Below are 57,671 nucleotides of genomic sequence, written 5' to 3' on the forward strand. Positions count from 1 at the left end.
GCACGGGCGCAACGGAGATGTAGCATGGGCGCTAGTGTTGGCGGCGGCAACAAGTTTGTTTCGGACATCAACGTCACGCCCTTTGTGGACGTCATGTTGGTGCTGCTGATCATCTTCATGGTGGCGACCCCCATGATGAGTCAGGGGCTGGACGTGGATCTGCCGCAGACCAAGCAGGTGGAAGTGCTTTCCACCGAGGCCGACCACATGGTGTTGACCGTGCGCAATGACGGCAAGATGTACCTTGACGAGTACCCCGTGGACACCATGGAAGACCTTGAGGGGTACTTGCAGCGTCTGGTCAAGGAAAAGAACAAGACGCTCTTTCTGCAGGCCGACAAGGCAGTGCCTTACGGCACCGTTGTGGAAGTCATGGGTCACATCAAGGCCGTGGGCATCGAAAAGCTCGGCGTTATCGCCGAACAGCCCGATGATGCATCGCCCAGGGGCGGCAAGCCCGCACGCGCCCGAAAATAGGATTGCTCTATGCGCCTGGCCTCATACGTTCTTTCATTCTGCCTGCACGCAGCCATATTTTTGCTGATATGGTTCTGGCCCAGCAGCCCGCCCATCAAGCTGGACACGCCTCCAGTCATGATCAGTCTGGTTGAGGGCGCCACAGGCGGCAACCGTACCCCCTCGCCCATTCTCGGGCATATGGGGCAGCCCGGCGATGGCCCCCTTGCGCCTACGCCGCCCGCCCCCAAGGCGGAAGTGGCCGCGCCCGAGCGCGTTGAAGTCAAAGAGCCCAAACCTGTTCCGCCGCAGCCCAAGCAGGATGCAGCGGCTGTGAAAAAGCCCGAGCCCAAGCCCGAGCCGAAACCGCAGCCCAAGCCGGAACCCAAGGAAGAAGCCAAACCCATCGCGCAGAAAAAAGAAGACAAGCCCAAGCCCAAGGAAGAACCGCAGAAAGAAGCTCCCAAGGATCAGAAAAAGCCGGAGCCTCCCAAGGCGGACGCCAAGAAGGACGCCAAGGAATCCAAGGACGCCAAGTCCAACGTTGATCCTGTGGCAGCAGCCTTGCAACAGGCGCGCAAAGCCAGCTCGCGGGCTGATTCCGGTGACAGGGGCAATGCCGTGGAGCAGGCTCTCGCCCAGGCCCAGCGCCGTGCAGGCGGCAACAGGGGCGGCGGTGGCGGCGAAGGTGCCGGCCCCGGCGGCGGTGGTCTTGGCGATGTGTACATGGGGCAGGTCATGCTGGCGGTACGGCCCAACTGGGGCTTTACCTCGGCCAGCCGCCTGAACCTGCGCTGCATCATCAACGTCAAGGTAGACGCGCAGGGCAAGCTGTTGCAGAATCCCGTAGTAACGCACAGTTCGGGCAATGCGCAGTTTGACGCTTCCGCAGCGAGCGCCATTGTGCGCACTGCCAACAGCGGTCAGTTTCCTCCCCCGCCTTCAGCGGACTACGGCGACCTTGACCTTGTGTTTACGCTTGACGAACTCATGGGCCGCTAAGGCGGCCACCTAAACGCGCAATTGGTAACGCGCGCATTCAGGAGGATATATGCCTTCCCAACCGCGCACGAACCTCAGCAGTCTTTGCATATGCTCAAGCCTCATCGCCGTGACGTTTTTTTACGTCACGGCGGTCGGGGCTTTTGCAGCTTCTGCCGCCAGTGCGGATCAAAGCACCTATGCCGGGAACATGCTGGACAAGATTATTGAAATATGGGCTCCGCCCCCGGCGCTTAAAAGCGACTTCAGGGTGCGCCTCAAGGTCACGGTCAACGGGCGTGGGCAGGTTGAAGACTGCAAGCCCGTCAAATCTTCGGGACTGGAAGCTTTTGACAGTTCGGTATGCGGCGCAGTGCAGCAAATTGGTTCTTTTGGAACACCGCCTTACGGCGCGCCCATGGACGTGCACCTGACATTCTGGAACGGTACCCCCAAGGGCAAGCCCAAGCCGGAAACCCTGAGTTCTGAGGAAGCGCTGCGGGCCGAGGTCAAGGCCAGAAACAAGGCCGAAGCCGCGCTTGGCGACACAAGAGCCGAAGCCGCAGAAGACCGCGCCCGTGAAAGAGCCGAAGCCATTGCCAAGGCCAGCGGCAAGAACGCGCCGGAAGTAAGGCCCGCGCCGGTGGCCCCGGCACCAGCCCCCAAGGCGAATGCTGAAAGCAAGAAAAAGGGCTCAAAAGCTCCGGCCACGGCTCAGGCCGACAGCGCACCAGCCACGCAGCTTATTGGCAGGAGCAGCCCCACCGCCGCCGAATCGGCCGCTCCTGCGGCAAAGGAAAATCCGGCCCGACAGGTGGACAATCTGCCCACATACGGCGATCCGGACGTGGAGGCCGCATCGGCTGCCGCGCCAGCACAGGCTCAGGTGCAGGCTCAGCCTAAAGCGCAGCCCCCGGCAAAAACTGATGTAGCCGCCACATCTGGTCGCGCTACGGTTGCCGCCTCCGGAACTCCAGCGTCTGGCGCGACAACGTCTGGCACGACGGCATCTGGCGCATCGGGCGTTGATCGTGTAAAATATCGGCGTGACGCGACGCGGCAGATACGCGACGCCATCCTGATCCCTGCCGAAACAGAGCCGGGAGAATACCAGACACGCCTGCGACTTACGATTTCCCCTCAAGGAGAAATCACAGATTTCAAGGTAATATCGCCCACGGGCGACAAGCTTCTTGACAAATATGTGCAGCGAGGCATACGCCGAGCAGGCAGCTTACCCCCTCCGCCCGCCGAACTTGGGGGAACGCTGGACATCACCCTTACACTGGTGCGCCGCTGAGGCGTGCTGCTTGAACAAGGAATACTGACGCCATGAAAAAACAGCTTCTTCTCCTGACCCTGGGGTTCTGGCTGGCTCTCGGAAGCGGGGCGCAGGCCGCCATGCGCGTGGACATTTACGGTCCGGGGCAAAACATTGTTAACCTTGCCCTGGCGGCCCCCATCAAGGGCCCCTCTGCTGAAGCGAACAGCATGGGCACCGACCTGCAAAAAATCGTGCAGGAAAACCTGAGCTTTTTGCCCTTTATGCGTCTTACCGATCCCAGAGCAGTGCTTGGCGGCGTTGTTCTGCCCGGGTATGAGCCGCCGTCCCTCGATTTCAAGCGTTTCCAGCTTGCCGGGTCGGACATTGTAGTAACCACCTACTGGCCCGAGGGCGACAGCGGCACCCGCCCCGTGCAGATCCGCGCGTTTGAAACCAACACTGGCGGGCGTCTTTTCGGCAAGGAGTACCCCAAGGTTACTTCCAAAGACCTGCCTGAAGTGGCCGACCGCTTCTGCGCCGACCTGCTTGAAGCCCTTACGGGCAATGGCGCCTTCTTCCGCTCCACGCTTGCCTTTGTAAAAAAGACGGGCAAGATGAGCGCCAACGTGTGGCTGGTCAAGCCCACCGGGCGCGACCTGCGGCAGATCACCAACATGCCCGGCGAATCCATGTCGCCCGCGTGGTCGCCTGACGGCCGCTTTGTGGTCTTTACCCACATTGACGAAAAATCCCATGCCCTCGGCGTGTGGGATCGCTCCAGCGGCAAAGTGCAGCGTATCCGCTTCCCTGGCAACGTGGTTATCGGCCCTGCCTTTATGCCCGACAACAAGGTTGCCGTGGCGCTTTCCAACGGCAAGTACCCTGTTATCTTCCAGCTGAACCACGTTTTCCAGAAAGAACGCGTACTTGAGCAGAACGACTCCATCAATGTTTCGCCCACATTTGACAGCACGGGCACCAAGATGGCATTTACCTCTTCACGTCTGGGCGGCCCGCAGATTTTCCTCAAGGATCTGAGCAGCGGATCGGTCACGCGCGTGAGCAAAAACGGCACGTACAACACCGAGGCCAATCTGTCGCCTGACGGAACCCTGGTGGTATACAGCCGCATGACCGACTATGGTCACCGTATTTTTGTGCAAGATATGCTTACCGGCATGGAACGTCAGGTTACTTTCGGCCCCGGCAGCGATGAACAGCCCGCTTTCTGCGCCGACAGTTACTTTATTGCGTTCTCGTCCACGCGCAGCGGTCACGGCATCTACCTGACCACCCGCCACGGCGGTGATGCGAAGCAGGTACCCACCGGCGGTGGTTCCGTGTACTTCCCGCGCTGGGGCATGCCCGGTCAGCAAAAATAGCTAGAAATTAACAGATAGGCCTCTTACCCGCATTTTTACTCGATTTTACGGCCCTCACGGGACGAGATGGGTAAAAAATATTTTACGAAAGTGCGTCGAAACCCCCTTCCACGCCTTGACAAAAATTGCGGGCCAGATACCATCTGTTATGCGAGGACGAAACGGCCTCGCGTGTGCAGAAAGGAAAGGTATCAATTTTTTTGGAGAATGAGCTGTTCAGGAGGACACACAATGAAACGCTATGCTCTTATTCTCGCTCTGGTTATGGCCCTTGCCGCCGGCTTCGGTTGCGCAAAGAAAACCACCAGCGAACCCGGCTATGACGATGGCCTGACCCCCGAAATGCGTGCGGCCATCCAGCAGATCACTGACGCCCGCGTCTACTTCGCTTTCGACAAATTCGACATCAAGCCCGAATACAAAGAAATGCTGAAGACCAAGGCCGATCTGCTGAAGAAGTACTCCTCTATCCGCGTGCGCATCGAAGGCAACTGCGACGAACGCGGCACCCAGGAATACAACCTCGCCCTCGGCGAACGCCGCGCCCGCGCTTCCTACGAATACTTGGTTACGCTTGGCGTGAATCCCAGCCAGCTGGAAATGATCAGCTACGGCAAGGAAAACCCCGCCGTGCAGGGTAACAACGAAGCTTCGTGGTCCAAGAACCGCCGCGACGACTTCCGCGTGATCGCCCACTAGTCTTTTTAAGATTAGTACTGAAAGAGCCGCCTCAGGGCGGCTCTTTTTTTTGCCCTATACACGGCTCCTAAGGTTTTTTACCCGACACAACCTTGCACGCGATCTGCACCAGCACGTGGAGGGGAATGGCCTGCGTAGCCTGCACACCCTCGTTCTGCACTACACAGAAGTATTCCGTGCAAGCAGTGCCGTTCTTTCGTGCGCGACCAGTGCAATTTACCGTCGCAACGACCTGTCAGCGCAGCAAGAAAAGCACCCAACTGTTACAGATATATGACTTTGCGCCTTGAACTTGCGGGCAGCGGCATCACAGGATACAGTGCAGGCAACAGAGGTTACCTGCATGAAAATAGCCATTCTTGACGGCGCTGTGCTCAATCCCGGCGATGTGGATTGGGCCCCGATCGCATCCCTTGGCGATGTGTCCATTTATGAAACCACTCCCACTGAAGCGGTTGCAGAGCGCACCCGAGGGGCAGACGTGGTGCTGGTCAACAAAACCCCGTTGACTGGCGCAAATCTTGAACAACTGGACAACAACGTCCGTATGGTTGGCGTTCTTGCCACCGGCTATAATATTGTAGACGTTGATGCGCTGGCCGCCCGCAATATCCCTGTATGCAACGTGGTTGCTTACGGCGTGAGCGACGTGGCCCAGCATGCAATGGCGCTCTTGCTTGAACTGTGCCGCCATACCAGCCTGCATTCCGAAAGCGTCAAAAACGGCGACTGGCTCAAATCCAAGAGCTGGTGCTACTGGAAGATCCCGCCTCTGTGCCTGGAAGGTCTGACCATGGGCCTCATTGGTTTTGGCTCCATAGGCCGCCGCATGGGTGAACTGGCCCACGCCTTTGGCATGAGCGTGCTCGCCTACTGCCGTACCCCCAAGGATCCGCCGTCCTACGGCCCCTTTGCCTTTGCCACGCTTGAGCACCTGCTTTGCGCATCGGACGTGGTTTCCCTGCACTGCCCGCTGACCAAGGAAACACGCAATATCATCAATGCCAAAACGCTTTCGTCCATGCGCAAGGGGGCTATTCTGCTGAATACCTCGCGTGGGCCGCTGGTGGATGAAGCCGCCGCGGCAGAAGCCCTGAAATCCGGGCATCTGCGGGGTCTTGGCACTGACGTGCTTGCGCAGGAACCTCCGCATGACGACAACCCCCTGTTTACAGCGCCCAATACGCTGATTACGCCGCACATTGCCTGGGCCACCACACGTGCACGGCAAAACATCATTGACCTCATGGCGGAGAACATCCGGCGCTGGCAGGCAGGCACCCCCGTCAATGTGGTGAATGGGGTAAAATAAGCGCCAATCATGTACATCGACATACACACCCACGCCTTTCATCCCAAGATAGCGCACAAGGCAGTGGATCACCTGAATGATTTTTATAGCGTCAACTGCGCGGGCGATGGCACCATCGCCCACCTGCTGGAGCGCGAACGTAAGGCCGAGATGGAAAAGTGCGTGGTTTTGTGCGCAGCCACAGCACCGGCTCAGGTTATTCCTGCAAACAACTACGCCATCACATTGCAAAAGGAGCATGCGGACAGGGTCATCGCCTTTGGTACAGTGCATCCGGGCTATGAAAACTGGGAAGCGGAGCTTAAGCGCATCAAGGCCGCCGGCATTCGCGGCATCAAGCTGCACCCGGATTTTCAGAGTTTCTGGCTGGACGACCCTCGCCTCCTGCCCATTTTTGAAGCTGCGCAAAAAGACTTTGTGTTCGAAATCCACATAGGTGACAGAACAACGCCCGCCAAAAATCCCTCCTGCCCTTACAAACTGGCGGCCATTCTGCGCCAGTTCCCCGGCATGCGGGTGATTGCGGCGCATTTTGGCGGCTACCGCATGTGGGCGCATGCGCTTGAGGCACTTGCCGGCAACAGGTTTGAAAACCTCTGGTTTGACACCTCAAGCACAACGCCCTTTGCTACGCCGCTGCTTGCCCAAAAGCTCCTTGGGGCTTTTCCGCGAGAACGTATTCTCTTTGGCACAGATTGGCCGCTGTACGACCCTGTGGAAGAACGCCTGCGCCTGCAACGCCTTGCCAGCCTCAAGGATGCGGAGATGGAAACCATCATGAGCAACGCCACGGCCCTGCTGTGCGACAGTACCGAGCAGGCTAAATGCCAGCGCAGCCATTGACAGCCGACCCTCTTTGCGGGTAAGTGTCTTGCCAAGCCGGACGGCGGCAGCACTGCCAACCCCGTCAGGTCCGAAAGGAAGCAGCGGCAACAGACGTTGCCGGGTGTCCGGCCCACAAAAAACCGCAACGGTAACCCGTTGCGGTTTTTTGCGTCCTTGCGAGCTTGCGCCAGCCATCAGCCCCGCCAAAAAAATTGCCGCCGCCCCCAGAGGACACAGCGGCAATTCCGGATATACTGATGCGGGCAGAAGCCCTGCTAATTCTGATCTTTCGACGTTTCGTCCTCATCTACCATCACATCCACCTGATAAATGCCGCGCATTTCGTCCAGGTGAGCGCGCATGGCCTTTTCCGCCAGGTCTGGATCACGCTTTTTAAGCGCTTCGTACACGCCAACGTGGGCGCGGTATGAACGCTCACTCTGCTTGCGAACCTGCAAGGAGGCATATAGAGGCGTGATCAGCCATCCGGCAAAGCCTTCGGCCAAAAGCCCGAGAAAATTGTTGCCCATGCATTCCACAAGATAGCGGTGGAAATCAATATCCGCTTCAGCAAAAGCCCGTATTTCCGATGAGTCCAGCAATCTGCGCTGATTTTGCAGCTGCTCGTCCAGGTGGGTCAGCTGCTCATCGGTTATCTCAAGGGCCATGCGACGCACCACGGCGGTTTCAAAAAAGAGCCGCAGATCGTGCAGTTGCCGCCAGCCGTCAGGCGAGCTGGAGTAAATTTCCAGTGTGGCCCTCATCTCGCGCAGCAGGGGCTTGAGCGTCAGGCGGCACACGCGGGCGCGCATGCCGGGCGAAACCTCAATAAGGCCCATACGCGCCAGGCCGGAAAGTGCCTCGCGCACCGCAGGTCGGCCCACGCCGAACTCGTCCATCAATTCGCGCTCGGAGGGCAGTTTTTGCCCAACCTGATAAACGCCGCTCTGAATATCATCCAGCAGACAGCTCAGCACTTCAGTGTGCACTCTGGGACGCTGGATACTGCGTTTTCTTCCGGCCTGTGCCTCGCCATCCATATTTTTCGAATTTTCGGTGTTCATGACGAAATTCGTTTCTCCTTGAGGTCTGCGGTACGTCGCATCTTTTTGAAAAAACAAGAAGTTGTATGCGTCAAAAAAGCAGTAAGCCCATAAACCTTATAAAATTTTCATAAGATATTTCCTTACCCCATGAATTTCTGTATACTTATACAAGAAGGCCGACACAAAATGCTGCGGCTGACCGGTTACTTCCGGCGATTGCCCGCAATGCCACATTGTTGCTGGCCCAAAAACTTTTTTGCGAGCATGTTCAACTGAGGCTGCCCAGCGCCGCCATGCGCATTTTTTACACTGTCACGGCAGACAAACAGATGAAGGAGCAAGTGATGTCACGTATCAAGAACCTGCGGGAAGAAGCCCTGGCCATGCACAAGGAATATCAGGGGAAAATTGAGGTTCGGGTCAAAGCCCCTGTGCGCGATAACGACGACCTCACCCTGGCCTACTCGCCCGGCGTTGCCGAGCCTTGCATGGAAATTCATAAAGATCCCGCAATGCTTGATGTTTATACAAACCACTCCAACTTTGTCTGCGTTGTTTCCAACGGCACTGCCGTGCTCGGCCTTGGAAGTATCGGCGCAGCCGCGGCCATGCCCGTTATGGAAGGCAAATCCCTGCTGTTCAAAACCTTTGGCGATGTGGATGCCTTCCCCATCTGCGTGGACACCAAGGACACCGGCAAGATCGTGGAGCTGGTTGAACTCATGGCCCCGACCTTTGGCGGCGTGAACCTTGAAGACATCAAGGCTCCTGAGTGCTTTGTCATTGAAGACACCCTTAAAAAGAACGGCATCTTCAAAGGCCCCATTTTCCATGACGACCAGCACGGCACCGCTGTTGTTACCCTGGCTGGCCTTATCAACGCTCTGAAAATTGTTGGCAAAAAACTTGATGAAGTGACCGTTGTCACCAGCGGCGCTGGCGCTGCGGGTATTGCCATCATCAAGCTGCTCATGGCCGTGGGCCTCAAAAACGTCATCATGTGCGATTCCAAGGGCGCTATCTGGCAGGGCCGTCCCGAAGGCATGAACCCTTACAAGGATGAAATCGCCAAGCACACCAATCCCAACAAGGTCAAGGGCGGCCTGGCCGAGGCCATCAAGGGCGCTGACGTTTTCATTGGCGTTTCCGCACCCAATTCCCTGAACGAAGACATGATCCGCAGCATGGCCAAGGATCCCATTGTTTTTGCCCAGGCAAACCCCATCCCCGAAATTTGGCCCCTGCAGCGCGCCTTTGACGGCGGCGCAAAAGTAGTGGCAACGGGCCGCTCCGACTGCCCCAACCAGATCAACAACGTGCTGGCCTTCCCCGGCATCTTCCGGGGCGCCATTGACGTACGCGCCACCGACATTAACGATGCCATGAAGATCGCTGCCGCCACGGCCCTTGCCGAACTCGTCAAACCTGAAGAGCTCAGCCCCAGCATGATCATTCCTTCGACCCTGAATCCGGACGTGGCTCCTCTGGTGGCAGCCGCCACAGCCAAGGCCGCCATGGAAAGCGGCATTGCCCGCGTCCACATGAATCCTGCCGATGTGGCGGAAAACCTCAGAAAGCGTCTCGCCAAGCGCCGGGGGTAAAACTTCTGGCCGTTGGCTGTTCACTATTCAAGGGGTCGCGCATGCAGCGCGGCCCTTTTTTTGCCAGCTGTCTACGGGGCCAAAATCCAGCGCCGCGCAAATACTGGCACGACAGAAAAAACATTCAGGAAAAACCACGCCCTGTTTGATCACTCGTTCTGTCGATAATACAGCATTTTAAGAAGTGATACCACGCAATATACCTGTGGGCAATTACCTGCTGTGAGCCTTTGTATTTCAAAATCTTTCAGTCTATTGACTGGTTGCTCAACCTATAAAAAAATATCATTTCTGTAAAGACCTCTGACGCAAATTTGCAACTGGTCTGGCCTATTCGGCCAGTTTATCCCAACATACCAGTGCGGTATTTAAATAGATTTTTACTCAGCAAGACATGAAAAAAAATAAACAGGGCACCCTCAGCCGAAGCCAGGACGCCCTGTTTTCCATATCGATGGAGGGGCTGAAACACAAACAGCATGTCTGCGAAAACTGTGTTTTGGCTGTAATTACCAAGGCAAAGCAGGCAAAAACGCTTGCTCCCTGCCCTGCCCCAAAAACTAATCAATGGCCGGTGATGCCATATTTTTTGAGCTTGTATTGCAGCAGGCTTTTTGAAATTCCAAGATATTCTGCCGCCTTGACCTGCACAAGCTCAGCCCGCACCAGGGCACGACGGATAAGTGCGGCCTCAATCTTTTCAAGCGTATCAGCCAGATCAAGCTGTACAGGCAACAAATCCACCGCGCTTTTGAACTGCGATTCTTCATCGCGAATCTCTGCGGGCAGATTATCCACGTCAATGACATTGCCCGGCACCAGCACAAGGCAGCTTTCCACCACGTTTTCAAGCTGACGGATGTTGCCCGGCCACTCGTAACCCGTGAGGTAGTTCAGCGCTTCCGTGCTGAAGGTTTTGGGCGGCATGGAATTGTCTGTGCAGACCTTTTCCACAAAGTGCGCCACAAGCAGGGGAATGTCTTCCCTGCGTTCGCGCAGGGGGGGCAGGGGAACCTGCACAACGTTAAGGCGGTAATAGAGGTCATCGCGGAATGCCCCCTTCTCCACCAGCGCGGCAAGATCCTTGTTGGTGGCAGCCACCACGCGAATATCCACCTCAATTTCCTCGCCGCCGCCCACACGTTCAAAGCGCCGTTCCTGCAAGACGCGCAGCAGTTTGACCTGAAGGTCAGGCGTGAGTTCCGCAATTTCATCCAGGAACAGCGTTCCGCTGTCAGCCTGCTCAAAACGCCCGCGCCGCATGGCGACAGCACCGGTGAACGATCCCTTTTCATGCCCGAAAAGCTCGCTTTCGAGCACGCCGGGGTTCAGGGCCATGCAGTTCACCGACACAAAGGGCTTGTCTTTGCGGGGGCTGGTATAGTGGATGGCGCGGGCCACCAACTCCTTGCCCGTGCCGGACTCACCGGTGATGAGCACAGTGGAGCGGCTGGGCGCAGCGCGCTCAACCATCAGCAAAACGTCCCGTATTGCCCTGCTGCGGCCCACAATCTTGTGGACGCCGTAGCGGTCTTCCATGACTTCCTGCAACAACCGGTACTGGCGGTGCGCCCGCGAAAGTTCCACGGCATTGTGGATGGAAAGCAGCAGTTCGTCATTGGAAAAAGGTTTGGTGATGTAGTCAAATGCGCCGTAGCGCATGACCTCAACAGCGCTTTCAATGGAGCCGAAGGCCGTCATGATAAGCACAGGAATGTACGGCCAGTTCTTTTTAACCCGCTCAAGCACTTCTCGCCCTGTGACCTTGGGCATTTTCATGTCGGTCACAATAACGTCCACTTCGCTTTCGTCCAGAAATGCCAGTGCGGTTTCGGGGTCGCTGATGGCCGTGACGGCATAGCCCTCGTCTTCAAGCAGGGTTTGCAACACCAGCAGATAGTTTTTTTCGTCGTCAATGATCAGAAGATGCGCTTTTTCGCTCATTATGTATCCTATGCGCCAGTTTGGGCTTTGGGCAGCAAAACCCTTACCAGCGCCCCGCCCTCGGGGCCGTTTTCAAGCTTGATGACACCGCCGTGGCTTGAGATGATCGACTGCACAATGGGCAAACCAAGCCCTGTGCCGCCGTCCTTGGTAGTAAAGAAGGGATCCAGCAGGTTGGGTAGCGTAGCGGGGTCAAAACCGGGGCCAGAATCAAGAAATTCAATGCAAACGTGGCCGTTGTCGTCAATACGCCCATTTATGCGCACAACGCCCGGCCCATCCATCGCCTGCTGGCCGTTCACAAGAATATTGTAAAAAGCCCGGTACAGCAAATCCTTGTCGCCGGGTGTAAAAAGTCCACTCTCGCACTGCCGTTCAAGCGCCACGCCGCAGCGCCCCATCTCGCCTTCAAGAAAGGCCAGAACCTGATCCAGCACCACATTCACGTCCACAACGTCCTGCTTGGGCTGACGGGGACGGGCGTAGTCCAGAAAGTCGTTGACTGTCTGCGAAAGGCGAACAGCCTCGTCATAAATCGCCCCAAGAATGCGGCGCGTACTGGCGTCGGCCTTGTCGGTACGGCGTTGCAGCAGCTCGGCGCTGGAACGAATGATACCCAGCGGATTGCGAATTTCGTGTGCGATACTGGCCACCACCCTGCCCATGCTCACCAGCCGTTCATTGCTGTGCAACTGGTTTTCAAGAACCCGGTTCTTGTACATGCGCGCCGCCAGCACCCGCTCCGACCTATGGATCAGCATGAGCAGCAGGCCAAACATGATCACAGAAGAAAGCAGGCACATAACAACAATGATGCCCTGAAACGTGAGCACCTGCTCATAGTCGCCCGTAATGTCCTGCGTAAGCTCCAACGCGCCCATGATGGGCGCTTCCTCCCCTGGGTGCAGGGGTTCGCCGCGCAGGGGATAGAGAATGCGCAGCACAAACGAGCCTTCCTGCAACGGCACGCGGAAGGGAGCCTGCCAGCCCGGCATGGTCGAGATGATTTCCGACCTCGGCGCGCCGCCTTCCAGGATGTCGTCCAGATATGGCGGGGATAAACCGGCGCGGCCCAGATCTTCCTTCTTGGTGGAATACGCCACCAGACGCGAAAAATCATAAATACGCAGCCGCTCGACCGGCAAACCGTGAATGACGGACTTCACCACCTGATCCAGCCTGTCATACTGCTCCGGCTGGCGCAGGGCGATACGCCCGTAGCCCAGCAAGGTGGGCAAGGCGAACCGGCGGAATATCTGGCTGTTGAGGTTTTCCACAAGCTGCTGGGCAAAGTTCTCCTGCCGTGTGAGCAGAGTCTCGCGCGCAGAGTTGGAAATAAAGAAAGAAAGCCCCAGACTGGTCAGCAAAATGACCACCAGCGAGAGCCAGGATAATGTGCGGGCGTAACTTGGCAACGCGCTATCCGTGTCTACGGCCTGGGCGCAGGCATCCTCGCACTGGCGGATGCAGGCTTCGTTACGCTGCTTTTTTCTGAACATGACAATGCCTTTGCGCGCGCGGCGGCTCCGGGCGGCGCGGCACTTCTGCCAGCACCGCCGGGGCGCAGGGAAAACGACCGCTGCGCCCCGCCGCAAAGCCGCCGCTACGCGACAGGTTATAAAAACCCCAGGCATATCGAAAGCCGCCGCCTGACGGCCACCGCCATTCCTGAAGCACATTTCGGCACACAGGCAAAGGGTTGCAACCAGCGCGGAACACCGTTTTTTTGCCCTTGGCAACCGGCCCGCACCGTTCACTTGCTTAAAACTTCTGTTCCATTCTGGGTACGGCAAGGTATTCGGCCAGATCGGCTTCTTCCTGCGCGTAACCCCCAGCCCCAAGCCGGGCGTTGGCAAGGCGTTTGCCCAGCTCCACTGCGGGTTGATCCAGCGGATTGATGCCCATGAGCCAGCCCGTAAACAGGGTGGCCGCCTCAAGCAGCAACATGAGCGAACCAGCGGCGCGGGGGCCGTTGTTGTGCATTTCCACATGCAGCAGGGGCACGCCGCTCTGGCACAGGGCCATGCGGGTTCCAAGGGCCTCGGCTTCAAGCAGGCTGCCAAAGGGCTTGGCCCGCAGCCAGGCCCACTGATCCGGCACATCCATGCCGAAATTGGGTCCCTGCGCCTGATCGCGGCTGGTCAGGAAAATGCACCCCTTGTTGCGTGGGCCGCTCAAAAACATCTGGTTGATGGAATGCTGATCCGTCACCCCCGTGGCTGGCACAGGCTGGCTGCCCTGCCCGTCCTTGCCCAGGCTTTCGGCCCAAAGCTGGGCAAACCAGTCGCCGTAGGCGGCCCATTGCGGGATGTAGCTGAAAAATATCAGCTGGCTGTAGCCCTTATCTTCCAATGCCTTGGCCCAACAAGCCAGGGCAAACGAAGGATGCTCGGCCACCTGCTCCGGATTTTGCAGCAGGGGGCGGGCAACATCGGCTGCACCGTCCAGCAGGGCCTGCCAGTCTATGCCCAGAAAGGCCGCGGGCAAAAGCCCCACAGCAGAAAGGGCCGAATAGCGGCCGCCAAGATAATCCGGCACTTCAAGGGCGGTCAGCCCATAGTGGTTGGCTTCTTCACGCAGGTAGCCCTTGCGCTCATCGGTGACAACGATCATCTGATCCTGCCAGCCCTCGCCCATGCTGGCCTTAAGCCAGTCGCGCACAAGAAAATACTGCGAGATGGTCTCAATGGTGCCGCCAGACTTGCTGATGCACACCACCACGGTTTCCGCGGGATTGAGCTTGCCGAGCAGGGCTTCAAAGCGCTCCGCACAGACATTGTCCGCAATCCATAGCCACGGGCCGCGATGAGCGGGGCCGTCCTGCCCCGGCGCAAAGGCCTGCTGCATGGCCCGAGCCCCAAGGGCAGAGCCGCCGATGCCCAGCACCAGCATATGCTTGTAGGCCTTGATGCGGGGAATCAGCGGGGCCATTTCCACTTCCAGCTTGGCGCGGAAGGGCATGGAAATAAAGGGCAGCTCGCCGGATGCCAGCTCGCGCTGAAGCCTCTGGGCTACTTCCGGCGCGCGAACCTTCAGGGCCGCAGCAGAATCAGCGTCAAGGCGATGAGCATACGCTCTCGACCATTCGAGCAAATGAGGCATGGATACCTCCTGTGGTGTTGCGCCGCGTTCCTGGCGGCGCATTACAAAAGTCGCAAGGGTTTGGGAGCAAAAAAACGCCGCCGCACGGCCTTGTATGTCTGCGGACGCACGCCAAACCGGCAGTGCCACAGGGCACAGGCATCGCGCGCCGCACAGGCGCGCACCTCTACCCTGTCGCCAGCACAGCCCATGCACTGCCTGCGAATGGCCCGCAAGGCCTGACGCGCGGCTTCTTCCGCCGGGGCGGGGCATTCCTCGCCCGCCAGTGTGGCAAGCCGCCAGGCCCAAAGGGGACACTCTTCATCCGCGCAGGCGCGAACCGCCTTGGCAGACGCACCCTGACACTCCAGACAAAACTGCCGGATGGCTGTCAGAGAACCATTCTTGCCCCTGCCGGAATTTTTTGCGCGTTCTGCGTCCGTGGTCATCAGGATTTGGAAGCCCCGCAGCATTTTTTGTATTTTTTGCCGCTGCCGCATGGGCAAGGATCATTACGCCCCACCTTGGGTTCCTGCCTGCGGTAGGCGTCAGGCCGCAGGGCCACGCCGTCCACATAATAAATCTTGTCGTCCTTGCGCTGAAAAAAGCTGCGCTCGCCCAACTGGCGGGGGATCCCTTCCAGCTCGTAATAGGCATAAAATTCAACGACATCAAAAAGTTCGCCGTGTTCTCCGGCGGGAACATCATTTTCGGTCGCGGCAATATCAAGACGCAGCCAAGTGATATCCCTGGTCTGCTCGGCCAGCTTGTCGGCGTCCACATTTTCCCGGTAGTCAGGATGCGTGGTTTCCACAAGCCACTGATGGCGGCCAAGCACATAGGCCGAATACCGCGAACGCATGAGGCTTTCTGCGTTCTGGGGCCAGGACGCGCCTTCAATATGGGGGCCGCAGCATTGGTCCAGAGACTGGCCGCTGCCGCAGGGGCAAAGTTGAGACATGAAAATTCCGCCTTGGTTTAAGCCCTCAGGGGGCATATGCAACACAATAAGCATAGCTTATGGCAAAGCAGGCGGCAAGAGCGGCAAGGCGGGATGAATGCGGGGGACAAAAAAAAAGCGGCATGCACAGGTGACGCGCCAAGTGCATGCCGCAGGAGACCGAACGACCTTATCTGTCTGTGACCGGAGGAGAGAGCGGCCTTGGAGGCCGCAATTGGACAAGACAGCCAGGACGAACGGCGGTATTGGTCGCACCGGCTTCTGCCGCCGGGCTTGTGATTGAGTCAAAATTCAGTTCAAGCGTGCCGTTCTTTGCTTCTTCGGCGCGGGCAGTGCCAAGGGGCATGCCTTGCGCATCATAAACGGCGCAGGGCGTTCCCTTTGCTGGCGCGCGCAGACCATACAGCAGGCACCAGATGTGGCCGGATTGCGCTTGCGCGGTAGTGTCAGCATTCTGTTCCACGCGCACGATTTCTCCGCAGCCAAGGGTTGTCAGTTGGCGTATGTACTTGCTGCCAAGCCTGAACACCACAACCCCGCCCAACAGGGCCAGACCACAGCATCCCGCAGCCAGCACAAAGGGGTTATAGCCGGTAACGCGCCGCAAGTACGAAGTAGACGCCGCCCGCATGGCGGTTTCATCGGCATGCACAATAACAGTATAGTGCTGCGTGGTGCTGGCAGCCGCACCCCTGAAGGAAACCTTCAGGCCGTAACTGCCGGGTTCCGCCACGGCATCGGCGCGCACACTGCCTCGCCACATGCCGTTGCCAAACCAGTAGCCCGCAAAGAATCCTTCCAGATCATAAAAAAGGGCCGGATTTTCCGGGATAAATTGCGCCTTGAGGTCGCTGTTGACGGGATTTTTGATGGTCAGCGGCCCGGATATGGACACGCTGCCGCCGGGCAGCAATTCGATCACATCCGCGCCAGACCTTGCGAGTCCTTGCAGGCCGTCAAGCATTCCCAGCAGGGCAAAACCCAGCAACAGGGCGCACAGAGCGCCCCAGTACCGCTGCCGGGCACGGGTCTGGAGGCAGTTTTGCCAACCCTGACTCTTGATGAATTCCCCCATAGGTTCCTTCCTGCCCGCCTGTGGTATGGTCATGACACACGACATGCTGCTGCTCCCGTTTATCGGCGATCAATGACAGGGCACATGGACGCTTCGGCCACGTGCCAGCTTACGAGCCGCTGCCCGAGGCGCGGCAGTTCCACAAGGCTCTGAAACTCGGCGGGATATACCTGACGCACCTTTTTGGTGAGCCAGAAGGCCCCTGCCCACGTAGGCACCGTGATGCCAAAAAACCATGCGCAGAACACCAGTTCCGAGGCCCCAGAACTGTGGGCCGACTGATACATGCCCACAAAGATCGCGCCAACCATGACTGCGTTGGCCGCAACCCGGATTATGCTGGAATAGAGGGTCTGACGGTAACTGTTCATTGATGCTCTCCTGAGTGTGTTTGTCCACCCGAGGTGCGCCGGAGCGGGGCGAACCGCTCCGGCGCGCAGGGTGGGGGTAGGCACCCTGGGGGTTTACTTCTTGAAGATGTTGGTCTTGGACACGTTCATGATACGCATGGCCTGGGCCTTGTCGGCATTGCGGTAGGCAATGCGCATTTCGTCGCCTGCGGTCCACACATAGGCCGGGTAATCCTGGGCTTCAGCAGGAATCTTAAAGGTAATCAAAGACTTCTGACGGCCAGAGTACACGGTGACGGTCTGCTGATCCTTGTCGATAATGGGGAAGGTCTTGCCCTTGACCTTGGGATGGTCGGAGCCGACGTTCTTTTCCACATCGGTGAACTGCACGGCCAGTTCGCGCACGCTGTTGGTCTTCTGGTCATAGATAAGCACGGTGTTCTTGGCTAGGTCGATCATCAGGCGGCCGCCCACACTGGGACTCGGGCCCATGTCTTTGGATTCCACAGGCAGCTTGAAGGTATGCGTGCCGCCGCTGTAGTGCGGGTTAAACTGATCGTGCGTCACGTCCACCACGATGGTGAGGGTATTGGCTGCGGGATCAAAGGCCACACAGCGTCCCTGTTCCACGCCTCCGTCAAAGTTGCAGCCGGTGAGCAGTGCAACAGAGAAGGCCATCGCCAGCATAAGCATCAGGTTACGAATCTTCATGGCGGGTCTCCTTCTAGTTGGCCGCGGGCTGGTTCTTCTTGGCGGCAATTTCCGCCTTGGCGCCCTGTACCATCTTGACGGTTATGTAAAGGGAGATAGCCGACACGAAACCAAGTACGTCGACTGTAGCAGCCGGGCCAAGCAGCCAGCCCCATGCCGGGAATTCAGCTTCAACCAGCTTGCACACAACCGAGATGAGGCAGCCGATAACGGCCAGGCCAAACACGAAGCGGATGCCGTAGCCCTTTACATACTTGGTGGCGACAACGCCGATCTGCGCGCCGATGGCCGCACCGCACAGCATGATGAGAGCGGCAAGCAGTTCCACGCGGCCCTTGTATGCGTACGAAGCCGTGCCGTAGAGGCCGGAGATGGCGACTTCAAAGAGGTCCGTACCCACCGCCAGATGGGTGGGGCAGCCGACAAGATACACCAGGGCGGGCATGCGGATAAGACCGCCGCCGATGCCGAGGATACCAGCCAGCCAGCCGGTGAAGAAACTGACGAAGATGGGCAGCCATGCGGAGCAGGTGATGTTGGCCTGCTTGAAGTGGAACACGGGCGGAATCTTGATGGCGTGCAGGCGGGAGGCCCAGTCAACGCCGGTGGCACCGTGGTCAAGTTCCCTGTTCTGGGCCTTGGCTTCGCGTTCCTTCCTGCGGCGGGCGGCGATATCGTGAAATACAAGCCATGCCAGCAACACCAGCAGGACAACGTACAACCAGCGCACGACCTTGTCGACGGAACCCAGACGTTCCAGCCACATGACCATCTGCGCGCCAACTTCCACGCCCACGATGGTACCAACCAGCATGGTCAGGCCCAAACCGTAGTCAACGTTGCCGAACTTGCCGTGCCGCATGGTCGAGATAAGCGATTTACCCGCCATCTGCGCCACGTCGGTACCAATGGCAAAGGCCATGGGGAAACCAAGAATGTTCAGGCCGGGGGTAACCATCCAGGCGCCGCCCATGCCGAAGAAGCCGCCGATAATGCCAACGCCCAAACCAAGAATGACAAGGCCCGGCCAGAAAATGAACACGCCGGAAATGGGCATCAAAATATACAACCATTCCATAACTTGCCTCCTTCCGACTACTTTTCGGACAATTCGCGGTGCCTGAGGTCAATGCCGATGTGCGTCATGACGACATCCGCCAGCCAACCCAATATGCAACCTGTGACCGGGATGATGGCCATAGTCAGAATGGCAAAAAAGAAGTGGCTTTCATTATACATTTCAGCCCACCAGTACAGTATACCGTCAAGCTTGCGCGTATCGGCAACCACCACAACGTTGGCAACCTTGCCGCCGCCAGCAGCCAGGGCCGCGCCGGGCAATGCCGCAACCAGCAGCGCGCAACCTGTAAGCCATGTCCAGAGCCTCTGCATCCTTTTCATAACTTCCTCCACATCAAAATGTGACATCTCCACTTCAACCACATCTTACCCATTTTGCGATGACTCCCGTCGGGGCAGGCACCGCCTCGTTGCCTCGAATGTGAAAGTATTAGCAAAGGCTGTGCCATTGCATAATTATTGCCTGTAATTGCGCCTTTTTTTCTATTTTTGCGCGAAAATTCTTGTCACGAAGGGCAATGTTTTTTATACTCAGCCCCAAGATTGCGCTTTTTTGCACAAAACAGGGAATCACCATGCGCTTACACAGAACACTTCCCCAGGGCAGCTCACTGGAGTTCACGGCGTTCTTTATGAATCGCAGCCTTGCAAGCCGCATGCTGATGCTAGGCTTGCCCCTGCTGGCGCTCGTACTGCTGATTATTTTTACTGCTACAGGCAGCAGCATCGAGGCCATTCTTGATCGCGCAATTGCGCGCAATGCACAGCTTCAGTCACAGGCAATGAGCCTTGCGCTGGAACAGGCCCTTGAAGAAACGCGCAATCAGCTGCTTATTCTCGCTGCTGGCTCCATGGATCAAAAAGACATGGCCAACCGGCTCAAATTCCGCGCCAAGGCCGGCGGCTTGCGCTACAGGGAACTGGCTTTTGAGGGTTTGGCTCCTGACAACCGCTATCTGCTTGTCAACACGGGCGGAGATATCATCAATGTTCCCATGCGGCAGGCTCTTGCCAGCCCCACCGGCCCCTTCCACTCCATTGCTTCTGAACACCGCACCGGGCACGTCAGCGTTGCTCAACCCGTGGAAGTGACCTACTCCATGGTGCCGGTTAAGGGCAGCAACCAGAATATCAACCTGCACGTGCTGCGTTTTTCCACCCCGGTTCATGATGCGGAAGGCACGTTTGCCGGCTACCTGATGCTTTCGCTGGATCTGCGGGAGCTGCGGGATATCCTGTCCACATACTCCGGCCCCAATGCCCCCATTGCCGCATCAGGCGATGAGGGGCGCGTGCGTACACTTTTTTTTGATCGCGATGGCTGGATGCTCTTTCAGTCCGAGGTGCCGGATGCTGGTCTGGCCCAGCGCAGCTTGGGCACGGATGCCGTGCGCGCTGGTTTTATCGGCGATTTTGGCAGGCCGGGATTCAACACCGCATTCCGGCCCGGCCCTGAGCACCTCAATTACTGGAACATGGTATCCGATGTGCAGGAGGGCAAATCAGGCCAACTTCCCCTTTCTGAAAACAGCTCCCTGTGGAGCAGCAGCCAGATGCGGGTGGAGAGGGTAAGTTACGTGCCTGTAACCTTTAGCCCAGCTTCGCAGGCAACAATCGTACTGGGCGGTCTGGCGGTACTGGACACCAGTTTTACCACCACACGCACGGGCGTGCAGCTCATGGGCATCTATGTGGGGGCCTTTGTTGGCGGCATGCTGCTTTTGGGCCTTAGCCTTTGGTGGCTGGCACGGCAGACGGGCAGATCGCTCAATGCCGTAACTGCGGAACTTGAACGCTGCAACGCCGAAGGGGATGACAACAATATAGATATGCCCCAACTGCCGCGCGAACTGGAACGGCTCAAGTCTGGTATAAACACCCTGCTTGAACGCTTGCGCTTTGCCGCGGAGGCCCGCCGCCTGCGAGCCGCAGAGGATGATGCCCAGCAGCAGCGCGAGCCAGTGGAAGATCTACCGCATCCCGAAGACCTGCCCGTCAACAGCCTTATTGGCACATCACCCACCATGCTTGCCTTGTGCGACAATGTTCGCAAGGCATCGCAGGTGATGGCCGACGTGCTGGTTGTGGGCGAAACCGGCACAGGCAAGGAGCTGGTTTCCGAAGCCATCCACAGGCTCAGCGCGCGGGCGTCGGGGCCGTTCATTACCATCAATTGCGGCGCTCTGGATGAAAATCTGCTTATGGATACGCTTTTCGGGCATGTGAAAGGCGCATTCACCGAGGCGCGCGCGCCGCGCAAAGGGGCTTTTCTGACGGCGCAGGGCGGCACCCTCATGCTGGACGAAGTAGGCAATGCTGCCCCCAAGGTGCAGCAGGCCCTGCTGCGGGCGCTCTCCACCAGGCGAATCAGGCCGCTTGGCAGCGATGAAGACATGCCTTTTGACACGCGCATCATTGCGGCGACCAATGCTTCCCTTTTAGATGATTCACAGAAGGGTTCGTTCCGCGAAGATTTGTACTACCGGCTGGCCGTCATCACCATCAACACGCCGCCGCTGCGGGAGCGTAAGTCGGATATTCCCTCGCTGGCGGTCTTTTTTCTCTCAGAGGCTCTCAAGGCCAAGGCCAGGCTGAAAGCCGAGGGTGCGGCACAACCCGTTGGCGCTCTGACTGCCATGACCGCCGCCATGCCGCAGGTCAGCAAAGGAGCAATGGCCAAGCTGATGGACTACGACTGGCCCGGCAATGTACGCGAATTGAAAAACACCCTCACGCGGGCCCTGACATTCTGCGAAGGTGGCATTCTACTTGCAGAAGATATTCAGCTTGGCGCGGCTACCCAGGCGCAAAGCGACGCCATTCCGGCAGGTCAGAGCGAAACTGCGGCAGCTCCGGCGCAGGAATCGCGCAAACCGCAGGAGGATCCTTGCGAGCAGGGATTTTGCGCAACGCCCACTGCCGAAGATCCTGCATCGGCAGAAGGTCTGCCCGGCAAGTTGATCAACCCTGCTACCGCGGATATTCCCGTGCAGGCCCCTGTGGGCGAATCTGCCCCTCAGCCGCAAAACGAGGCCCCCGCACAACTGGATACCCTGCTGCGCGGCAAGGACTCTGCGGACAAGCTCAACCGGCGCGTCATGGAGGTCTGGCCGACCATCGCCGCTTCGGGCAGCATCAGCAGGCAGGAATATCAGGCGCTTGCCGGGAAAAACATTTCCATGCGCACGGCCCAGTACGACCTGCAACTGCTTGTGCAGTTGGGGCTTGTGCGCAAGGACGGACGCGGCCCTGCGCAGAGATATATTGTAATCGGGCAGGGACGCTAACGAGCGACATTTACGCATCAGACATTCAGCATCATCAGTTTCAGGGCATGACGAAAATCTGCGATCAAGGATATCCGTATGGCCTCTCTGCTGAAAAAACTGTTTGGCATTGCTCCCCGGGTTGGTCGCGAGGCGGCCATGGACGCCTTCAACAAGCGTTATGTTTCGTTCAAGGAACTGCTCCAGGCCAATGCAGATCTGGCCGGGGTAATGGCCGGGCTGGACGCAACCCTGCGCGGCGACAAGCACATGGAAACCAGCGAAGTGCGCAAGCAGGCCCGACGGGCCATATTTCACTGCGAGCGCATGGCCTCGACCCTCAGCGAAATGTCGGGCCAGTGCGACATATTACTGGGCAGCGCCGTACATTCCATTGCGGCGCGCATTGAGCACGAGCTGGATCAGCACACGCGCGGCGATGTGCCGCAGTTTACCCTGCCCCTCTCTGAGGTTGACGCCAGCATGGCTTACAGCGTTGGCGGCAAAAACGCCAACCTCGGCGAACTGCGCAACATGCTTGATATGCCGGTGCCGCGCGGATTTTCCATCACTATCCGGGCTTGCAGCTACTTTTTGCTGCGCACGCCGGGCCTGTTCAAAAACCTCTTCCAACTGCTGAAATCCGTTGACCCGGAAAAGCCCGCGCGGATTGCAGAAATTTCCCAGAATATTGAGCAGCTCGTGCAGGAAGCCCCCATCCCGGCAGAGGTTGAGCAAGCCCTGTTTGCAGAATGGGACACGGCTTTCGGCAAGAACGCGGATGTGGTTGTGGCCCTGCGCTCAAGCGCCATTGCCGAGGACGGGGTGCAATCCTTTGCCGGTCAGTACCGCAGTATCCTCGGCGTTACCCGCCAGGATCTGCTGTCCGCTTTCAAGAAGGTGGTTGCCAGCCTGTTCTCGCCCCGCGCCCTGACCTACCGCGCCGAACACGGCTATGATCTGGACGCCACGGGCATGGGGCTGTGTTGTGTTGAAATGGTGCGGGCCAAGGCCGCTGGCGTGGCTTTTTCGCGCCATCCGGTAGACCTGCGCTCCAATGCCACTGTCATCAACGGCCTGTGGGGTCTGGGAGAAATGGTCGTGGACGGCTCGGGAACCCCCGACCAGTGGCTGGTTTCCCGCGCCACAAAAAAGATCACAATGGCCACCATTGCCCACAAAACAGTGCGGCTGCGCCTTGTACGCACCACAACCGGCCTTGTGGAAAGCACGCTCGAATCCGTTCCCGATCCCCTGCGCGATGTTCCCTGCCTCAGTGATGATCAGGTGCGCAAACTGGCTGAAATGGTCATGGAGCTGGAGCGGCACTACCAGTATCCGCAGGATATGGAATGGGCCGTGGACGAAGACGACCAGATTATTCTGCTGCAAACCCGCCCCATGGGGCTGGACAGCGCCTCTGAGGAACATTCAGCCCCGGCCCTGCGGCATCTGCGCCCCCTGCTCTCGGGCGGCGATATCGCCGCGCGGGGCGTGGGGTGCGGCCCTGTCATTCATGTGGGCGAAGGGGAAGACATGACGCACTTTCCCGAAGGGGCCGTCATGCTGCTTGCCCATTCATCGCCCAACGCCATGGCTGCCATGCGCCGCGCCTCGGCCATCATTGCTGAAACTGGCAGTCTTACCGGTCACATGGCTTCCATTTGCCGCGAATTTGGCGTGCCGACCATCATGAACCTGCCGGGCGCCAACAGTATTCTTGCCGAGGAGCAGATCGTCACCGTTGATGCGCTCACCGGCAGAATTTTTGACGGCGAAGTGCAGGAGCTGCTGGCCCTGCGTCTGGTGAAGCCCCAGGCCCGCCCCAGCAGCCCGGCTCTGGTGCTGTTACGGCGCATTGCACCCTACATTCTGCCGCTGCATCTGGTGGATCCGCGCGCGGATACATTCACACCCCGCCACTGCACATCGTTACACGACATCATGCGCTATGTGCACGAATTGAGCTATTCCCAGATGTTCCAGATATCCGACAGGGTTACGGACCACTGCGCCGGTGTTGCCAGCAAGCTGGTCTGCACGGTACCTCTTGATCTGCACGTGATTGATCTGGGCGGCGGGCTGCGTAATCCGGAATCCCGCCAGGTGACGCCCAACGATGTGCTGAGCGTGCCTTTCAAGTGCGTGCTGGACGGCATGCTCAATCCAGCGGTGCAGGCACGTGGGCCACGGCCTGTAAACATGCGCGGTTTTCTTTCGGTCATGGGGCAAACCGCTATTGGCTGCAATGAGGAGGGCTGTTCACGCTTTGGTCAGCGCAGCTATGCCATCGTTTCTGACCGCTATCTCAATTTTTCGTCCCGCGTGGGCTACCACTATGCCATTCTTGACTGCTGGTGCGGCGAAACCCTGAGCAAGAACTACATCCGCTTTGAATTTGCCGGGGGTGCTGCCGCCAACGCCCAGCGCGTAAGGCGTGTGCAGTGCATAGCCCTGATCCTCAAAGAGCTGGGCTTTACCGTTGAGATAACGGGTGATAGACTGCGGGCACGTTACCAGAAATACCCCAGGCATGAGCTGTGCGCGCGCCTGGATCAACTGGGACGACTCCTGATAATGACCCGCCAGATGGACATGCTCATGGTGGACGATGCAGCAGTGCAATCCTATGCCACCAAGTTCCTTAATGGCGAATATCATTAGCCGCACACCCTTTGCGGGGGTGGGCCCGGCCCCGCACGGCGGCCTGGGCCAACGCGACACAACACGATTGAGGCCCCATGCCGCCCCTAGCCGCATCGCCTGCGCAAACCCCGGAAGGCACTGCCTTCCCTGACCCGCCGCAGACGTTATTAAGCCGTGATTTTGTTCTGCTGTTCTGCATGACCATGTGCTGCAACAGCTTTGTGGCCGTCTTTTACTGCTTTGAGCAATGGCTCGAAGGCCTCTCTGTCAGCCCCAACTGGCGGGGAGTGCTGCTCGCTTCCATGTTTGTCATGGTTCTGATTTTCAGGCAGGTGGCAAGCGTGGTTCTGTTGCGCCGTGGCAAACTCCTGCCCATGGGCACCGCCATCATAGTTTCAAGCGGCGTCATGCTGGCCTACCCATATGTGGGCGGCCCCCATATTATTGAGCTGATTCTGCTGTTGCGCGTGGTGCAGGGCATTGCCATTGCATTTTTCTCCTGCTGCACGGTGTCCGTGCTGGTGAGCTGCATACCCAAGGGCCAAAGCGCGCGAGGTTTTGCAATCTTTTCACTGACCTTGCTGCTGCCCTACTCCATCATTCCGGCAGTGGGGGAACAGATACTTGCCCTGCTTGGGGGCGAACCGCACCTCTTTGCCTTCACGGCCCTGCTGGGCATCCCCTCCCTGCTCATGCTGGTGCCGCTGGCACCACGTCTGCGCAAGCCTGAAATGGCACAGGAAGCAGAAGGCGGCATGTCTGGTCGGGAATTATGGCATGCAGTGAGCCATTCCGGTCTGTTTTTTGTGTACATGGCCTGCATGACATTCAGCATCATGACCGTACTGGCCATCTTTTTCATGAAGGGTTTGTGCTCCATCACCGGCGCGCACCCGGCGTGGTTTTTCAGCACCTATACACTCACCATCATTCTTGTGCGTCTGGTGGGCAGCAACAGGCTTGATACGCTGCCGCGCCACAGAATTACCATTTTGTGCAGTGTTCTGTTGGTCTGCTGCATGCTGGGGCTGGCCTGGGGGCCGCTGTGGGCCTTCATTCCCCTCACCTTCCTGTACGGGCTGGGGCTGGGGCTGCTCTACCCCCTGCTGGCCGCCATGGTCTATGACCGCTCCACGCCCACCACACGCTCCATCAACTCCAATGTGATGATGGCCACCTTCGATTCCAGCGGCATTTTTGCCCCCATAATCGGCGGGCTGGTCATGTACGAGGGCTTCGGCTACCGGGGTGTTTTTGTGGCCACGGCAGTTTCCATCGGCCTGTGCGGCCTTTCCATGGTGGCCGACAAGTTCCGCGTTGCCCAATGGCAACGGCAGGGCCGCCACATAGCTTAAGCTCCAGGCGCTACAACCGAGGGCGCGAGAGCCCGGTCAACAGCAGCCATGCTAGGGCAAGCGGCGTACCGCTTTTGACAAAAATGCAATAATATATCATTTCAATTTCTGGTTCAAAAAACGCTGACATCCTGATCCAGAAACTTGGGAGAAATGATGAAAAACCTGATTTTTGTGACGGCCTGCACGGTTCTGCTCGCAGCCGCCCCCGCGCTTGCACATGGCCCGCATGAACACGGCGCGGCCCGCCTGGACGTGGCTGTGGAAGGCAATACTGTAGAAATCAGCCTCGAAAGCCCCCTTGCCAACGCCCTGCCCTTTGAACACGCCCCACGGGATGCAGCCCAGCGGCAGGCAGTGCAGAACATGGCGGCAACTTTGCATAAGGCAGAAAATATTTTTGTTTTTCCTGCCGCAGCCCAGTGCCGCATCAAAAAGGTAACGCTGGAATCCGAAGCCCTGCCCGAGGCCCTGCTGGCAGCAAAGACTGCCGCGCAGCCGGAACAGGCGCAAGCATCAAAGCAGAACGCACCTGCCGCCCCCGCTGTTGAACCCAAGGCGCATGCAGACCATGACGAACATGCCGGGCACGATGAACACGGTGGTCATGCAGATCTGGACGCGTCTTTTACTTTTGAATGCGTGCAGCCCGATGCCCTGCACGGCATGGACGTGCGTCTTTTCTCCGCATGGCCAGCCCTGCATGAACTGCGCGTGCAGATAGTCAGCCCCACAGGGCAGCACGCCGCCGAACTGAACGAACAGGCCCACACCCTCAAGTGGTAAATCCCATGAATTCCGTTATGCCAACAGCAGCGCAAGCGCCTTGCAGCATGAATGCGGGCGAGCAGGCAGTCCTGCTTGAAAACTGTACTTTTTGCTGGCCCGGCCAAAAGGAAGAAACCCTGCGCATCCCCATGTTCAGCGTGGGCAAAGGGGAGACGGTCTTTCTTTCCGGCCCCAGCGGCGGGGGCAAAAGCACCCTGCTCAGCCTCATTGCTGGCATACTGCAACCATCCTCTGGCAGTGTGCGCGTCAACGGAATTCGTGTGGACACCTTGCCCAGATTCGCCAGAGACTCCTTTCGCGGTGACACCATCGGCCTGATATTTCAGCAGTTCAATCTTGTTCCGCATCTCTCCATGCTGGATAATGTGCTGCTGCCCTGCCGCTTTTCGCCCAAACGCGCCACACGGGCAACGGAAAAGGACGGAAGCCCGGAGCAATCGGCGCAACGCCTGCTTGAGCGTCTTGGTCTTGGGCCGGAACTGTGGCGCAAAAGCGTAAGCCGCCTTTCCGTTGGGCAACAGCAGCGGGTTGCCGCCGCCCGCGCCCTTGTGGGGTCGCCGCCGCTGGTCATGGCTGACGAACCCACCTCCGCGCTGGATGCGGAACGTCGGGCAGATTTTCTGCATCTGCTGCTGCCCGAAAGCGCCGAGGCCGGATCAAGCCTGCTGTTTGTCAGCCATGATCTGTCTCTGGCGGATTTTTTTGAACGCCGTGTCAGGCTGGCAGAGATCAACAAGGCCGATATCAGCAGGGCCGACAAAGGAACAAACCCGCAAGGGGAAACCGCATGAGCCGTTGGCGTTTTTTGTTGGGCCTCGCCTGGTCGAGCGCCTGGAACCGCCGGGGAACCCTGAGCCTTGTGGTGTTTTCCATCGCGCTTTCCACCACCCTGTTGCTCGGCATGGAGCGTGTACGCACTCAGGTACGCGATAATTTTGTTCAGGCAGTTTCCGGCACGGATCTGGTGGTGGGCGCACGCGGCAGCGAATTGCAACTGCTGCTCTATGCCGTGTTCCACATGGGCAAAGCCACCAACAATATGGGGTGGGGCAGCGCCCAACGCATTGCCCAACGCAAGGACGTGGCCTGGACGATTCCCCTTTCGCTCGGCGATTCGCATAAAGGATTTGCCGTAGTGGGCACTACGGGCGATTTTTTCACCCAGTACCACTACAGCAGGCGCATGCATCTGCAATTGGCGCAGGGAGCTCCTTTTGACGGCATCTTTGATGTTGTGCTGGGGGCTGAGGTTGCCAGCAAAGAGCACTACAGGCTGGGCGACAGGCTGGTGCTCAGCCACGGCTCGGGCAGCGCCCACCTTGCCCAGCATACGGACAAGCCCTTTACTGTGTGCGGCATTCTTGCGCCCACAGGCACGCCTGTGGACAGGGCTTTGTACATCAGCCTTGCCGCCATGGAGGCCATCCACATCGACTGGCAGGGCGGCGCGCCTGTGCCGGGTTTTCATGTACGGCCAGATCAGGTAACCAAGTTCAGCCTCGCGCCCAAGAGCATTACGGCTGTGCTGGTTGGTCTGAAAAACCGCGCCCGTGTTTTTGCCGCCCAAAGGGAAATCAACGCCGACCAGCAGGAGGCCCTCATGGCCGTTATGCCCGGGGTGGCGCTGGATCAGCTGTGGAGCCTGCTGCGCTCGGGCGAAAATGCCTTGCGCGTCCTTTCCTGGCTTGTAACCGTTGCTGGACTGGCGGGCCTTGTGGCCGCCATTCTGGCAGGGCTGGGCGAACGGCGGCGCGAGCTGGCCGTGCTGCGCGCGGCAGGGGCCAGCCCTCTGGATATTGTGGCCCTGCTGTCGTTTGAAAGTACGCTGCTGGTCGTGGCGGGCGCGCTGGCGGGTACTGCCGCCCTCGCCGCCCTGCTGGCTGTGTTTGGCCCGATGCTGACTTCGGGTTATGGACTGAATCTTACGCTCACGCTGCCCACAGCCGCCGAATGGCGTTTGCTCGGCGGGATTGTAGCCGCGGGTTTTGCCGCAGGGCTTATCCCGGCATGGCGGGCCTACCGCATGAGTCTGGCAGACGGCCTCAACGCCTCTGTATAATAAAGGAACCTGCCATGAAAACAGCTTCGCCCACAGGGCGCATCCTCTGCTTGCTGGCAGCCTTGCTGTGCGGCTGGCACAGCGCAACCGCCCTTGCCCTGACTGACGATTACGAGCAACAAAAAATCGAACACTGGCAGCCCTCGCGCGAAGATGCGGACGCTGCCGCCGCCGCAAAAAAGAGCGGAAAGTACACCGAAATCACTTGGGACAAGCTTATTCCGCCATCATGGAATCCCGCAAAAGTTTTCGACAAGTTCAATTTTGACAAGTTCAGTGATGACGACCCCAGAGCGGACAAAGCCCTGAAAGAGTTTCAGACCCTGTGGAGCAATGCGCCCGCCAACAAGACGCTGAGCGGCAAGATGGTGCGCATTGCCGGATTTGTGGCTCCGCTCGATTTTCTGGGCGGCGATGAACTGGCCGAATTTCTGCTGGTTCCCTATTTCGGCGCGTGCATTCACGTACCGCCGCCACCGGCCAACCAGATCATCTACGTCACACTGGACAAGCCACGCGGCATACAGATGATGGACACCGTGTGGGTTTATGGAAAGCTTGAAATCGAAAAAACAGAAAGCGACATCGGCGATGCGGGATACCGCATCAAAGCTGAGGCGGTGGAACCCTATGTGGAAGACGCAAACAACTGATCAGGCCGAACCTGCCAGTTGCCAGGCGGAAACATCATGCTGCCAGGCAGACCAGCCGCGCATGGGTCACACTCTGCGGCTTACTCCCCTGCGGCGCATGGTGCTGGACTATCTGCAACAGGCACAGGAGCCCGTTAAGGCCTATGACATTCTTGATGCCCTGCGCGGCAAATCCTCCAAGGCCCTCACGCCTGCAAGCGTCTACAGAACGCTTGAATTTCTGCTTAACCAGGGAGTTGTGCACAAGGTCGGCTCGCTCAATGCCTTTGTGGCCTGCGCGCAAGCCTGCCAGGAGCCTCATGCACCCGTGTTCATGCTGGTGTGCCCCGGTTGCCGCAAGAGCCGGGAGGTAGACAATCCCGCGCTGTATCAGACCATCTTTTCCACCATGCAGCAGCAGGGCTTTCAGCTTCAGGGCGACACCGTGGAACTGACCGGCATCTGCCCCCGGTGCGCAGAAATGGACGCTCAGGCTGGCGCGTAATCCCCAAGTTACTTCAGGTTTCTGAATATCTTGCCGGAGAGGCCTCTCCTTCCAGTGGTTCCAGCATAGTCTGTTCTTCATTATCGGTCAGACGCAAAAGGCGGCGCGGATCTCCATAGCCGGAAAAACGCGCCGCCTGCCACGCCCGGCAAATAGACGAGGTGAGAGAGCTGGCAAGATCAACTTGAGCAAAAACAAGAAACCAGGGTTTGTTGAAAACGAAGGGCCTTTGCAGGCCCTTCGTTTTTTCAGTTATTTTTCCGTATTTTCCCCGCCCTTGGCCTCGGCCTTGGCTTTCTTGACGCGCGGGGTTCCGGTGCGGTGCACTACAAACTTGCTGATGGAAGGTTTGCGGTGCACTGGCTCCTGATGCAGGCATTTTGTGGGGCACTTTTCCACACACGCGGAGCAGTACACGCACAGGAAGGGATCATAATTCCACTTTCCGGCTTTTGCATCCACGGTAATGGCATCGGTTGGGCATACTCGTGCGCAGGAATTGCAGAATATGCACTTTTCAACCTCGTTGGTGATCACGCCGCGATAGGCGGGGAAGGGTTCGCGTTCTTCCAGAGGATACAGCCGCGTGGCTGGCTTGCCCGAAAGATTGCGCAGCACGTTTGGGAGCATATACATGGGCTACCTCTCTGTGCAGGAGATGCACGGGTCGATACTCAGCACGATAACCGGCACGTCGGGCAGTTTGCAGCCCGGCAGCATGTGCAGCAGGGGCGGCACGTTGGCAAAGGTGGGCGTGCGCACGCGCATGCGCTCCAGATTCTTGGTGCCGTTGGCCCGGATGTAGTAGAACAGCTCGCCGCGGGGCTGCTCCACACGAAAGACCGATTCACCCTCGGGGTTGCCGGTGACCTTTACGGTCAGCTCGCTTTCGGGCAGGCGGTTCAAGGCTTCGCGGATGAGCTCTATGGAGTGCAGCACTTCATAAAAGCGAACCTTGGAACGGGCGTAACAGTCGCCGTCATTCTCAACCACGGGAATGAAGTTGAGATCCTTGTAGGCCGCGTAGCCATGCATACGTTCGTCGATTTCCCAGCCGCTGCCGCGCAGGGTGGGGCCGGCGGCGCCCAGCAGGCGGGCATCGTCCTTGCTCAGGTAGCCGATGCCGCGCGTGCGTTCCTGCACGGTGTAGTCGTCAAGCATGGTGCGGGTAAGCTCGCGCATGCCCTTTTCCAGCTCGTCCAGACGCCCATGCATCCAGCGGATCTGATCGGGGCTGAGGTCGCGGCGCACGCCGCCAACCACGTTGACCGAAAGGATAACGCGGTTGCCCGCCGTGGCTTCGCAGATGTCCATGACATGCTCGCGGATGCGCCAGAACTGCTGGAACACGCTTTCAAAGCCAAACGAGTCGGCAAACAGGCCGAGCCACAGCATGTGGGAGTGTATCCGGTGCAGTTCTGACCAGATAACCCGCAAAAACTGCGCGCGCGGCGGCGCTGTAATGCCCATCATGTCTTCAATGGCGTTGCAGTAGCAGTTGGCATGAATGCACGAACAGATGCCGCAAATGCGCTCGACCACAAAGACCATCTGATTGTAGTCCTTGAGCCGCACAAGGCTTTCAAGCCCGCGATGGACAAAACCAAGCTGGGGCACGGCCCCGACCACGGTTTCATCTTCCACCACAAACTTGATGTGCAGCGGTTCGGGCAGTACGGGATGCTGCGGCCCGAAAGGAATCACGGTTGTGCGGTTGCTCATGCCTTCTCTCCTTTGGCCGTGTCATCCTTGGCGGCCTCGGCCTTGGCGGCGGGCCGCCGGACCGTGGTCATGGTAAAGTACGGCGCGTGGGTGACTTCGCCCTCCAGATACATGGCCCCCTGGTAATCCAGAGGCAGATCAGCAAAATGCACCCCGAACTGATCCTGCGTTTCGTTCTCGACGAGTACGGCGCAGAAATATACGGGCGTGATGCTGGGGATGGCGTCGTTCTTGTTCACATCCATGCGCAGATGCACCATGCCCTTGGCGTCCGTGGGTTCCCACACGCACAGTTCGGCGTTGTGGCGCAGGTCGGACATGGTGAGGTTTACGTCAAAGTGATAGAAAAGCCGCAGCGTGTTTTCGTCCATGACGGTCTGCGACATGGTCACAAAACGGTATTTGGCGTTGGCAAGCTGCTGCACTTCTGAAAGCAGCGTTTGCGGCGTCACTTCCTTGGCTTCAAAAAACATGGCTCTATCCTTTCCGGGTTAACCCGCGTTTTGCTGTGGCTTGTCGTGGGCTTCTTCCGGCGCGGACTCCGCCTGCGGCGTCATGTCGGGAGTGCCGTCCTCATCGCCCGGCATAAAGGTGGGCACAGGCTCGGGGCCAAGGCCCATCTTGGCCTTGAGTACGCCAAGGGCCTGCACCACGCCGTCAATGATGGCCTCGGGTTTGGGCGGGCAGCCGGGCACGAACACATCAACAGGAATGATGTTATACGCGCCGTTCAGCACATTATAGGTATCCTTGAACACGCCCCCGGAAAGGTTGCAGGCTCCGATGGAAACCACGGCCTTGGGCGAAGGCATCTGTTCGTATATCTGCTTGAGCACATGCTGGTTGCGGTGGTTGACCGTGCCTGTAACCAGCAGCACGTCGGCATGCTTGGGGTTGCCCGCGTTGACCACCCCGAAACGTTCTACGTCATACATGGGCGTCAGACAGGCCAGCACCTCGATGTCGCAGCCGTTGCAGGAACCGCAGTCAAAATGAACTATCCACGGAGACTTCAGGCGGCTCCGCTTGATCATATTGTCGACGAAACCCATATTCCGGCCTCCTTACGCCACGTACAGCCATAAAAGATTAACCAGGGCCAGGCCCATGCCGAGCAGCAGAGACTTCTTTTGCACCATCCACTGCCACGTCAGACGGGCGGTGATGTTGTCGATAAGAATTTCCGTGAACAGCGACGCGCCCACAAGTACGGCCATTCCCACAAAGCTGGTGTGCCAGAACATGGCGCACAGCCCAAGAATAAGCACAAGGTCAAACCAGTGGGCAATTTCAATCAGCGCAAGGTACGGGCCGGAATATTCGGTCTGCACGCCGCGCACCAGTTCCTGGTGGCCGTGATGGCAGGCCGCAATATCAAAGGGCGACTTGCGCAGTTTGATTGTCAGGGCGTAACCCAGCGCCAGAAACAGCAGAGGCATCTTGAGCAGCAGCGGCTGCTCGAGCTGGAATACAGCGGCAATGGAGAACGAACCTGTGCACATGGCAAAGCCAACGAACACCAAAATCAGAATAGGCTCATAGGCCAGCATGAGCAGCAGCTCGCGCTGCGCGCCCACATTGCTGTAGGGTGAAGGTACGCATACCGCGCCAACCACCTGAAACACCGCGCCCACTGTGAGCACGAAGAACAGCAGCAGCAAATCCCCGCCCATGAAGAAAATCAGCAGGGCAAGCGCCGATGAAATCAGCGTGATGTACGCGCTGAACACCAGCCATGCATTGGTAACCTGGGGCTGTTTGCCCAGCAGTTTGAGTATGTCGTAAAATGGCTGGAGCAGTGGCGGCCCAAGGCGCGACTGAAGGCGCGCCGTGATCCGTCGATCCAGACCGGTAAGCAGGCCGCCCACCAGGGGCGACAGGATCAACCCGCCGATAGCGCTGAAGATGGTGAGCATTACAGCAGACCTCCTACCAGAACGACCAGGAATGCGATGGAAATCATGTCGATGGCCCGCGTGATCTTGCTCTCGCCGAAATACTGGCAAAGATAGAAGTTGGCCACGCGCACGGGTTCAAAGACATTCATGGGGCCTTTGAAGCCGACCACGCCGTCCTTTTCTGCCGCCAGGCCCGAAAAATAGGGCTGCGCATGGGCAGACTCTGGTGTTCTGCGGGCTTCCCGCCATGCGAACCACACCCCCAGACCAAGCAGAATGAACAACAGGTAAATCCACACATAGCCTTCTGCGCTGGTCAGGGTTGCGCCGGGGATAAAACCTTCAATCTGCAGGTTGAAGCGCGCGTAGACGCCGGAAACCGAAGGCTCCACAAAGGTCTTCAACACCATGGGTGAAATGAACGAAAACACCACGGCAAGCCCGCACAGCGAACGCAGCGCAAACATGACCGAGGGCTTGGGATTACCGTGAGCAGCGTGCTCGTGCATCTTGGAGGACGACACCAGCACACCGGCCCAGCGCGCCCAGAAGAGCACGGTAAAGGCCGAGCCAAGCGCCACAAAGAAAACGATGGGCGTCATGGCCTGCGTGGCGCGGGCAATGGCTTCAATAGCCATCCACTTGCCTATGAGCATGCCAAAGGGAGGCAGCATCATGGTGAAAATGCCGATCACGGTGATAATGGCCGTCCGGGGCATTATGCCGTAGAGGCCGCGCATGTCTTCGATATCGCGCGAACCGATGCGCTGTTCAATGGCGCCGACGCACATGAACAACAGGCCCTTGGATACGGAGTGGTAAATGATGATGGTCGTTGCCGCCATCATGGATGCGGCGGTATTGATGCCCACACAGGCGATGATAAGCCCAAGGTTGGCGATTGTGGAATACGCCAGAACCTTTTTTGCATTACTTTGGCTGACCGCAAGGATACATGTGGCCACAAAGGTAAATGCGCCAAACAGGGCCACGATGGTGGACATGGTGGTTCCCGCAAAGGCCGGAGCCATGCGCAACAGCAGGTAGGTGCCCGCCTTGACCATGGTAGCCGAGTGCAACAGGGCCGAAACTGGCGTTGGCGCAACCATTGCGCCGCACAGCCAACTCTCGAAAGGAACCTGCGCCGACTTTGTAAAGGCCGCCAGACAGAAGAACGCAAAGGGCAAAAGAATGGCCGTGTTCTTTACGTCCATTGAGGTCATCTTTTGCAGCACGAGCTCGGTCGAAAGCGTTCCAAGGCTCTTCTGAATGAACAGCATGGCCGAAACAAAGGCCAGCCCGCCCAGAACGTTCATCCACAATGCGCGTTGGGCATTGGCCTTGGCCTCGTCTGTCTGGTCATGCCCTATGAGCATGAAGGAACACAACGTTGTGATTTCCCAGAACAGGAACATCCAGGAAAGGTTGTTGCAGAGCACCAGGCCGTTCATGGCACCGAGGAAGCAGAAAATAATGGCAAAAAATCTGGGCTGGCGCGAAACACGCAGATGCAGATGCTCTTCGTGCAGATCCATGTAGCCCATGCCGTAAATGGTAATAAGCCCGCCAACCACGCTGATGATGATCACCATGATAAGCGACAGGCCGTCTGCCACAAAGGCAGTGATGGGCACTTCATGCCCGGGAAGAACGAATTTAAGGTATAACAGACCAATCAGTTGCAGCAGGGTCATGCCCATAATCAGGCGGCTGCCCAGCTTCCAACCTATGCCAAGAATGTAAACCAGCAACAGCAAGTCCAGCACGCTGAACACAGAATCTGCAGACAGACCCAATATGGTGTCTATCTCAAGCCGAAAAGCGCCGTTCGCTCCCAGGATCACGGCTGCCACCGCCATGACTGTGACCGCTGCAGGCACTATCAACTTGCGAGCGCTGCTGCTTTGCGTGAAATACAGCACAAGCGCCATAATAAACGGCAGTGCTACACAACAAAAAACAAGTGTACTCATCTTCTTTGCCCCACTACATTGCGAGTTGTGAAAAACTTCACTCTTGATAACTTCCTCACAACATAAAAAAACTATCCCCCTCCTTCCATTCTTTGCACATATTATTTTTATTAGAGTTAATCTATGTACATTTTTGCGTCAACATATTTGATTAATTTGGCTCCATTGAGTGTTCAAAGAATAATTCTTAGTAAATCGATATTATTTTAACATTCTGATTTATGGCCCAATTGCCAATCGGCAAAACATCTGTGTTTTTCTGCTCACAACGATGGTTTCTAGAAAACGCAGACAAAACCTGACCAGATTACTTTTTGGTGCAACTAGCGGGGATAATAGAAAACGGCGGCTGTGGGCTGCCCCCCAGAAAAAAAGTAAGCGCCCCTGCGGCGCAGCCATGCGAAAAACATGGCATTGTGCTGCAAGGGCGCTTGCTGCCAGCCGTAATGGCTGACTCAAACAACTGCACTCTCCCCCGGTCAGTGCCGGAGGAGATATGGGATCAGGCGTTGAACACCAGAGGGCCTTCAGCCATGGTGGCGACCATGACGGCCTTGATGGTGTGCAGGCGGTTTTCCGCCTCTTCAAAAGCCATGTTGCGCGGCGACTCAAAGACTTCATCGCTCACTTCCATGCATTCAATGCCAAAGCGCTGATAAATGTCTTCGCCAACTGCGGTATCACGGTTATGGAAGCTCGGCAGACAATGCAAAAACTTGCATTGGGGATTGCCCGTCAGTTCCATTGCTGCCGCGTCCACGCGATACGGCGTCAACAGATCAATGCGCTCTTTCCATACGGAATCAGGCTCGCCCATGGACACCCAGACATCAGTGGAGAGAAAATCGCAGTCTTTAACGCCCTCGGCCACGCTTTCCGTGCGCGCAATACGCGCCCCAGTGCTCTTGGCTATGTGGAGGGCCATTTCAAAGACTTCGTCAGATGTCCACAAAGCTTTGGGAGCAACAGAACGGAAATCCAGCCCAAGCAGGGCCGAACCAACCATCAGGGAATTGCCCATATTATAACGTGCATCCCCAAGATATGCCAGCGTTTGTTGATTCAAAGGTTTTTCGCAGCACTCGCGCATGGTCAGCATGTCGGCCAAAAACTGCGTGGGGTGCCATTCGTTGGTGAGGCCGTTCCATACAGGCACGCCTGCGTGTTCTGCCAGAGCCTCTACCCTCGCCTGCTCATAACCGCGATACTCAATACCATCATAAAAGCGGGAAAGCACACGGGCGGTATCGGACATGGATTCCTTTTTGCCCATCTGCGAGCCGGAGGGGCCAAGATAGGTCACGCGTGCGCCCTGATCATAGGCTGCCACTTCAAAAGAACAGCGGGTACGCGTGGAATCCTTTTCAAAAAGGATGACAATATTTCTGTCTTGCAGAAACTTCGGCTCACGCCGGACCTTTTTGGCCTGCTTGAGCTGGGCCGCCAGATCCAGCAGATACGTGAGGTCTTCCGGCGTGAAGTCTATTTCTTTCAGAAAATCCCGGTGATACAGCCTGTTGCTCATGACGCATTCCCACCCTTTGCAGACAGTGTGAATCCCTGCGATTAAATCGCAGGTTGAAAACTATAATTCGAGTATCATTCCAATTTCGTCACAGCAGTAAAACTTGGGGCATTTACTGCATTCAACCCACACAATAGCGGGCATATCATCGCGTTTAAACTCGCTGAAGCCGCACTTGAAAAAAAACGGCGCAGCCAGAGTAAAGGCAAAAACCCTCGGCAAGCCGAGATCACGACATCGGTCAACCAGCGCGGCCACCAGCCTTTTGCCGAAGCCCTGCGCCTGACACAGGGGGTGAACCGCCACAGAACGAATTTCCGCCAGATCTTCCCACAGCACATGTACCGCGCCGCAGGCCACAACAACCTCATGCCCGTCCTCAGCCGAGGGAGCCGTGGCGACCATATAGTCCTGAATATGCTGATAGAGATACTGCGGCCCGCGTGCCAGCATGACGTTGGACGACGCATAATGGTTGATAAGTGCAGACATGCCGTGCACGTCGCGCACCGTGGCCGAACGAATGACCAACGCTGAGAGGTCTTCTACGCGGATATCCTGAACAAGAGGTTTGTCTTCTACGCCAACGCGTGGAACGGCAATGGGCATTATACGCCTCGATATCTGGATACGCTCCGCCCCTGAAGGGAAAGGAGCCGAAAAAGGTTACGTACGAAGCAGCCAGAGCCAAACTCTGCCGCAAAGAATAAGCATAATAACAAGCCCCGCACTGTGCAAGCAATTACGGCCCGCGAGGCGGGCAAAATTTGCACTGGCGCGGGGCCGCAGCCCTCCCGCATGCAAATCGGCGTTGCCCGCACTGGCCTTTATGGCTATGGTACCACCCACCAAGGAGAACGCATGCGCACTGCACCACGCTTAATCATTGTCTGCCTTGCCTGCGCACTGCTCTGCCATTTGCCCATATCTGGCATTGCGGCGCAGCAGGGGGATGAACAACCCCGCCTTATGAAAGTTGTAGCGCTTTCCCGCCACGGGGTGCGCTCGCCCACGCAAGCTCCCGAAACGCTCTCGCAGTGGAGCACCCGCAACTGGCCCCAGTGGCCTGTGCCAAGGGGCTTCCTCACGCCGCGCGGTGCGCGGCTGGTAACCGCCATGTGGGAAGACATGCGCGGGCAGATGCTGAATCTTGGCCTGCTGCCCGACAACGCCTGTCCGCCGCCCGGCAAGGTATTTGTGCGCGCCGATGTGGATCAGCGCACCAGGGCGACAGCCAAAGCCCTGCTTGATGGCCTCTGCTCCGCCGGCGGGCAGACCTATGCCGTTTCAAACCAGGCGCCCGACCCGCTGTTTCATCCCGTGCAGGCGGGTTTTCAGCGTTTTGATCCCGCCTCGGTAGCCGCAAGCATCATGGCCACGGCTGGGGGCGATCTTGATCGGCTGCATGAGGACAATGCAGGGGCTTTGACCCACATCCAGCACCTGAGTGCTCCCGTGGGCTCAACATTGTGCGCGCGCTACAATCTGCCGCCCACCTGCGGACTCGCGGATCTGCCCAATTCGGTAAGCGTTGATGCTGACGGCAAGGGCGCAGGGCTTTCCGGCGCACTGGCAACCGCATCAAGCATGGCGGAAATTTTTTTGCTGGAGTACGCCCAGTGGCCTGATTCTTCTGCCGGGTGGGGCCAGGTGGACGCGCACGTTCTGCGTGAAGTGCTGCCCGTGCACACAAGCGTGTTCAACACTGTGAACCGCTCTCCGGTAGTGGCTCTTTTCAAGGGGGCATCACTGCTTTCAGAAATGGCTGCGGCCCTTGACGGAACCCACAGGGATCAACGCTGCAACGCGGCTTCCCTGGTTGTTTTTGTGGGGCACGACACCAACCTTGCCAATGTGGGCGAATTGCTGGGCGTGCACTGGCAGTTGCCCGGCTACCCCGATGACGCCACCCCGCCAGGGTCAACCCTTATGCTTGAGCTGTGGGATATGGGCGGCAATAAGGAAGTGCGCGTGCGCTTTTTTGCCCAGTCGCTCGAAGCCCTGCATGAACCCTTTGTTGATCCGCCACAGCCAGTGGGCGGCCTCAGCATCCCCCAGTTTACCGATCCGGCCAGGACCCACAAGACAACTGCGGCTCTGGTAACAGCGCCGCCGGTTGTGGGGGAGGCCCGCTTCAGCCTTGAAAATTTTTCCAAAAGGGTCAGCAAAGCACTTCGTAATGCCCCCCTGGTGCCGCAAGAGGTCCCCCCTCTACGCCTGCGGGTGGACAGCGATGTGGACAACGGCACTGCCACGGTGACTTCCGCTGAGGCTTCTTCGTCAGTAAAAAACCACTGACCTCATAGACATCCCATCCGTATTCCAAACCGCCGCATCCGTTGATGCGGCGGTTTTTTATTTTTTCCAGCGCCGCATAACGGCTTCTGACGCGGCAAAAACAGGATTGGGGCAAAATTTTCCCTTAAATAAAAAGGAATGTTTTTTGCACAATCAGATTGGGAAAAATTTTCCCCGGCTGATACGCGACACAGGGAGGTGCGCTTACAGTATTCGGCTTCGCCCGCAGTGGATTGCAGGTGTTGCCGACAATGTCCGCAAGGACTGGGAGACAGTATGAGCGTCAGTGCGTTATCTTCATCTTCTTCCTCCTATTGGGAGAAGATGCTTGCGCAGATGAAAGGCTCCGGCGAGGCGCAATCGCAGGACAATCTGGCAAGCAAGCTTTTTGGGGATCTGGATTCTGACGGGAACGGCGCGCTAAGCCTTGATGAAAGCGGGCTAAGCAGCGAACTTTATAACAAACTTGATGCCGATGGCGATGGGGCCGTTTCGCAGACTGAACTGCAAAAAGCCATCGAAACCCAGCGCAACGCCATGTTCACCAACATGCAGATGGGGCAGACTCCGGCCGCGCAAACCGCGGCATCGACTCAGCCCACGGCCAAGGATCTGCTTTCCGCCATCATGAGCGGGCAGGTTCCCGGCGGCATGCAGGGTGCGGGGCACGGCGGCAAGGGGGGGGACCTTGCGTCCAAACTCTTCTCTTCGCTGGACAGTGACGGCAGCGGCGGCCTGAGCGCCGAGGAAACAGGCCTCAGCCAATCCGTGTTCGACGCCATGGACACCGATCAGGACGGCTCTGTCTCTTCTGATGAACTGGCGGCAGCGCTGAAGAAACAGCGCGAAGCCATGAAGAACAACTCCCAGAATTCACAGAACCAGTCCAGCGAGCAGAATTCCTCGGGCGAAATGGACGCGAAAACCCTGCTGTCTTCCATCATGAACGGCCAGATGCCCCCGCCGCCTCCCTTGCAGGGGCAGTCTGCCTCGTCTGGTCAGACAGGATCATCCCACATAGCTTCCAAGCTTTTTTCGAGCCTGGACAGCGATGACAGTGACGGCCTGAGCGTTGGCGAAACAGGGCTCAGCCAGTCAGTGTTCGACTCCATGGACGTGAACCAGGACGGCTCCGTTTCTGCTGACGAGCTTGCCACTGCGCTTGAAAAGCAACGCGCCGCGATGGGCATGGACCAGAACTCCACAAATCGGGCCGACATGGCTCGCAGCTTCCTGTCAGCCATTGCCAACAGCGCCTACCAGAGTGTGAACCAGACCACCGCCGCGACCCAGAGCGTGGAAGCAGTGGCCTGATCCCCACCAGAAACAATGACTCCTCCACGCGGGGGCGCTCATACATTATGCCCACAAACACCAGCCCGGCTGCGCAAAACAGCAGGGCTGGTGTTTTATATGGCGCGGCGACTGCACGGTAATTCCAGCCCTGCCCATTATGATAAAACCGCTCGCCATTTTTTGCACAGCAAGGCAGACATTGCCGCCGCCGATGTTCCGCAAAAGCATAAAAAATCCACGCTGATCAAGAAAAAATTGCAAATATGTAACCATATGAAAATAATAACTTTCACAATCAAATAGCGAAGAAGAATTGGCAGCTCAAAAAAATACCAAACATAACACGCTGTTTTATAATGATTAAATTTAAGAATAAAACCAAACTGGGGGCAGTTATACCACTTGTGAAATTAGTGGGATTATATTGACATAAACGGCATAAAGAAATAATAACAAGGCCGCACCAATGGACTCTTGTATAATAGCATCTAGACCAGAGGATTATATGAACACATATGAAAAGCTTAGTGAAACGTTGATGCGTGAGCTGCGCCTCATTCATGCACCCGTTGCAATCAAATATTTCTACGACCAAAAGGAGCTGGATTCCTTCAAGGAAACTCAGCCCCACTACTCCCCCATGAAGCCGCTGACCTTCTGCCAGAGCGAAGTCGGCGCGCGCATGGAAGGTATTACAGTCATTGTAGAACGCGACAAGATGGGCTGTACCAATGCTAGTTTTGTGTTCGGCTGGAAAGAGCTGGACGAACCCGAAATCAAAAGCCACCTCAAGTACTGCGCCGATGCCGACCATGCCCGCAAGGTGCTTGAAGCCAAGCCGCATGTTCCGGCCAATCTGCTGGCCATAGCCGTGAGCCCGCTTGCGGCAGCTACCACCCAGCCCGATGTGGTGCACTTTGTGTGCGATACAATGCAGGCCTACCACATCATTGGCGACTGGATGGCAACCCAGCGCATCGACAATTTCCACCCGTCCATGAGCGTCAACTCTGCCGTCTGCTCCGGCAATGTCTACACGCTGAACACCAAGCAGGCGAACCTGTACCTCGCTTGCAGCGGCAGCTACAATTCCGGCAAGACGGAACGGGGCGAAATCAACGTATCCATCCCCGGCGAGCACATGGAAGCTCTGGTGAAGCGCCTTGAAGACCGCGTCACCAACAAGGGCGGCGCGTCCATCACCCGCCTTGGCGAACCCTTCCCCGGCGCAGCCGTGTGCAAGAACTGCCCTCTCATTGTTTTCAAGAAAGAACGCGACGCCTAAGAAAGGCTCTCGCATACCGGCATACAACAACAGCCGGGCTGCGCAAGGCAGCCCGGCTGTTGTGCTGTAAGCACGCGGCGAGTTTGCCCACCGGGCATAAAAATCCTATGCAATCGCAGCAGTATTTTCACCAAAGGGCAAATACGTTGCGGGCATGTCATCCTTGAGGTTCACCCCAGTCAGCTGCCGGGCAAAGGCTCCCTGCACCAGGTAGCACAGTTTGCGCACGCCCTCTCCAATGCTCAGGCCAGCAGGCCGCACATTTGAAATACAGTTCCGCGCTTCATCGGTGCAGCCGGGAAAGGGCGCGTAGGTCAGATAAACTCCCAGAGAATTAGGCGAACTCAACCCCGGCCGTTCACCAATAAGAATCACCACCAGCCTTGCCTTCATGAGCGACGCCACTTCGTCCGCCACTGCAACCCGCCCAAACTCCACCAGGGCCACGGGGGTTGCGCTGTAGCCGGCAGCTGCTGCGCAGGCCAGAAAAAGCCGGGCAAAGGGGGCCGCGTTTTCATGCACCGCGCGGGCCGAAAGCCCATCGCTGATAACAAGGCAAATGTCCGCCCCCTTATTGTCAGGCCCCGCGTATTTGCGCGCAAGCAACTCGCGCGAGGCTTCCGACAGCCGCCGCCCCTTGTCGGGCCTTGCCAGAAAATCCTCCTTGCTTGCAGCGGCGCTGGCAAGCTCAAGGCAGTGCAACCCCGCACCTTCAAGCTCTGACCGCACGCCTGCCCTGTCAAATGGCGTCAGCACCGCATCGCGCGCTCTGGCATGCGCCAGCCGAAACCGTAGCCACTCTGTCTGCGGCAGGCTGACCCCGCAACGCCCAAGGGCAATGCGGGCATCCGTATAGCGTTTCAGGTCGGCCCACGAGTCTTCCAGAACTGTTGCCGCTGATGCTGGCAAAGACTCCTGCTTCATGACGTTCATGGCAACATCCTTTAGAACAGACCAAGTCTGCCCTACGCGGATTTTGGAGTAATCCGCACCGAAAAATTCCCTAGGTGGCCTGCCTGACGCGTTGCTCCAGCCCGCGCAATGCGCCAGCCGGTGGCAGCAACGCGCCGACATCATCGTGAATGCCCATGCCTTCAAGCCACGCCTCAAACTCCGGTGCTGGCTTCTTGCCCAACAGCTTGCGCAAATAGGCCGCATCGTGGAACGAGGTGGATTGATAATTGAGCATGATGTCGTCCGCACCAGGAATACCCATGATAAAATTGCAGCCAGCCGCGCCCAGCAAGGTCAGCAGTGCATCCATATCGTCCTGATCGGCATCGGCATGGTTGGTGTAACAGATGTCCACCCCCATAGGCAGACCCAGCAGTTTGCCGCAGCAGTGGTCTTCCAGCCCGGCGCGGATAATCTGCTTGCCATTGAACAGATACTCCGGCCCGATAAATCCAACCACGGTATTCACCAGCAATGGACGGAACCTGCGGGCCACTGCGTAGGCGCGGCATTCCAGAGTTTGCTGATCGACCCCGAAACTGGCGTTGGCCGAGAGGGCGCTGCCCTGCCCTGTTTCAAAGTACATCACATCATCACCCACGGTGCCGCGCCCAAGCTCAAGGGTTGCCTGCCACGCTTCTTCCAGCAGGGAAAGGTCTATGCCAAAACTGGCATTGGCCTTTTCTGTTCCTGCTATGGACTGAAAGCACAGATCCAGCGGCACCCCCCTGCGGATAAGCTCCACGGCATTGGTTACGTGGGTCAGCACGCAGCTTTGGGTGGGTATTTCATAGCGCGCAATAAGCTCGTCCAGCAGGCACAGGAGCCTTGCGATGTTTTCCAGACTGTCGGAAGCCGGATTGATGCCAATAACCGCATCGCCGGATCCGTAATACAACCCGTCAATGGTTGATGCCAGGATTCCCCGCGCATCGTCCGTGGGGTGGTTTGGTTGCAGACGGACAGAAAAGTGCCCCGGTAATCCTATGGTGTTGCGAAAACGCGTTACCACGCTGCACTTGGCTCCCACCAGTATGAGATCCTGCAAACGCATGAGTTTGCTTGCGGCCGCGGCCATTTCCGGCGTGATGCCCGCCGTCAGCGCCGCAAGACTTTCTGCATTGGCTGCATCGGTCAGCAGCCAGTCGCGGAACTGCCCCACGGTAAAGGAACTTATGGGCGCAAAAGCCGCAGCATCGTGGCTGTCAAGAATAAGGCGGGTGATTTCGTCCTTTTCATAAGGCACCACATCCTCGTTCAGGAAGCGTTTGAGGGGCACATCGGCCAGCACCATCTGGGCGCGCACGCGTTCCTCGTCGTTGGCGGCCGCCACCCCGGCCAGCACGTCGCCCGATCTGAGGGGCGACGCCTTGGCCAGGATTTCGCGCAGGGTGCTGTGGGCATTCATGCTTGCCGCCTCTGCTACAAGAATGTTCTGGGCAGGAACATGGCGATATCAGGGAAGAGCATCACCAGCACCAGCCCCACCACCATTATTATGACCATTGGCACAATGGAGGCGTAGATGTCATTCAGCGTAACCCCCTTGGGGGCCATGGCCTTCATCAAAAAGAGGTTGTACCCGAATGGCGGCGTCATGTAGGCGATCTGACAGGTGATGGTGTAGAGCACGCCATACCAGATGGGGTCAAAACCCAGCGCCTTGACCAGGGGAATGTACAGCGGGGCCACGATGATCAGCATGGCCGTATCGTCAAGAAACATCCCCATGAAAAGATACGAAAGCTGCATGACGATAAGCACGCCCCAGGGGCTGAGATTCCAGCCGTCAATGAAGAGCTTCTTGATGGCGTGCACTGCGCCAAGGCCGTCAAATACAGAACTGAAGCACAGGGCAGCCATGATGATCCACATGAACATGCAGCTCACGCTGAGGGTCTGCACCAGAACAACGCGCATCACCCTGGCCGTAAGCCGCCCCTTGACCAGTGCGGCGATGGTCGCCACCAGAGCGCCCACGGCGGAGCTTTCCACCAGGCTGGTGATGCCGGTCATGAACGCGCCGGTCACAGAAAAAATAATGGCAAGCGGCAGCAGGCCAGCCCAGAGGCTCTTCCACTTTTCCGCCGAGGTGATGGATTCGCGTTCTTCCTTGGGCAGCGCAGGGCCCATGGCGGGATTGAGCTTGCAACGAATGACAATGTAGCCAATGAGTATCACCGCAAACATGAGGGCGGGGCCGATGCCGGCCATCCAGAGACTGCTGACAGGCTGGCGGGCGATCATGCCGTAGAGCACCATAACAACGCTTGGCGGCATCATGATGCCCAGCGAGCTGCCTGCCTGAATAACCCCCGAAACCATTCGCTTGTCATACCCGCGCTTGAGCATTTCCGGCATGGCGATGGTTGCGCCGATGGCCATGCCCGCAACGCTAAGACCGTTCATGGCTGAAATGGCCACCATCAGAATGACCGTGCCGATGGCAAGGCCGCCGGGCAATGGCCCCATCCAGACGTGGAACATGCGGTAAAGATCGTTGGCGATGCCCGATTCCGAGAGCATGTAGCCCATGTAGATGAACAGGGGCAGCGTGATCATGGGGAACCACTTCATCAGCGTGATGCTGGCGTTGAACGCCATCTGCGAACCACCGGTACCCCATAGAAAGAGTGCCGCGATGGCTCCGGTGAAGCCGATGGCCGCAAACACCCGCTGCCCGGTGAGCATGAGCATGCCCATGGATGCAAAGAGCATCAGGGCAATGCCCTCGTGAGAAAGAGTGAAGGTCAGATCGAACATGTCCTCGCGTCCTTTACGGCGCTCGCATACGCCGGAGCTGGAAAATGAAAATTGGGGGCGTTACCGCGAGCCGCCAAGCGCTTGCGCCGGAGCAAGAACCTGCGGCGAAGCATCCGGGTCAGCCACAACGCCAACAAGTTGAGGCTCCGCTTCTGGTTCCACATAGCCGCTTTCTACAATAAGGCGCTCAGGAACTTCCTCACCCAGCAGCAGTCCACGCGAACGCGCCAGGGCCTTGAAAAATTCCGAAAAAGCCTGCAACAGCGTAAGAAAAATGCCAATGCCCATGATAATCTTGACGGGGGCCAGGGCAGGAGCCCATGCAGAATTGTTGTGCTGGTCAAACTCTATGGAATACCATGTGCTTGAAACACAGCCGTAGAACAGGAGGGCAAGGTATGCGACCAGAAAAACAGACGTGAGCACGTCCATCTTTGCCTGTTTTCTCCACTTCCAGCGGCCATAGAACACATCCATACGCACGTGCGAATTGGTAAGCAGGGCAAAACCGCCACCAAGGATGTAGTAGGCCACCATGGTGAACTGGGCCATTTCCACGCCCCAGATCACCGGAGCATCAAAACAGTAACGGGATATGGCCGAGTAGAGCAAAATGCCCATCATGACGAACACAAGATAAAGAACCCCCCGCCCCACCAGGCGGTTAACCGCATCCACATACCTGACAAACAGCTTGATCCAGTTTGGCATGACGCTCTCCTCCCAAACCTTTATTCCGCAAATTTCCTGCCGCTTGGTTTAACTGGGGGCAGGCTTTGATGCGCCGCCGCCGAAGGATTCGGACGACGGCACATCGGGCAGACGGAAGGTTCTGCCTCCAGAGGGTTTGCAATCAATAACGGTACGGGCGGCCCGCAACAGCCATTTCGGCATTGTACTTTTTGAGGATATCCACAACCTTGGCGCAGCGCGGGCTTTTCTTGGCTGTTTCGTCCCAGAACTTGTGGGCGGCCTCTTCAACAGTGCCCCATTCAGCATCGGGAATGGAGGTCAGTTCCATCTTGCCGCCGGTGGCGCGGTAGTGAGCTTCGCCCCACCAGTACCAGTGCTGGCGAAAATAGTTGGAGCTGTCGCAGGTGAGCTTAAACAGAGTTTTGAGGTGTTCCGGCACTTCAGCCCACTTTTTGCTGTTGGCAAAGTACGAACCGATCCACGCGCCGCAGATGTTGTTGGTGAGGTAATACTTGCACTGCTCTGCCCAGCCGGAGGTGTAGTCTTCTGTAATGCCCGACCAGCACACGCCGTCCAGCTCGCCGGTTTGCAGGGCCACCTGAATGTCTTCCCAGGGCAGGGTAACAGGCACCACGCCAAACTGGCTCATGAACTTGCCGCCCGTGGGGAAGGAGAACACGCGCTTGCCTTTCAGGTCGGCAAGGCTGCGGATAGGCTTGGTGGTGGCAAAGTTGCAGGGATCCCAGGAGCCTGCGCCAAGCCATTCAACGCCCTTGATCTCGCCGTAGGCTTCTTTCCAGATGTCGTTCAGGCCCCAGTGTTCAAAAAGAGCGGGCACATCAAGCGAATAGCGGGTGGCAAAGGGAAAATACGCGCCAAAGATGGCCACATCAGCAGGGGAAGACATGGAGTCTTCGTCACACTGCACAGCATCAATGGTACCGTTCTGCACAGCGCGGAAAAGCTCGCTGGTGGGAACCAACTGGTCGGAGGTGTAAAGTTCAATGACCATTTCGCCATTGGCGGCCTTGTTGAAGGCGTCGATCTGCGGCTTGATGACAAACTCGGCAAGCGCCGCGCCCGCATAGGTCTGCATGCGCCACTTGATGGGGGCCTTGGCGGCCTTTGCCTCGGTGGCTCCCATAATGCCAGTTGTGGCGGCAACCGCCGCCGTGGCACCCATACCCGCTGTCTTCAAAAACTCACGCCTCTCCATACTAACCTCCTCAAAACAAAAACTGTTTATTCACCGCAAGCGCCTACGCCTCAAAAATGCACTTAACTCTGGCTACTGCCCTAGCCTTGCACTCATGAAATGCCATTAAGCAAATAGCGAGCCAGAGGATGGATGGGCAAAATTATTTTTTATAACATACTAAAATATAAAATTTTTGTATTTTCATTCAGTATATTTTTATATTCAAAGCAAAGGAGAGCGGCTCATTTTTTGAAACAATTTTGTAATGATTAGCACATTTTTGTTAGTCAACTTTTTACACAAAAACACATTAATACAATTAAACACTAGGGCATCCAGATAAAAAACAGAGGCATGCGGCTTTATTGCCAATACAATTTTGAAAAAGCGCATTGCCTGACGTGTATGGGGCAACTTGCCAAAGGGGGCTGCATTACCCATACTAAGGTGGTTCTGGCCCCTGAAAATATTGAGGAGACAAGCCGCGCGACCTGACGGGGCTTTGCCGGGCATCCCAGGTCTGGCATCCTTTAGACACGGGCCGTCCAGAATGCCCAAACCCAACAAATTTACCGCGTTCAGCCACTGCAACAGCAAAATACACAAACACACAAAAATGCATATTGCAGACGCAGCAAAAAGCTATATGCTAACCAGAATGTCAGCGTATATCTAACAAGGTTGAAACACATGCTGCGCGAAACCCGCCTGCACCGCATACTTGCCCTCATAGCCGCCAACGGTCATATCAGCACAGAGCGGCTTATCAATGAGCTGGGAATTTCCCGGGAAACAGCCCGCCGGGATATTATCGAGCTGGAAAACCAGGGCGCGGCAAGGCGTGTACATGGCGGCCTTGTGGCGCTGGATTCCTCTACTTCCGAACCCTCACTCAAAGAGCGCAGAACCCGGCTGGAACGGGAAAAGCGCGCCATTGCCCGCGCCACGGTGCTGCAACTGCAACAGGGGCAAACAGTCTTTATGGACGCAGGTACCACAACAACGGCTCTGGCAGAGGAACTCTGCACCATGCCTGGGCTCACCATCGTGACCAACAGCCTGCGCGCCGCCATCATTTTGAGTGAAAGGGACGAAGATAAAAAAAACGACAGCACTGTGGTGCTGGTGGGAGGCCGCATCCTTGCCGGACGGGAGCAGACCTGCGGCGAGGGCGTGATTGAAGAAATTCAGCGCTGGCGGGCAGACGTGGCGATTCTTTCGCCCGTGGGGCTGGATGCGCACCACGGGGCAAGCAGCTTTTTGCCGGAAGAAGCCGCCGTGGCGCGCTGCATGGCCCAACGCGCCAGCAGGCTGTGCATACTCGCCGACCACACAAAGCTAGGTGTTATCAGCCGGATAAACTACGCATCACCCCGCGAAATTTCCATGCTCGTTACCGATGCCGCAGCTTCGGATTTGCCATGCCTGAAAGAACTGAAAGAAATTTTGCCCAAAGTCATTCTGGCCTGAGCATCTGTTTTTACCATCCGCCGCGCACCGCAATACTGTTTTGAAGCAGCCGTTTGCAGAGCGTGAAAGGTGATGCCGGTTATGATCGCGCTGCTTCCCCCCAGCAGCCGATGTAACAGACTGGTACCCATACCCAATGCAGGGGGGGATATGACACTTCAACAAAATGACTCGCTCAGCGATCAGGCCGTAACGCAACTGGCGCGGCAGGCGTTGCAGCAATACCCCCCGGAAATGCAGGGAAGCCTGCACCTGCTCTGCCGTTCAGAAAATGCCACCTTTCTTGTCCAGACCAGCAACAGCCGTTATGCCCTGCGTGTGCACCGCGAAAATTATCACTCCCACATCAATATAATGGGCGAGCTGATGTGGCTGGATGCCTTGCAGCAAGATACCGGCATCGTCACGCCAAAGGCCCTGCCCAGCAAGGGAGGCCAAAGGGTGCTGACCCTGCACCTTCCAGACGGATCACACAGAAATATCGTTCTTTTTCTGTGGATTGACGGCGAGATGCCAACAGTGCACCTTGACCCGCGCGCCTTTCGGCAGCTTGGCGAGGTCGCGGCGCGCCTCCACCAGCATAGCCGCCAATGGCAAAAACCGGCAGGCTTCCAGCGCATTGTCTGGAACCACGAAAGTATGGTTGGCCCGTGCGCCCATTGGGGGGACTGGCGGGCAAGCCCCGGCCTGCCACACGAGGACGCCCTGCTTCTGGAGACGGCCTTGAACTGTATTGGCGAAAAACTGCGCGCCTACGGCCAGTCTGCCCGGCGCTATGGCCTGATTCACGCTGATCTGCGCCTTACCAATCTGCTGCTGCATAAGGATGGTACGCGCGTCATTGATTTTGACGATTGCGGCATGGGCTGGTTTGTTCACGACATTGCCGCGGCCATGAGCTTTGAGGAACACTGCCCGCTTGCTCCCAGCTGGCTGGAAAACTGGCTTCAGGGATATGAGCTGGTCAGTCATCTGGATGCGGAGGATGAAGACATGATCCCGCATATGATCATGCAGCGGCGTATCCAGATGACAGCATGGATGGCCACGCACGCCAATACCGAGACAGCCCGAAACCTCGGCGCGCACTGGGTTGAAAACACGGTACGCCTCTGTAGGCGCTACCTTGAGGGAGGCATGCCCCTGGGCGCGGTATAAGCTTGCGTGGGAATATTTTGGCGCACAACAAACAAGCCCCTCCGCCTTAAGGCCGAGGGGCTTGTTTGTATACTGATTGCAAATCCCGCCTCGCGGGATTTGCAATGGCTAGATAAAGAACAGCCAGGTCAACAGTGCGAACAGGGGCACCAGAATGCCTACCGACCACGCCATGTAGCCAAAGAAGCTGGGCATACGCACGCCGTCGCTTTCTGCAATGGAGCGAACCATGAAGTTGGGCGCGTTGCCAATGTAGCTGTTGGCGCCCATAAACACGGCACCCGCTGATATGGCGGCAAGGGTGGCGGGCATATCGTGCATAAGGTGCTGCGCATCGCCGCCGGCGGTGTTGAAAAATACCAGATAGGTCGGCGCATTATCCAGAAAACTGGAGAGGATGCCCGTGAGCCAGAAATACATGGAATTTACCGGCTGCCCATCGTGCGAAACAAGGTGAATCAGGGAAGCAAGCGCACCGTCAGCACCTGCGCGCAAAATGGCAATGGCGGGGATCATACTGATAAAAATGCCAAAGAACAGCTTGGCAACTTCTTCAATGGGGGCCCAGGAAAAGCCATTGAGTTCACGGCAGCGCCTGCTCGTAAACTTGAGCGAAAGCCCGGCCAGGCACAGCAGCGCCACATCGCGCAGCAGGTTCTGCCCTTCGACCGACACGCCGAAGACCGAAACCAGTTCGCCCAGAGGGTAGAGGCCAGAAAGCAGCACGGCCACAACAACGCCCAAAAGAAATAGCAGGTTGATCTTGCCGTCAAGGCCGAGCTTTTCTTCTGCCGCGCCAGCCTGAGCCGCAGGCTTGGGGCTGCCTTCTTTCTTGAACAGCACCGTATCAAGGACAAGGAAGATACCCAGCAAAACTGCCGACATAAGACTTGTTTTCATCAACAGGTTGGTTGTGGTCCAGAAGAAATCCACACCCTTCAGAAAACCCAGAAACAGCGGCGGATCGCCCAAAGGCGTGAGCGAGCCGCCAATATTTGCCACAAGAAAAATAAAAAAGACAACAGAGTGAACACGGTATTTACGGTGCGCGTTGGCCCGAAGCAAGGGGCGGATAAGCAGCATGGCCGCGCCGGTTGTTCCCATCCAGCTGGCCAGCACAGTGCCCACGGCCAACAGCCCGGTATTGACTGCGGGGGTGCCGACAAGCGAACCGGTAAGCCGCACGCCGCCTGCGATGGTAAAGAGCGTGAACAGCAGCACCAGAAAAGGAACATAATCCAGAAGGATAATGTGCAAAAACTCGTACAGGGCCACATTGAACCCATAAACCAGAAGACAGGGCGTTAAAAATGCCAGACCCCAGAACACCGCGATTTTACCAAAGTGTTTTTCCCAAAAATGGGGCAATGCCAAAGGCATTATGGCAATCGAAAGCAGCATGCACACAAAGGGGATTGCCCAAAGGACTGAGAGCTGCGCACCAGGGATATTGGGATGTCCCTCCCCTGCGAGAACGACACCGGGCACAAGAAGCGCGGCGCACAGGGCGCCGAGCACAGTTAGAAATCTTGCCATATGCACTCCTGAGAATATAAGCATTACATACCATAGGATATTGGGAGACTCTATACCAAACCTCAAAAAAAAATACAATCAATACATGTACACCATACCAATTACAATTATAAATCACAGCAACACAACGATAATTGTCGCATTATTGCATCTTAAAAAGCGATATGCGTTGTAATTATGCACCGTAGTTCAAGACATAAAGGCGGCCTGTCGCGCCGATGCAACAGACCGCCTTTATGCTTATATTTTTGAATGAAGTAATAATTTTGCCTATTCCTGGCGCATTTCATTGATCAGCAGCCCAAGATCCTGCGACTGACGCGCCAGTTCTGCCACCGCACTTGCGGCCTCGGCCATGGCGGTTGCGGTCTGTTTAGCCATTTCGTTCACGCGCTCGATCGACAGGTTGATTTCATCACTGGCAGCAGACTGTTCCTCACTCGCAGTAGCAATGGCATTGACCTGATCTGCCATACCCAGAACAGTTTCCAGTATTTCATTGAGAGCTTGCCCGGATTGGCTGGCGTATCCTGTTGCCTGATTAACCTGTTCAAGCGCATTATCCGTTGAGGCCATACTCTTTGACGTGCTTTCCTGTATGGCATTTATGGCATTACCCACATCATGGGTTGAGGCCATGGTTTTTTCTGCCAATTTGCGTACCTCGTCGGCGACCACGGCAAATCCACGCCCGGCATCGCCAGCACGGGCGGCTTCGATGGCGGCATTGAGCGCCAGAAGATTTGTCTGGTCCGCGATATCTGAAATGACGCCCATAATCTGGCTGATGGCCTGGGCGTGCGTGTTCAGTTGCAGCATATCCTGCTTGAGCTCCTGCGACATGGTCTGCACCTGACCGATGCTGACAAGCGATTTTTGCACAATGTCGGCCCCGGCTTCAGCTTTGTCCTTTGTATCGGTGGATGCCACAGAAGCCTGGCCGGCATTACGAGCCACCTCCTGCACGGTGGCGTTCATCTGGTTCATGGCCGTGGCCGCTTCCGCAAGACTTTGCGCGGCATGCCCGGCCCCCTTGCCTGCCTGTTCGATCTGGGCAGAAAGCTGTGTGGATGCCGAGCTGACAATCTGCACGACCTTTTCAAGCTTGCCAGCGGCACGCACCATTGCTTCCGTTTTCTGCTGCGCCTCATCCTTGGCCGCATTGGCGCTATCCATTGCCGCGTGCGCCTGACGCGATTGCTCCTTGGCGTTTTCTGATTCACTCCGCGCTTTTTCGATATGGCCTTTCAAGGCCTCCACCATGGCAATAATTGATCCGTACACGCCAATTCTGGCATGACCATCGTCAACATTAAAATCCCCATCCACCACACGTTGCGCGACCACCAGCAGCTCCCCAGGGTCTCTGCCAAGCTGTCGGCTTGTTTCACGCGCAATAACAATGGCGGATACGGCAGCAAGCAAAATGGCGAAAAGGGTCAGGCCTATGCCCATGGCGTTGCTTGTGGCATACAGGCTATCTCCTTTAAGGCCGCGCGCGTGGGCGTTGTCGTGCGAAACCTTCACCAGGAGTTCAATGGAATCGGTCATGGCCTCGTAATCAGCATGCGACTTGCCCGTGAGCAGGGCCAGGGCCTCATCTACCCTGCCGTTCTGCCGCAGAAGCAACACTTCCTTCGATGTATCCAGATATTTTTTCAGGCCACGCTCAATATCCAGCACACACTGCTTGGCATTGCCCGAAATGCAGAGATCACCAATTTCTTTAATTTCCCGATCAAATGTTTTTCGCACATTATCAAGATTTGCTTTGATCGCAGAAGCTTTTTGCGCGTCATTTTCAATAATGTAACGAAATTCCATTATCCTGTATTCTGCAGTGTCAGTATTTATTTCACCCGCAAGCTCCGAAACTGGTACGTTACGGTGTGCCAATACAGAGGTGATGTTGTTGAGTTCTGACATTTGCCAGAGCATAAATCCGGCTAATAAAGCCATCAAAACACCCAGCATCCCCATCCCGAAAGAAATTTTTGCTACAAGCTTCATTGTATTCTACTCGGCGCTGAAGTGAAAAAACCACACGATGGAGAGCAAGAGCGACACACAACCATCGATATAGCATATCGGCTATATCTTTGCCCGCATTATGCCCTCATGTGATTTTTTCAACAATCATTTAAAAATGAAAAATGTAAAATTTCAGTATGATATGTAAATAAAAAAATTATTACATTGGAAAACGCCAATTTATCAGCCATAGATGAGCAAAATCGATTACAAATTCTAATAGCAGTACAACCAACAAATACGCAAATAAAAATAAAATTATCTGTTGCAGATTCAGATTAACATAGTAACATACGATATACACTATTATAACTCCTTGTTCGGAAATGATATATTTATACAGAGGCTCACACCTTATTTTAAAACCGACTCAAACATTGAGTAAGCACTCAATCTAAACTTTCCCCTCCCTATAAAGAATTAGCACACTATCGTTTTTTAACACATGCGCTTTTCCCTCTGCCTAAAGGCAATGTAATAAAAATCATTCTCGCACCCACGGCCTTGGCGTTGCATGCAAAGGGCACAAAAAAAGCCGGAGCGTTTCCACCCCGGCCAGTTCTTGAAAATTAAGGCGTCTACGACTTTTTCAGTTTATCCACGATGCTGCTGAGGTCTCCAGCCATCTCAGCAAGCTGCTGAATAGCTGTTGCTGATTCCGCCTGCCCACGGGTGGTGTCTGTGGTCAGACGGGAAACTTCATCAAGACTGCGGCTGATTTCTTCCGAAGCGGAAGACTGTTCTTCTGCTGCGGTTGCTATGGACTGCGCCTGGTCGGCATTTTCTTTGGCAAGCACCAGGATGGCATCCAGAACTTCACCGGATTTGTGCGACAGGGAGGTTGTTTCCTCCACCACAAGGCTGGCCTTGTCCATGGAAGAGATGCTCTGCCTGGCGGCGGTTTGCATACCGGAGATATTTTCGCCCACCTGCTTGGTGGCGCCTATGGTCTTTTCGGCCAGTTTGCGCACTTCATCCGCCACCACGGCAAAACCACGGCCCGCCTCGCCAGCCCGTGCCGCCTCAATGGCAGCATTGAGCGCCAACAGGTTGGTCTGGTCAGCGATATCGTTGATGACGTCCATGATCGCGCCAATGCTGTCTGCCTGTTTGCCAAGGGCCGTCAGATCAACCTTCATGGTCTGCGTCTGCTCATGCACATGGTTGACCGAATCAATGACCTGCCGGACAAGCGTTGCGCCCTGCCCTGCCTCCTGCTGCGTTTTGACAGCATTGGAAGCGGCCTGCCCGGAATTGCGCGCCACCTCAACAATGGATGCGGACATCTGCTCCATACCAGCAGAGGTGTCCGTCATGCGTTGCCGCTGGATTTCCGCAGCATTGGATATCTGCTCGGACTGCGCCGCCAGCTCTTCCGTGCTGGAGGCAATGCGCGCAACAACGCCTTCAATCTGGCTGGCAGCCTGCAAAATACCGCGCTGGGTGGCCAGTTCCGCTTCTTTGCGGGCTTCCTCTGCCTCGGCAACCGCTTTTTGCGCACGTTCGGCTTCGGAGAGGGCGTGCCGTTCCTTTTCTTCTGTCGTACGGATCATGTCTTTCAGCCGCGCAACCATGTTGCGCAGGGCATCGGCAAGCGTCCCCACTTCGTCCTTGCTCTTGATATCGAGGGTTTCATCAAGATTACCCTCGGCAACCGCAGCGGCAAAAACACCGCCCTTGCCCAGCGGCTTGAAGATCAGCATGGTTACCAGAAAATGCACCATCAGGGCAGAGAGCACCAGGGCGACAATTGCGGTTATGGCACTGGAGTGCAGATTGGCTGTGGAGTCACGCTGAATTTCCTCCAGCGGCTTGTATGTCCACACTTTCCAGCCAAGACCCGGAATAATATACAGACTCCCCTCAAACACTCTGCCTTTGCTGGTGAACTGGATGCGGCCGTTCTGCTGCAACCCGCTGTATTTTTCCATATCAGGGATAACTTCCCACAGGCTTTTGCCAATGCGCTTGTCATCCCGGTTGGCCATGATGTAACCATCGGCCCGCGTCAGAAAAATATTGTCGAACTCAAGAACATGATTGGTAAAATTGGTTATGTCCGTCAGGCCGAGGTTGATGCAGAGCGTGCCCGCCATCTTGCCGTTGTCTATCAAAGGCACGCCCACAGCCATAACTGTTGCGCCGATAGATGAGGTATAAGGGGTAGTTACAACCCTCTTCTCACCATTAAACATCCGCACAAACCACTCGCGGCCAAGGCTCTTGGCGTTGAAATTCTTGATCATGCCCTTATCATTATGCGCTTCGCCGCTGTCAAAAGCATAATAGGCTTCAACAAGGTTCACCTGTTTGAGCAGTTGAATCAAAACATTACGTTTATATTCATAAAGTTCATCAGGGGAAGCGCCCACAGGATTCGTCAGCATGCGCGAGCTCAGCTCAAGCACATTGAAATACACGCTCATCTTTTCCGACACAGCCTTGCCCACTGCCTGGGACATGGTGTCGAGCTGCTCCATCTCAGAGTCATACGACGAGGCACAGAAACTCCGGTACGAGGTGTAGGCCATCGCGATGATAACCAGCGAAAAGAATGCGACTACGCTTAGGAGGATTTTGTTTTTTGCACTCATTGCCACGTCACGTTCTCCTTATTGAGCATCAACTTATTTTCAACAAAACACTGCAATAGTATCGAATGCTCGCTAAAATTCTTTAGAGTTAACCCGGAAACACTATATAATTTTTTTGTTCAGTCAATGCTGTTGCAAAAACACAGCAAAAATATTGCCAAGCGTTGTAATTTTGCAACATATTGTTGCAAAAATGCAACATGTAGCAGCACGAGATCATCATATTCTGCTTCACAAAATAGTTTTTTTTACAAGCGCAATTAAAATATTTAACACAATTTCCTCAGTACGTATGTAGCAACGAAACACCTGACAGATGCAAAACAGAAGCATGAGACCACGACCTCGACGGCAGAAGAAAGAATGATGAGGGAGAAAAAACATTAGCTGTTCATGAAAAGGATTTATGCGACTTGTGCGCGGAGCGGCACTTTTATATGGTGCGGTGCTGGCATGCCGCTGCGCAATCAACATAGGCTTGCAAACAGGATGCGGAAATGAGCGTGAGCGTACTTTGGGGACTATTTATTTCTGCATTTGTGGCAGCGTCCATCTTTCCCGCGCAGTCAGAACTTTTTTTGGCAGGAGCGCTGGCAAAGGATTACGCGCCGCTGTGGGCAATGATCGCCGCCGCGAGCCTTGGCAACACACTGGGTTCTGCCACCAACTGGCTGCTCGGGCGATTCTTTATCCATTATCAGGATCGTTCGTGGTTTCCCATAAAGCGCAACAGCCTTGCCAGAGCCGAAGCGTGGTATGGCAAATACGGGCGCTGGTCGCTGCTTTTGAGCTGGATGCCCATTGTGGGCGACCCCATCACGCTTGTGGCAGGGATTCTGCGCGAACCCTTTCCCTCATTCATCGTCATTGTCGCAGCGGCAAAAACGGCCCGATATCTTGTGGTGGCGTTCATTACCTTGCAGTTCACCTGAGGATGAAGAATAGCGGCTTGAAGCAGGCCGAGCTAAACAGAATTGCTGTGCCAACGCGTGCGCCAATCAGTGCCAACTGCCCCGCGATCATGTAAAACAGACAGGGGGGTGACTGGCGGGCAACCCAACAGATATTTTGCCAAAAAACAAAAAAGGATGTCACATGAAAAAGCATGTAACATCCTGATTTATTTATGGCGCGCCCGAGAGGAATCGAACCCCTGACCAAGAACTTAGAAGGTTCCTGCTCTATCCAACTGAGCTACGGGCGCACATGCCAGGGCGCAGAACCCTGCCGTGTGGCGGCCAATATAGTGATAGCGCC

General features: G+C 56.7%; 51 protein-coding genes, 1 tRNA gene and 1 other RNA gene (1 of these 53 cut by a window edge). 25 read left to right on the forward strand and 28 right to left on the reverse strand.

Annotated elements, in window-relative coordinates; all coding sequences use genetic code 11:
- The 9 genes from tolQ to ffs all read left to right on the forward strand — a co-directional run.
- Positions 1–23: the final stretch of a protein TolQ gene (tolQ, locus tag QZ383_RS09330; protein WP_022658282.1), read on the forward strand. The gene continues 673 nt to the left of window position 1, outside the view; only the last 23 of its 696 coding nucleotides appear in the window; its start codon lies beyond the left edge, outside the window; its stop codon occupies positions 21–23.
- A 1-nt stretch (position 24) separates the two neighbouring features.
- A complete protein-coding gene (locus QZ383_RS09335) occupies positions 25–477 on the forward strand; it encodes an ExbD/TolR family protein (RefSeq protein ID WP_291444901.1) in 453 nt (150 codons plus the stop codon).
- A gap of 9 nt (positions 478–486) precedes the next feature.
- The gene (tolA, locus tag QZ383_RS09340; protein ID WP_240825115.1) at positions 487–1,458 is read left to right on the forward strand and encodes a cell envelope integrity protein TolA; all 972 of its coding nucleotides are present in this window, start codon (positions 487–489) and stop codon (positions 1,456–1,458) included.
- 49 nt (positions 1,459–1,507) lie between these two features.
- On the forward strand, positions 1,508–2,737 hold the full coding sequence (locus QZ383_RS09345) for a TonB family protein (protein ID WP_291444902.1): 1,230 nt from the start codon (positions 1,508–1,510) through the stop codon (positions 2,735–2,737).
- A gap of 32 nt (positions 2,738–2,769) precedes the next feature.
- Positions 2,770–4,083, forward strand: coding sequence for a translocation protein TolB (locus tag QZ383_RS09350; protein WP_240825117.1), 1,314 nt, complete (start codon positions 2,770–2,772; stop codon positions 4,081–4,083).
- 231 nt (positions 4,084–4,314) lie between these two features.
- Entirely contained in the window at positions 4,315–4,782 is a 468-nt protein-coding gene (gene pal, locus QZ383_RS09355; RefSeq protein ID WP_192112865.1) for a peptidoglycan-associated lipoprotein Pal, read from the forward strand.
- Positions 4,783–5,125: 343 nt separating this feature from the next.
- A complete protein-coding gene (locus QZ383_RS09360) occupies positions 5,126–6,094 on the forward strand; it encodes a D-2-hydroxyacid dehydrogenase (RefSeq protein ID WP_291444903.1) in 969 nt (322 codons plus the stop codon).
- Between the two features lie 9 nt (positions 6,095–6,103).
- Positions 6,104–6,937 carry an amidohydrolase family protein gene (locus QZ383_RS09365; protein ID WP_291444904.1) on the forward strand — a complete coding sequence of 278 codons (834 nt, stop codon included), beginning with the start codon at positions 6,104–6,106 and terminating at the stop codon, positions 6,935–6,937.
- Between the two features lie 32 nt (positions 6,938–6,969).
- Positions 6,970–7,055, forward strand: an RNA gene (gene ffs / locus QZ383_RS09370) — signal recognition particle sRNA small type.
- Between the two features lie 139 nt (positions 7,056–7,194).
- Here the strand turns inward: ffs and QZ383_RS09375 are convergent.
- Positions 7,195–7,983: an FCD domain-containing protein gene (locus QZ383_RS09375; RefSeq protein WP_291444906.1), complete on the reverse strand. Its 789-nt coding sequence runs from the start codon at positions 7,981–7,983 to the stop codon at positions 7,195–7,197.
- 335 nt (positions 7,984–8,318) lie between these two features.
- Between QZ383_RS09375 and QZ383_RS09380 the strand changes: the two genes are divergently transcribed.
- Positions 8,319–9,566, forward strand: coding sequence for a malic enzyme-like NAD(P)-binding protein (locus tag QZ383_RS09380; protein ID WP_365861648.1), 1,248 nt, complete (start codon positions 8,319–8,321; stop codon positions 9,564–9,566).
- 564 nt (positions 9,567–10,130) lie between these two features.
- Here the strand turns inward: QZ383_RS09380 and QZ383_RS09385 are convergent.
- The 10 genes from QZ383_RS09385 to QZ383_RS09430 form a co-directional block, all read right to left on the reverse strand.
- Entirely contained in the window at positions 10,131–11,510 is a 1,380-nt protein-coding gene (locus QZ383_RS09385; RefSeq protein ID WP_192112861.1) for a sigma-54 dependent transcriptional regulator, read from the reverse strand.
- An 8-nt stretch (positions 11,511–11,518) separates the two neighbouring features.
- A complete protein-coding gene (locus QZ383_RS09390; RefSeq protein ID WP_291444910.1) occupies positions 11,519–13,009 on the reverse strand; it encodes an ATP-binding protein in 1,491 nt (496 codons plus the stop codon).
- A 262-nt stretch (positions 13,010–13,271) separates the two neighbouring features.
- Positions 13,272–14,612 (reverse strand): glucose-6-phosphate isomerase, encoded by a 1,341-nt coding sequence (locus QZ383_RS09395; protein WP_291444912.1) that lies wholly within the window; start codon positions 14,610–14,612, stop codon positions 13,272–13,274.
- A 41-nt stretch (positions 14,613–14,653) separates the two neighbouring features.
- Positions 14,654–15,040, reverse strand: a complete 387-nt coding sequence (locus QZ383_RS09400) for a hypothetical protein (protein WP_233483120.1) — start codon at positions 15,038–15,040, stop codon at positions 14,654–14,656.
- The gene (locus QZ383_RS09405) at positions 15,040–15,552 is read right to left on the reverse strand and encodes a YchJ family protein (protein WP_022658268.1); all 513 of its coding nucleotides are present in this window, start codon (positions 15,550–15,552) and stop codon (positions 15,040–15,042) included. The genes QZ383_RS09400 and QZ383_RS09405 overlap by 1 nt, the downstream gene beginning before the upstream one ends.
- A 169-nt stretch (positions 15,553–15,721) precedes the next feature.
- The gene (locus tag QZ383_RS09410; protein WP_291444915.1) at positions 15,722–16,627 is read right to left on the reverse strand and encodes a hypothetical protein; all 906 of its coding nucleotides are present in this window, start codon (positions 16,625–16,627) and stop codon (positions 15,722–15,724) included.
- A 59-nt stretch (positions 16,628–16,686) separates the two neighbouring features.
- Positions 16,687–16,998 carry a hypothetical protein gene (locus QZ383_RS09415; protein WP_291444916.1) on the reverse strand — a complete coding sequence of 104 codons (312 nt, stop codon included), beginning with the start codon at positions 16,996–16,998 and terminating at the stop codon, positions 16,687–16,689.
- A 93-nt stretch (positions 16,999–17,091) separates the two neighbouring features.
- Entirely contained in the window at positions 17,092–17,688 is a 597-nt protein-coding gene (locus QZ383_RS09420) for a DUF4881 domain-containing protein (RefSeq protein WP_291444917.1), read from the reverse strand.
- A gap of 13 nt (positions 17,689–17,701) precedes the next feature.
- Positions 17,702–18,766, reverse strand: a complete 1,065-nt coding sequence (locus QZ383_RS09425) for a sulfite exporter TauE/SafE family protein (RefSeq protein WP_291444919.1) — start codon at positions 18,764–18,766, stop codon at positions 17,702–17,704.
- 17 nt (positions 18,767–18,783) lie between these two features.
- Entirely contained in the window at positions 18,784–19,089 is a 306-nt protein-coding gene (locus tag QZ383_RS09430) for a DVU0150 family protein (RefSeq protein WP_291444921.1), read from the reverse strand.
- Positions 19,090–19,400: 311 nt separating this feature from the next.
- Between QZ383_RS09430 and QZ383_RS09435 the strand changes: the two genes are divergently transcribed.
- From QZ383_RS09435 to QZ383_RS09470, 8 genes are all read left to right on the forward strand, one after another.
- Entirely contained in the window at positions 19,401–22,055 is a 2,655-nt protein-coding gene (locus QZ383_RS09435; RefSeq protein ID WP_291444923.1) for a sigma 54-interacting transcriptional regulator, read from the forward strand.
- 78 nt (positions 22,056–22,133) lie between these two features.
- Positions 22,134–24,698 (forward strand): PEP/pyruvate-binding domain-containing protein, encoded by a 2,565-nt coding sequence (locus QZ383_RS09440; RefSeq protein ID WP_291444925.1) that lies wholly within the window; start codon positions 22,134–22,136, stop codon positions 24,696–24,698.
- Between the two features lie 77 nt (positions 24,699–24,775).
- Positions 24,776–26,035 carry an MFS transporter gene (locus QZ383_RS09445; RefSeq protein ID WP_291444927.1) on the forward strand — a complete coding sequence of 420 codons (1,260 nt, stop codon included), beginning with the start codon at positions 24,776–24,778 and terminating at the stop codon, positions 26,033–26,035.
- A gap of 156 nt (positions 26,036–26,191) precedes the next feature.
- Entirely contained in the window at positions 26,192–26,821 is a 630-nt protein-coding gene (locus tag QZ383_RS09450; protein ID WP_291444928.1) for a DUF2796 domain-containing protein, read from the forward strand.
- Between the two features lie 5 nt (positions 26,822–26,826).
- The gene (locus tag QZ383_RS09455; RefSeq protein WP_291444930.1) at positions 26,827–27,615 is read left to right on the forward strand and encodes an ABC transporter ATP-binding protein; all 789 of its coding nucleotides are present in this window, start codon (positions 26,827–26,829) and stop codon (positions 27,613–27,615) included.
- A complete protein-coding gene (locus QZ383_RS09460) occupies positions 27,612–28,883 on the forward strand; it encodes an FtsX-like permease family protein (RefSeq protein ID WP_291444931.1) in 1,272 nt (423 codons plus the stop codon). Before QZ383_RS09455 ends, QZ383_RS09460 begins: the two co-directional genes overlap by 4 nt.
- Before the next feature lie 14 nt (positions 28,884–28,897).
- A complete protein-coding gene (locus QZ383_RS09465; protein WP_291444933.1) occupies positions 28,898–29,536 on the forward strand; it encodes a DUF3299 domain-containing protein in 639 nt (212 codons plus the stop codon).
- Positions 29,514–30,020, forward strand: a complete 507-nt coding sequence (locus QZ383_RS09470) for a Fur family transcriptional regulator (protein WP_291444935.1) — start codon at positions 29,514–29,516, stop codon at positions 30,018–30,020. The genes QZ383_RS09465 and QZ383_RS09470 overlap by 23 nt, the downstream gene beginning before the upstream one ends.
- Before the next feature lie 252 nt (positions 30,021–30,272).
- On the opposite strand, the gene QZ383_RS09475 is transcribed toward QZ383_RS09470, so the two are convergent.
- The 8 genes from QZ383_RS09475 to QZ383_RS09510 form a co-directional block, all read right to left on the reverse strand.
- Positions 30,273–30,656, reverse strand: coding sequence for a 4Fe-4S binding protein (locus tag QZ383_RS09475; RefSeq protein WP_192112845.1), 384 nt, complete (start codon positions 30,654–30,656; stop codon positions 30,273–30,275).
- A gap of 3 nt (positions 30,657–30,659) precedes the next feature.
- The gene (locus tag QZ383_RS09480) at positions 30,660–31,742 is read right to left on the reverse strand and encodes a nickel-dependent hydrogenase large subunit (RefSeq protein ID WP_215647835.1); all 1,083 of its coding nucleotides are present in this window, start codon (positions 31,740–31,742) and stop codon (positions 30,660–30,662) included.
- Positions 31,739–32,215, reverse strand: coding sequence for an NADH-quinone oxidoreductase subunit C (locus tag QZ383_RS09485; protein ID WP_022658253.1), 477 nt, complete (start codon positions 32,213–32,215; stop codon positions 31,739–31,741). The genes QZ383_RS09480 and QZ383_RS09485 overlap by 4 nt, the downstream gene beginning before the upstream one ends.
- Before the next feature lie 18 nt (positions 32,216–32,233).
- Positions 32,234–32,794, reverse strand: a complete 561-nt coding sequence (locus QZ383_RS09490) for an NADH-quinone oxidoreductase subunit B family protein (protein ID WP_291444937.1) — start codon at positions 32,792–32,794, stop codon at positions 32,234–32,236.
- A gap of 12 nt (positions 32,795–32,806) precedes the next feature.
- Positions 32,807–33,658 (reverse strand): NADH-quinone oxidoreductase subunit H, encoded by an 852-nt coding sequence (locus QZ383_RS09495; RefSeq protein WP_192112842.1) that lies wholly within the window; start codon positions 33,656–33,658, stop codon positions 32,807–32,809.
- Positions 33,658–35,613, reverse strand: a complete 1,956-nt coding sequence (locus QZ383_RS09500) for a proton-conducting transporter membrane subunit (RefSeq protein ID WP_291444939.1) — start codon at positions 35,611–35,613, stop codon at positions 33,658–33,660. The genes QZ383_RS09495 and QZ383_RS09500 overlap by 1 nt, the downstream gene beginning before the upstream one ends.
- Positions 35,614–36,115: 502 nt before the next feature.
- Positions 36,116–37,138, reverse strand: coding sequence for an ornithine carbamoyltransferase (gene argF / locus QZ383_RS09505; RefSeq protein ID WP_291444941.1), 1,023 nt, complete (start codon positions 37,136–37,138; stop codon positions 36,116–36,118).
- 60 nt (positions 37,139–37,198) lie between these two features.
- Positions 37,199–37,747 carry an N-acetyltransferase gene (locus QZ383_RS09510; protein ID WP_291444943.1) on the reverse strand — a complete coding sequence of 183 codons (549 nt, stop codon included), beginning with the start codon at positions 37,745–37,747 and terminating at the stop codon, positions 37,199–37,201.
- Positions 37,748–37,999: 252 nt separating this feature from the next.
- Between QZ383_RS09510 and QZ383_RS09515 the strand changes: the two genes are divergently transcribed.
- The 4 genes from QZ383_RS09515 to QZ383_RS09530 all read left to right on the forward strand — a co-directional run bounded on the left by QZ383_RS09515 (position 38,000) and on the right by QZ383_RS09530 (position 42,017).
- Positions 38,000–39,436, forward strand: a complete 1,437-nt coding sequence (locus tag QZ383_RS09515) for a histidine-type phosphatase (RefSeq protein ID WP_291444945.1) — start codon at positions 38,000–38,002, stop codon at positions 39,434–39,436.
- Positions 39,437–39,712: 276 nt separating this feature from the next.
- Positions 39,713–40,750, forward strand: a complete 1,038-nt coding sequence (locus QZ383_RS09520) for an EF-hand domain-containing protein (protein WP_291444947.1) — start codon at positions 39,713–39,715, stop codon at positions 40,748–40,750.
- A gap of 15 nt (positions 40,751–40,765) precedes the next feature.
- Complete coding sequence (locus QZ383_RS09525; RefSeq protein WP_291444949.1) at positions 40,766–41,035, forward strand: hypothetical protein; 270 nt, start codon at positions 40,766–40,768, stop codon at positions 41,033–41,035.
- A 202-nt stretch (positions 41,036–41,237) separates the two neighbouring features.
- Positions 41,238–42,017: a DUF169 domain-containing protein gene (locus QZ383_RS09530; protein ID WP_291444951.1), complete on the forward strand. Its 780-nt coding sequence runs from the start codon at positions 41,238–41,240 to the stop codon at positions 42,015–42,017.
- A gap of 105 nt (positions 42,018–42,122) precedes the next feature.
- Here the strand turns inward: QZ383_RS09530 and eutC are convergent, their stop codons facing one another.
- From eutC to QZ383_RS09555, 5 genes are all read right to left on the reverse strand, one after another.
- Positions 42,123–42,950, reverse strand: coding sequence for an ethanolamine ammonia-lyase subunit EutC (eutC, locus tag QZ383_RS09535; protein WP_291444952.1), 828 nt, complete (start codon positions 42,948–42,950; stop codon positions 42,123–42,125).
- Between the two features lie 70 nt (positions 42,951–43,020).
- Positions 43,021–44,379: an ethanolamine ammonia-lyase subunit EutB gene (locus QZ383_RS09540; RefSeq protein WP_291444955.1), complete on the reverse strand. Its 1,359-nt coding sequence runs from the start codon at positions 44,377–44,379 to the stop codon at positions 43,021–43,023.
- A 14-nt stretch (positions 44,380–44,393) separates the two neighbouring features.
- Positions 44,394–45,734 (reverse strand): TRAP transporter large permease subunit, encoded by a 1,341-nt coding sequence (locus tag QZ383_RS09545; protein ID WP_291444957.1) that lies wholly within the window; start codon positions 45,732–45,734, stop codon positions 44,394–44,396.
- Positions 45,735–45,794: 60 nt separating this feature from the next.
- Positions 45,795–46,445, reverse strand: coding sequence for a TRAP transporter small permease subunit (locus QZ383_RS09550; RefSeq protein WP_291444959.1), 651 nt, complete (start codon positions 46,443–46,445; stop codon positions 45,795–45,797).
- Between the two features lie 142 nt (positions 46,446–46,587).
- Positions 46,588–47,643 (reverse strand): TRAP transporter substrate-binding protein, encoded by a 1,056-nt coding sequence (locus QZ383_RS09555; RefSeq protein ID WP_192112831.1) that lies wholly within the window; start codon positions 47,641–47,643, stop codon positions 46,588–46,590.
- Positions 47,644–48,315: 672 nt separating this feature from the next.
- Here QZ383_RS09555 and QZ383_RS09560 point away from each other — a divergent pair.
- Together QZ383_RS09560 and QZ383_RS09565 are read left to right on the forward strand one after the other, a co-directional pair.
- A complete protein-coding gene (locus tag QZ383_RS09560) occupies positions 48,316–49,095 on the forward strand; it encodes a DeoR/GlpR family DNA-binding transcription regulator (RefSeq protein ID WP_291444962.1) in 780 nt (259 codons plus the stop codon).
- 150 nt (positions 49,096–49,245) lie between these two features.
- Entirely contained in the window at positions 49,246–50,253 is a 1,008-nt protein-coding gene (locus QZ383_RS09565; RefSeq protein ID WP_291444964.1) for a phosphotransferase, read from the forward strand.
- Positions 50,254–50,361: 108 nt separating this feature from the next.
- Here QZ383_RS09565 and QZ383_RS09570 read toward each other — a convergent pair whose 3' ends face one another.
- From QZ383_RS09570 to QZ383_RS09580, 3 genes are all read right to left on the reverse strand, one after another.
- Positions 50,362–51,789, reverse strand: coding sequence for a sodium:proton antiporter (locus QZ383_RS09570; protein ID WP_291444966.1), 1,428 nt, complete (start codon positions 51,787–51,789; stop codon positions 50,362–50,364).
- 270 nt (positions 51,790–52,059) lie between these two features.
- On the reverse strand, positions 52,060–53,799 hold the full coding sequence (locus tag QZ383_RS09575) for a methyl-accepting chemotaxis protein (protein WP_291444967.1): 1,740 nt from the start codon (positions 53,797–53,799) through the stop codon (positions 52,060–52,062).
- Between the two features lie 599 nt (positions 53,800–54,398).
- Positions 54,399–56,414, reverse strand: coding sequence for a methyl-accepting chemotaxis protein (locus tag QZ383_RS09580; protein WP_291444970.1), 2,016 nt, complete (start codon positions 56,412–56,414; stop codon positions 54,399–54,401).
- A gap of 497 nt (positions 56,415–56,911) precedes the next feature.
- On the opposite strand from QZ383_RS09580, the gene QZ383_RS09585 reads away from it, so the two are divergent.
- Entirely contained in the window at positions 56,912–57,346 is a 435-nt protein-coding gene (locus tag QZ383_RS09585; RefSeq protein WP_291444972.1) for a YqaA family protein, read from the forward strand.
- Between the two features lie 195 nt (positions 57,347–57,541).
- Here the strand turns inward: QZ383_RS09585 and QZ383_RS09590 are convergent.
- Positions 57,542–57,618, reverse strand: a tRNA-Arg gene (locus QZ383_RS09590).
- Positions 57,619–57,671 lie beyond the last annotated feature (53 nt).

Source organism: Desulfovibrio sp. (genome assembly GCF_019422935.1).
Taxonomy (GTDB): domain Bacteria; phylum Desulfobacterota; class Desulfovibrionia; order Desulfovibrionales; family Desulfovibrionaceae; genus Desulfovibrio.

Coding starts and splice junctions, on each gene's coding strand:
- QZ383_RS09540 (WP_291444955.1), bottom strand. CDS start 44,379: ATGAATGCCCACAGCACCCTGCGCGAAATCCTGGCCAAGGCGTCGCCC.
- QZ383_RS09450 (WP_291444928.1), top strand. CDS start 26,192: ATGAAAAACCTGATTTTTGTGACGGCCTGCACGGTTCTGCTCGCAGCC.
- QZ383_RS09520 (WP_291444947.1), top strand. CDS start 39,713: ATGAGCGTCAGTGCGTTATCTTCATCTTCTTCCTCCTATTGGGAGAAG.
- QZ383_RS09445 (WP_291444927.1), top strand. CDS start 24,776: ATGCCGCCCCTAGCCGCATCGCCTGCGCAAACCCCGGAAGGCACTGCC.
- QZ383_RS09570 (WP_291444966.1), bottom strand. CDS start 51,789: ATGGCAAGATTTCTAACTGTGCTCGGCGCCCTGTGCGCCGCGCTTCTT.
- argF (WP_291444941.1), bottom strand. CDS start 37,138: ATGAGCAACAGGCTGTATCACCGGGATTTTCTGAAAGAAATAGACTTC.
- QZ383_RS09465 (WP_291444933.1), top strand. CDS start 28,898: ATGAAAACAGCTTCGCCCACAGGGCGCATCCTCTGCTTGCTGGCAGCC.
- QZ383_RS09470 (WP_291444935.1), top strand. CDS start 29,514: ATGTGGAAGACGCAAACAACTGATCAGGCCGAACCTGCCAGTTGCCAG.
- QZ383_RS09530 (WP_291444951.1), top strand. CDS start 41,238: ATGAACACATATGAAAAGCTTAGTGAAACGTTGATGCGTGAGCTGCGC.
- QZ383_RS09500 (WP_291444939.1), bottom strand. CDS start 35,613: ATGAGTACACTTGTTTTTTGTTGTGTAGCACTGCCGTTTATTATGGCG.
- tolA (WP_240825115.1), top strand. CDS start 487: ATGCGCCTGGCCTCATACGTTCTTTCATTCTGCCTGCACGCAGCCATA.
- QZ383_RS09510 (WP_291444943.1), bottom strand. CDS start 37,747: ATGCCCATTGCCGTTCCACGCGTTGGCGTAGAAGACAAACCTCTTGTT.
- QZ383_RS09480 (WP_215647835.1), bottom strand. CDS start 31,742: ATGAGCAACCGCACAACCGTGATTCCTTTCGGGCCGCAGCATCCCGTA.
- QZ383_RS09495 (WP_192112842.1), bottom strand. CDS start 33,658: ATGCTCACCATCTTCAGCGCTATCGGCGGGTTGATCCTGTCGCCCCTG.
- QZ383_RS09490 (WP_291444937.1), bottom strand. CDS start 32,794: ATGGGTTTCGTCGACAATATGATCAAGCGGAGCCGCCTGAAGTCTCCG.
- QZ383_RS09415 (WP_291444916.1), bottom strand. CDS start 16,998: ATGAACAGTTACCGTCAGACCCTCTATTCCAGCATAATCCGGGTTGCG.
- QZ383_RS09400 (WP_233483120.1), bottom strand. CDS start 15,040: ATGACCACGGACGCAGAACGCGCAAAAAATTCCGGCAGGGGCAAGAAT.
- QZ383_RS09375 (WP_291444906.1), bottom strand. CDS start 7,983: ATGAACACCGAAAATTCGAAAAATATGGATGGCGAGGCACAGGCCGGA.
- QZ383_RS09395 (WP_291444912.1), bottom strand. CDS start 14,612: ATGCCTCATTTGCTCGAATGGTCGAGAGCGTATGCTCATCGCCTTGAC.
- QZ383_RS09560 (WP_291444962.1), top strand. CDS start 48,316: ATGCTGCGCGAAACCCGCCTGCACCGCATACTTGCCCTCATAGCCGCC.
- QZ383_RS09575 (WP_291444967.1), bottom strand. CDS start 53,799: ATGAAGCTTGTAGCAAAAATTTCTTTCGGGATGGGGATGCTGGGTGTT.
- QZ383_RS09455 (WP_291444930.1), top strand. CDS start 26,827: ATGAATTCCGTTATGCCAACAGCAGCGCAAGCGCCTTGCAGCATGAAT.
- QZ383_RS09440 (WP_291444925.1), top strand. CDS start 22,134: ATGGCCTCTCTGCTGAAAAAACTGTTTGGCATTGCTCCCCGGGTTGGT.
- QZ383_RS09420 (WP_291444917.1), bottom strand. CDS start 17,688: ATGAAGATTCGTAACCTGATGCTTATGCTGGCGATGGCCTTCTCTGTT.
- QZ383_RS09345 (WP_291444902.1), top strand. CDS start 1,508: ATGCCTTCCCAACCGCGCACGAACCTCAGCAGTCTTTGCATATGCTCA.
- QZ383_RS09350 (WP_240825117.1), top strand. CDS start 2,770: ATGAAAAAACAGCTTCTTCTCCTGACCCTGGGGTTCTGGCTGGCTCTC.
- QZ383_RS09525 (WP_291444949.1), top strand. CDS start 40,766: ATGACTCCTCCACGCGGGGGCGCTCATACATTATGCCCACAAACACCA.
- QZ383_RS09405 (WP_022658268.1), bottom strand. CDS start 15,552: ATGTCTCAACTTTGCCCCTGCGGCAGCGGCCAGTCTCTGGACCAATGC.
- QZ383_RS09545 (WP_291444957.1), bottom strand. CDS start 45,734: ATGTTCGATCTGACCTTCACTCTTTCTCACGAGGGCATTGCCCTGATG.
- QZ383_RS09580 (WP_291444970.1), bottom strand. CDS start 56,414: ATGAGTGCAAAAAACAAAATCCTCCTAAGCGTAGTCGCATTCTTTTCG.
- QZ383_RS09585 (WP_291444972.1), top strand. CDS start 56,912: ATGAGCGTGAGCGTACTTTGGGGACTATTTATTTCTGCATTTGTGGCA.
- QZ383_RS09515 (WP_291444945.1), top strand. CDS start 38,000: ATGCGCACTGCACCACGCTTAATCATTGTCTGCCTTGCCTGCGCACTG.
- QZ383_RS09430 (WP_291444921.1), bottom strand. CDS start 19,089: ATGAAAAGGATGCAGAGGCTCTGGACATGGCTTACAGGTTGCGCGCTG.
- QZ383_RS09410 (WP_291444915.1), bottom strand. CDS start 16,627: ATGGGGGAATTCATCAAGAGTCAGGGTTGGCAAAACTGCCTCCAGACC.
- QZ383_RS09360 (WP_291444903.1), top strand. CDS start 5,126: ATGAAAATAGCCATTCTTGACGGCGCTGTGCTCAATCCCGGCGATGTG.
- QZ383_RS09485 (WP_022658253.1), bottom strand. CDS start 32,215: ATGTTTTTTGAAGCCAAGGAAGTGACGCCGCAAACGCTGCTTTCAGAA.
- QZ383_RS09565 (WP_291444964.1), top strand. CDS start 49,246: ATGACACTTCAACAAAATGACTCGCTCAGCGATCAGGCCGTAACGCAA.
- QZ383_RS09550 (WP_291444959.1), bottom strand. CDS start 46,445: ATGCCAAACTGGATCAAGCTGTTTGTCAGGTATGTGGATGCGGTTAAC.
- pal (WP_192112865.1), top strand. CDS start 4,315: ATGAAACGCTATGCTCTTATTCTCGCTCTGGTTATGGCCCTTGCCGCC.
- eutC (WP_291444952.1), bottom strand. CDS start 42,950: ATGAACGTCATGAAGCAGGAGTCTTTGCCAGCATCAGCGGCAACAGTT.
- QZ383_RS09475 (WP_192112845.1), bottom strand. CDS start 30,656: ATGTATATGCTCCCAAACGTGCTGCGCAATCTTTCGGGCAAGCCAGCC.
- QZ383_RS09390 (WP_291444910.1), bottom strand. CDS start 13,009: ATGTTCAGAAAAAAGCAGCGTAACGAAGCCTGCATCCGCCAGTGCGAG.
- QZ383_RS09425 (WP_291444919.1), bottom strand. CDS start 18,766: ATGGAATGGTTGTATATTTTGATGCCCATTTCCGGCGTGTTCATTTTC.
- QZ383_RS09555 (WP_192112831.1), bottom strand. CDS start 47,643: ATGGAGAGGCGTGAGTTTTTGAAGACAGCGGGTATGGGTGCCACGGCG.
- QZ383_RS09365 (WP_291444904.1), top strand. CDS start 6,104: ATGTACATCGACATACACACCCACGCCTTTCATCCCAAGATAGCGCAC.
- QZ383_RS09385 (WP_192112861.1), bottom strand. CDS start 11,510: ATGAGCGAAAAAGCGCATCTTCTGATCATTGACGACGAAAAAAACTAT.
- QZ383_RS09435 (WP_291444923.1), top strand. CDS start 19,401: ATGAATCGCAGCCTTGCAAGCCGCATGCTGATGCTAGGCTTGCCCCTG.
- QZ383_RS09335 (WP_291444901.1), top strand. CDS start 25: ATGGGCGCTAGTGTTGGCGGCGGCAACAAGTTTGTTTCGGACATCAAC.
- QZ383_RS09460 (WP_291444931.1), top strand. CDS start 27,612: ATGAGCCGTTGGCGTTTTTTGTTGGGCCTCGCCTGGTCGAGCGCCTGG.